General features: G+C 69.4%; 52 protein-coding genes and 2 pseudogenes (2 of these 54 only partly in view). 21 read left to right on the plus strand and 33 right to left on the minus strand.

What is annotated here, in order from left to right; genetic code table 11:
* Both BCL76_RS30760 and BCL76_RS30765 read left to right on the plus strand, forming a co-directional pair.
* Positions 1-833, plus strand: the 3' portion of a protein-coding gene (locus BCL76_RS30760) for an ArsO family NAD(P)H-dependent flavin-containing monooxygenase (RefSeq protein ID WP_109782629.1). The gene continues 223 nt to the left of window position 1, outside the view; the window shows 833 of its 1056 coding nt (coding positions 224-1056); the start codon falls outside the window, past its left edge; it ends in the stop codon at positions 831-833.
* Positions 834-1009: 176 nt separating this feature from the next.
* On the plus strand, positions 1010-1954 hold the full coding sequence (locus tag BCL76_RS30765) for an arsenic resistance protein (RefSeq protein WP_109782742.1): 945 nt from the start codon (positions 1010-1012) through the stop codon (positions 1952-1954).
* 4 nt (positions 1955-1958) lie between these two features.
* Here BCL76_RS30765 and BCL76_RS30770 read toward each other — a convergent pair whose 3' ends face one another.
* Positions 1959-2456, minus strand: coding sequence for a GNAT family N-acetyltransferase (locus BCL76_RS30770; protein WP_109782630.1), 498 nt, complete (start codon positions 2454-2456; stop codon positions 1959-1961).
* Positions 2453-2821, minus strand: coding sequence for an ArsR/SmtB family transcription factor (locus tag BCL76_RS30775; RefSeq protein ID WP_109782631.1), 369 nt, complete (start codon positions 2819-2821; stop codon positions 2453-2455). Before BCL76_RS30775 ends, BCL76_RS30770 begins: the two co-directional genes overlap by 4 nt.
* Before the next feature lie 465 nt (positions 2822-3286).
* Here BCL76_RS30775 and BCL76_RS30780 point away from each other — a divergent pair, with 465 nt between their 5' ends.
* The 3 genes from BCL76_RS30780 (at position 3287) to BCL76_RS30790 (ending at position 6917) form a co-directional block, all read left to right on the plus strand.
* A complete protein-coding gene (locus BCL76_RS30780) occupies positions 3287-4654 on the plus strand; it encodes an FAD-dependent oxidoreductase (protein WP_109782632.1) in 1368 nt (455 codons plus the stop codon).
* A 5-nt stretch (positions 4655-4659) separates the two neighbouring features.
* Positions 4660-5901 (plus strand): MFS transporter, encoded by a 1242-nt coding sequence (locus tag BCL76_RS30785; RefSeq protein ID WP_109782633.1) that lies wholly within the window; start codon positions 4660-4662, stop codon positions 5899-5901.
* Positions 5902-6017: 116 nt separating this feature from the next.
* The gene (locus BCL76_RS30790) at positions 6018-6917 is read left to right on the plus strand and encodes a DUF5655 domain-containing protein (protein ID WP_109782634.1); all 900 of its coding nucleotides are present in this window, start codon (positions 6018-6020) and stop codon (positions 6915-6917) included.
* Between the two features lie 159 nt (positions 6918-7076).
* On the opposite strand, the gene BCL76_RS40630 is transcribed toward BCL76_RS30790, so the two are convergent.
* The 7 genes and pseudogenes from BCL76_RS40630 to BCL76_RS40060 form a co-directional block, all read right to left on the minus strand.
* Positions 7077-7367 (minus strand): cation transporter dimerization domain-containing protein, encoded by a 291-nt coding sequence (locus BCL76_RS40630; protein WP_441350756.1) that lies wholly within the window; start codon positions 7365-7367, stop codon positions 7077-7079.
* Positions 7364-7927: a DnaB-like helicase N-terminal domain-containing protein gene (locus BCL76_RS30800; protein ID WP_109782636.1), complete on the minus strand. Its 564-nt coding sequence runs from the start codon at positions 7925-7927 to the stop codon at positions 7364-7366. The genes BCL76_RS40630 and BCL76_RS30800 overlap by 4 nt, the downstream gene beginning before the upstream one ends.
* An 11-nt stretch (positions 7928-7938) precedes the next feature.
* Positions 7939-8184 (minus strand): hypothetical protein, encoded by a 246-nt coding sequence (locus tag BCL76_RS30805; protein WP_146228452.1) that lies wholly within the window; start codon positions 8182-8184, stop codon positions 7939-7941.
* Between the two features lie 129 nt (positions 8185-8313).
* The gene (locus BCL76_RS30810; protein WP_109782638.1) at positions 8314-8523 is read right to left on the minus strand and encodes a hypothetical protein; all 210 of its coding nucleotides are present in this window, start codon (positions 8521-8523) and stop codon (positions 8314-8316) included.
* 460 nt (positions 8524-8983) lie between these two features.
* Positions 8984-10219 (minus strand): helix-turn-helix domain-containing protein, encoded by a 1236-nt coding sequence (locus tag BCL76_RS30815; RefSeq protein WP_109782639.1) that lies wholly within the window; start codon positions 10217-10219, stop codon positions 8984-8986.
* Between the two features lie 514 nt (positions 10220-10733).
* Positions 10734-11596, minus strand: a pseudogene (locus BCL76_RS30820) (hypothetical protein).
* Positions 11597-11819: 223 nt separating this feature from the next.
* Positions 11820-12008 (minus strand): annotated as a pseudogene (locus BCL76_RS40060) (hypothetical protein); the annotation flags it as partial.
* A gap of 353 nt (positions 12009-12361) precedes the next feature.
* On the opposite strand from BCL76_RS40060, the gene BCL76_RS30830 reads away from it, so the two are divergent.
* From BCL76_RS30830 to BCL76_RS30840, 3 genes are read left to right on the plus strand one after another with little or no spacing between them, the layout of a single operon-like run.
* The gene (locus BCL76_RS30830; protein WP_258309996.1) at positions 12362-12739 is read left to right on the plus strand and encodes a hypothetical protein; all 378 of its coding nucleotides are present in this window, start codon (positions 12362-12364) and stop codon (positions 12737-12739) included.
* Between the two features lie 30 nt (positions 12740-12769).
* On the plus strand, positions 12770-15040 hold the full coding sequence (locus tag BCL76_RS30835) for a DUF6571 family protein (RefSeq protein ID WP_109782743.1): 2271 nt from the start codon (positions 12770-12772) through the stop codon (positions 15038-15040).
* A gap of 6 nt (positions 15041-15046) precedes the next feature.
* Complete coding sequence (locus tag BCL76_RS30840) at positions 15047-16033, plus strand: hypothetical protein (RefSeq protein WP_109782641.1); 987 nt, start codon at positions 15047-15049, stop codon at positions 16031-16033.
* Positions 16034-16190: 157 nt separating this feature from the next.
* Here BCL76_RS30840 and BCL76_RS30845 read toward each other — a convergent pair whose 3' ends face one another.
* From BCL76_RS30845 to kdpF (BCL76_RS30860), 4 genes are all read right to left on the minus strand, one after another.
* Complete coding sequence (locus BCL76_RS30845) at positions 16191-16655, minus strand: hypothetical protein (RefSeq protein WP_258309989.1); 465 nt, start codon at positions 16653-16655, stop codon at positions 16191-16193.
* Positions 16656-16860: 205 nt separating this feature from the next.
* Positions 16861-17106 (minus strand): hypothetical protein, encoded by a 246-nt coding sequence (locus BCL76_RS30850; protein WP_109782643.1) that lies wholly within the window; start codon positions 17104-17106, stop codon positions 16861-16863.
* A 91-nt stretch (positions 17107-17197) separates the two neighbouring features.
* Positions 17198-19777, minus strand: coding sequence for a sensor histidine kinase (locus tag BCL76_RS30855; protein WP_375137985.1), 2580 nt, complete (start codon positions 19775-19777; stop codon positions 17198-17200).
* On the minus strand, positions 19774-19863 hold the full coding sequence (gene kdpF / locus BCL76_RS30860; protein WP_109782744.1) for a K(+)-transporting ATPase subunit F: 90 nt from the start codon (positions 19861-19863) through the stop codon (positions 19774-19776). The genes BCL76_RS30855 and kdpF (BCL76_RS30860) overlap by 4 nt, the downstream gene beginning before the upstream one ends.
* A 212-nt stretch (positions 19864-20075) precedes the next feature.
* Here kdpF (BCL76_RS30860) and BCL76_RS30865 point away from each other — a divergent pair, with 212 nt between their 5' ends.
* Positions 20076-21638 carry a Na+/H+ antiporter gene (locus BCL76_RS30865; RefSeq protein WP_109782745.1) on the plus strand — a complete coding sequence of 521 codons (1563 nt, stop codon included), beginning with the start codon at positions 20076-20078 and terminating at the stop codon, positions 21636-21638.
* A gap of 111 nt (positions 21639-21749) precedes the next feature.
* Here the strand turns inward: BCL76_RS30865 and BCL76_RS30870 are convergent, their stop codons facing one another.
* Positions 21750-22541, minus strand: coding sequence for a GNAT family N-acetyltransferase (locus BCL76_RS30870; RefSeq protein ID WP_109782645.1), 792 nt, complete (start codon positions 22539-22541; stop codon positions 21750-21752).
* Positions 22542-23192: 651 nt separating this feature from the next.
* Here BCL76_RS30870 and BCL76_RS30875 point away from each other — a divergent pair.
* Positions 23193-23879: a response regulator gene (locus tag BCL76_RS30875; RefSeq protein WP_109782646.1), complete on the plus strand. Its 687-nt coding sequence runs from the start codon at positions 23193-23195 to the stop codon at positions 23877-23879.
* A gap of 111 nt (positions 23880-23990) precedes the next feature.
* Here the strand turns inward: BCL76_RS30875 and BCL76_RS30880 are convergent, their stop codons facing one another.
* A complete protein-coding gene (locus BCL76_RS30880; RefSeq protein WP_109782746.1) occupies positions 23991-24722 on the minus strand; it encodes a MerR family transcriptional regulator in 732 nt (243 codons plus the stop codon).
* Positions 24723-24776: 54 nt separating this feature from the next.
* Between BCL76_RS30880 and BCL76_RS30885 the strand changes: the two genes are divergently transcribed.
* A complete protein-coding gene (locus BCL76_RS30885; RefSeq protein WP_181382795.1) occupies positions 24777-25082 on the plus strand; it encodes a hypothetical protein in 306 nt (101 codons plus the stop codon).
* A gap of 111 nt (positions 25083-25193) precedes the next feature.
* Here the strand turns inward: BCL76_RS30885 and BCL76_RS40550 are convergent, their stop codons facing one another.
* The 11 genes from BCL76_RS40550 to kdpF (BCL76_RS30930) all read right to left on the minus strand — a co-directional run bounded on the left by BCL76_RS40550 (position 25194) and on the right by kdpF (BCL76_RS30930) (position 35783).
* Positions 25194-25268: a 50S ribosomal protein bL37 gene (locus tag BCL76_RS40550; RefSeq protein WP_371681089.1), complete on the minus strand. Its 75-nt coding sequence runs from the start codon at positions 25266-25268 to the stop codon at positions 25194-25196.
* Positions 25269-25282: 14 nt separating this feature from the next.
* The gene (locus tag BCL76_RS30890; protein ID WP_109782648.1) at positions 25283-26089 is read right to left on the minus strand and encodes an SDR family NAD(P)-dependent oxidoreductase; all 807 of its coding nucleotides are present in this window, start codon (positions 26087-26089) and stop codon (positions 25283-25285) included.
* A 650-nt stretch (positions 26090-26739) separates the two neighbouring features.
* Entirely contained in the window at positions 26740-29283 is a 2544-nt protein-coding gene (locus BCL76_RS30895) for a sensor histidine kinase (protein WP_109782649.1), read from the minus strand.
* 48 nt (positions 29284-29331) lie between these two features.
* Positions 29332-30021 carry a response regulator gene (locus BCL76_RS30900; RefSeq protein ID WP_109782650.1) on the minus strand — a complete coding sequence of 230 codons (690 nt, stop codon included), beginning with the start codon at positions 30019-30021 and terminating at the stop codon, positions 29332-29334.
* Positions 30022-30122: 101 nt separating this feature from the next.
* Positions 30123-30800, minus strand: a complete 678-nt coding sequence (locus BCL76_RS30905; RefSeq protein ID WP_109782651.1) for a potassium-transporting ATPase subunit C — start codon at positions 30798-30800, stop codon at positions 30123-30125.
* Between the two features lie 6 nt (positions 30801-30806).
* A complete protein-coding gene (gene kdpB / locus BCL76_RS30910) occupies positions 30807-32912 on the minus strand; it encodes a potassium-transporting ATPase subunit KdpB (RefSeq protein WP_109782652.1) in 2106 nt (701 codons plus the stop codon).
* On the minus strand, positions 32909-34573 hold the full coding sequence (gene kdpA / locus BCL76_RS30915) for a potassium-transporting ATPase subunit KdpA (protein ID WP_109782653.1): 1665 nt from the start codon (positions 34571-34573) through the stop codon (positions 32909-32911). Before kdpA ends, kdpB (BCL76_RS30910) begins: the two co-directional genes overlap by 4 nt.
* Positions 34574-34579: 6 nt before the next feature.
* On the minus strand, positions 34580-34669 hold the full coding sequence (gene kdpF, locus BCL76_RS30920) for a K(+)-transporting ATPase subunit F (RefSeq protein ID WP_037884112.1): 90 nt from the start codon (positions 34667-34669) through the stop codon (positions 34580-34582).
* Positions 34666-34821: a hypothetical protein gene (locus tag BCL76_RS39190; RefSeq protein ID WP_167347250.1), complete on the minus strand. Its 156-nt coding sequence runs from the start codon at positions 34819-34821 to the stop codon at positions 34666-34668. Before BCL76_RS39190 ends, kdpF (BCL76_RS30920) begins: the two co-directional genes overlap by 4 nt.
* Positions 34822-34909: 88 nt before the next feature.
* Positions 34910-35659 (minus strand): DUF4118 domain-containing protein, encoded by a 750-nt coding sequence (locus tag BCL76_RS30925; protein WP_109782654.1) that lies wholly within the window; start codon positions 35657-35659, stop codon positions 34910-34912.
* 34 nt (positions 35660-35693) lie between these two features.
* On the minus strand, positions 35694-35783 hold the full coding sequence (gene kdpF / locus BCL76_RS30930) for a K(+)-transporting ATPase subunit F (RefSeq protein WP_109782655.1): 90 nt from the start codon (positions 35781-35783) through the stop codon (positions 35694-35696).
* A gap of 243 nt (positions 35784-36026) precedes the next feature.
* On the opposite strand from kdpF (BCL76_RS30930), the gene BCL76_RS30935 reads away from it, so the two are divergent.
* The 7 genes from BCL76_RS30935 (at position 36027) to BCL76_RS39195 (ending at position 44915) form a co-directional block, all read left to right on the plus strand.
* A complete protein-coding gene (locus tag BCL76_RS30935) occupies positions 36027-37910 on the plus strand; it encodes an APC family permease (protein WP_109782656.1) in 1884 nt (627 codons plus the stop codon).
* A gap of 252 nt (positions 37911-38162) precedes the next feature.
* Complete coding sequence (gene kdpB, locus BCL76_RS30940) at positions 38163-40313, plus strand: potassium-transporting ATPase subunit KdpB (protein ID WP_109782657.1); 2151 nt, start codon at positions 38163-38165, stop codon at positions 40311-40313.
* Between the two features lie 112 nt (positions 40314-40425).
* Positions 40426-40758: a PadR family transcriptional regulator gene (locus tag BCL76_RS30945; protein ID WP_109782658.1), complete on the plus strand. Its 333-nt coding sequence runs from the start codon at positions 40426-40428 to the stop codon at positions 40756-40758.
* Between the two features lie 2 nt (positions 40759-40760).
* Complete coding sequence (locus BCL76_RS30950) at positions 40761-41138, plus strand: DUF1048 domain-containing protein (RefSeq protein ID WP_109782659.1); 378 nt, start codon at positions 40761-40763, stop codon at positions 41136-41138.
* Positions 41139-41212: 74 nt separating this feature from the next.
* Positions 41213-42451: a serine hydrolase domain-containing protein gene (locus BCL76_RS30955; protein ID WP_109782660.1), complete on the plus strand. Its 1239-nt coding sequence runs from the start codon at positions 41213-41215 to the stop codon at positions 42449-42451.
* Between the two features lie 276 nt (positions 42452-42727).
* Positions 42728-44665 carry an APC family permease gene (locus BCL76_RS30960; RefSeq protein WP_109782661.1) on the plus strand — a complete coding sequence of 646 codons (1938 nt, stop codon included), beginning with the start codon at positions 42728-42730 and terminating at the stop codon, positions 44663-44665.
* 76 nt (positions 44666-44741) lie between these two features.
* Positions 44742-44915: a hypothetical protein gene (locus BCL76_RS39195; protein WP_181382806.1), complete on the plus strand. Its 174-nt coding sequence runs from the start codon at positions 44742-44744 to the stop codon at positions 44913-44915.
* A 34-nt stretch (positions 44916-44949) separates the two neighbouring features.
* Here the strand turns inward: BCL76_RS39195 and lysA are convergent, their stop codons facing one another.
* The 3 genes from lysA to BCL76_RS30975 form a co-directional block, all read right to left on the minus strand.
* Positions 44950-46284: a diaminopimelate decarboxylase gene (lysA, locus tag BCL76_RS30965; RefSeq protein ID WP_109782662.1), complete on the minus strand. Its 1335-nt coding sequence runs from the start codon at positions 46282-46284 to the stop codon at positions 44950-44952.
* A 17-nt stretch (positions 46285-46301) separates the two neighbouring features.
* Entirely contained in the window at positions 46302-46691 is a 390-nt protein-coding gene (locus BCL76_RS30970; RefSeq protein WP_109782663.1) for an SAV_915 family protein, read from the minus strand.
* 972 nt (positions 46692-47663) lie between these two features.
* Positions 47664-48275, minus strand: a complete 612-nt coding sequence (locus BCL76_RS30975; RefSeq protein ID WP_109782664.1) for a TetR/AcrR family transcriptional regulator — start codon at positions 48273-48275, stop codon at positions 47664-47666.
* A 169-nt stretch (positions 48276-48444) separates the two neighbouring features.
* Here BCL76_RS30975 and BCL76_RS30980 point away from each other — a divergent pair, with 169 nt between their 5' ends.
* The 3 genes from BCL76_RS30980 to BCL76_RS30990 all read left to right on the plus strand — a co-directional run bounded on the left by BCL76_RS30980 (position 48445) and on the right by BCL76_RS30990 (position 54589).
* Entirely contained in the window at positions 48445-49377 is a 933-nt protein-coding gene (locus BCL76_RS30980; RefSeq protein ID WP_146228453.1) for a zinc-binding dehydrogenase, read from the plus strand.
* A 943-nt stretch (positions 49378-50320) separates the two neighbouring features.
* Complete coding sequence (locus BCL76_RS39200) at positions 50321-51829, plus strand: sigma-70 family RNA polymerase sigma factor (protein ID WP_258309991.1); 1509 nt, start codon at positions 50321-50323, stop codon at positions 51827-51829.
* A 558-nt stretch (positions 51830-52387) separates the two neighbouring features.
* Complete coding sequence (locus tag BCL76_RS30990) at positions 52388-54589, plus strand: LamG-like jellyroll fold domain-containing protein (protein WP_258309997.1); 2202 nt, start codon at positions 52388-52390, stop codon at positions 54587-54589.
* A 363-nt stretch (positions 54590-54952) separates the two neighbouring features.
* Here the strand turns inward: BCL76_RS30990 and BCL76_RS30995 are convergent, their stop codons facing one another.
* The 4 genes in view from BCL76_RS30995 to BCL76_RS31010 are tightly spaced (at most 53 nt apart) and all read right to left on the minus strand, a layout consistent with a single transcriptional unit that may run on beyond the window.
* Positions 54953-55219 carry a metal-sensitive transcriptional regulator gene (locus BCL76_RS30995; protein ID WP_109782668.1) on the minus strand — a complete coding sequence of 89 codons (267 nt, stop codon included), beginning with the start codon at positions 55217-55219 and terminating at the stop codon, positions 54953-54955.
* 53 nt (positions 55220-55272) lie between these two features.
* Positions 55273-55857 (minus strand): rhodanese-like domain-containing protein, encoded by a 585-nt coding sequence (locus BCL76_RS31000; RefSeq protein WP_109782669.1) that lies wholly within the window; start codon positions 55855-55857, stop codon positions 55273-55275.
* A gap of 52 nt (positions 55858-55909) precedes the next feature.
* Positions 55910-56656, minus strand: a complete 747-nt coding sequence (locus BCL76_RS31005) for a sulfite exporter TauE/SafE family protein (RefSeq protein WP_109782670.1) — start codon at positions 56654-56656, stop codon at positions 55910-55912.
* A protein-coding gene (locus tag BCL76_RS31010; protein WP_109782671.1) for a rhodanese-like domain-containing protein crosses the window boundary here: on the minus strand, positions 56653-56988 show its 3' portion. Its footprint extends 24 nt past the window's final position; 336 of the gene's 360 nt are visible here — the last part of the coding sequence; its start codon lies off the right edge, out of view — the gene reads right to left on this strand; it ends in the stop codon at positions 56653-56655. The genes BCL76_RS31005 and BCL76_RS31010 overlap by 4 nt, the downstream gene beginning before the upstream one ends.

Here is a 56988-nt window from a genome sequence, read left to right on the forward strand (position 1 = left end):
CCGACGCCGCGCACGTGGTGTCGTACCTGGCGGACTACGAGAAGCGGTACGAGCTGCCCGTCCAGCACGGTGCGTGGGTCTCGGCCGTCCACCGCGACGGCACCTTCCTGCGGGTCGAGACGGATTCCGGTGACTGGCGGGCCCGCGCCGTCATCAGCGCCACCGGCACCTGGACCCGCCCCTTCCTGCCCGCCGTCCCCGGCCGCCGCACCTTCACCGGCCGACAGATCCACACGGTCCAGTACCGAACTCCTGACGAGTTCGCCGGACAGCGCGTGATCGTGGTCGGCGGAGGGAACTCGGGTGCGCAGATCGCCGCCGACCTCACCGGCCACGCCCAGGTGACGTGGGTGACCCAGCGGCCCCCGCGATACCTGGCCGATGACATCGACGGCCGTGCCCTCTTCGACCACGCCACCGCCCGCCGGCGCGCCCTGGACGAAGGCCGCACCGACACCGGCGGCGTCGCCTCCCTCGGCGACATCGTCGCCGTCCCACCCGTACGCGCGGCCCGTGACGCGGGACTCCTGGCGGCGAAGCCGATGTTCACCCGTCTCAGCAGGTCCGGTGTCGAGTGGGCCGACGGCAATCGGCAGGACGCCGAGGCGGTCATCTGGTGTACCGGTTTCCGCCCGGCGCTGGCTCACCTCGCCGGTCTGCGGCTGCGGGGTGCACGAGGGCACATCGCCACGACCGGCACCCAGTCGGTCGAGGACCCGAGGCTGCACTTCCTCGGCTACGGCGACTGGACGGGCCCCGCCTCGGCCACCCTCATCGGCGTCGGCCGACCCGCCCGCGAAGCAGCCCGCAGCATCCGCGACCTGCTGTCCTGACTCCCGCGCGCCCAGGGCTGCGGCTGCTCGAAGACGCACACCCCGCAGACGAGCCAGTCCTCGTCGGCCACATAAGGTCGGCAACCGGCAGGCCCGCCCCCACAAGGGCCGGATTGAGTAGACATGCGGAGCGAGCACCGGTGACACAGCAGCAGGACCAGGGCCTGGTGGCCGCGATGGAACGGCACCAGGTCGCCGTCTACCTCGGCGCGATGGCCGCCGGTGCCGCAGTCGGGCTGGCTGCGCCCTCCGCCGGCCCAGCCTTGGAGCACGCCATCAACCCGGTGCTCGCCGCCCTGCTGTACGTCACCTTTCTCCAGGTCCCGGCAGCCGAACTCCTGCGGTCGCTGCGCGCCGGCCGGTTCCTGGCCGCAGCCCTGGTGGTGAACTTCGCGGTGGTCCCGGCGGTCGTCGCAGGCCTTTACACGTTCCTGCCCGACGATCAGGCGGTGCGGATCGGGGTCCTGCTGGTCCTGCTGGCGCCTTGCGTGGACTATGTGATCGTCTTCAGCGGCCTGGCCGGCGGTAGCAGCCAGCGGCTCCTGGCGGCGACCCCCTTGCTGCTGCTCGCGCAGATGCTGCTCCTGCCGGTATTCCTGTGGCTTTTCATGGGCCCCGACCTGGGGGACGTGGTGGAGGTCGGGCCCTTCCTGGAGGCGTTCGTCTTCCTGATCGTGATCCCCCTTGCGCTGGCCTGGCTCACCCAGGGCTGGGCCGCCCGCCATCCGGCAGGGGAGAAGACCTCGGACGCCGCCACCGCGGCCATGGTCCCGCTGATGGCAGCCACCCTCTTCACCGTCGTCGCCTCCCAGGTGCCCAAGCTCGGAGGCAGTCTCGGAGACGTCGTGGCGGTCGTCCCCGTCTACGCCGCGTTCCTGATCGTGATGGCCTTCGCCGGCCTCGCCGTCGCCCGGCTCTTCCGCCTGGACGCCCCGGACAGCCGCGCGATCGTCTTCACCGGCGCGACCCGCAACTCGCTGGTCGTCCTACCCCTTGCCCTCGCGCTCCCGGACGACTTGGCCGTGGCCGGCGTCGTCGTGGTCACCCAGACCCTCGTCGAGGTCATCGGCATGATCGTCTACATCCGCGCCGTCCCGCGCCTCGTACCCGCCACCCGCTGACGAGTCAGTCGACCAGAGGGCTACGGCGCTCCAGCAGGACGACGTCCCTCCACGCGCCGTGGCGGCGTCCGATGCGCTCGCGGGTGCCGATGACCCGGAAGCCGGCCCGTTCGTGGAGGGCGAGGCTGGCGGTGTTCTCGGGGAAGATCCCGGACTGGATCGTCCAGATGCCCGCCGCCTCCGTGGAGGCGATCAGCGCCTCCAGCAGGGTGCGGGCGACGCCGCGGCCGCGGGCTTCGGGGTGGACGTAGACGGAGTGCTCGACCACCCCGGCGTACGCGCACCGGTCGGAGACCGCGCTCGCCGCCACCCAGCCGAGCAGCGACTTGTCAGCGTCGAGTGCGACGAAGCGATGCCCGGCCAGCTTCGCCGCGTCGAACGCCACCCAGTCGGGGGCCGTGGTCTCGAAGGTGGCGTTGCCCTCGTCGATCCCGGCCTGGTAGACCGCGAGGACCTGCTCGGCATGCTCGGGCAGCAGCGGAAGGATGTCCACCGCCGTCATGCCGCCTTCGCTGCGCCGGCCAGCAGCGCGCCCATGGCGGCGATGACGGACGGCTCGACCCGGTAGTACACCCAGGTTCCGCGCCGCTCGGAGGACAGCAGCCCGGCTTCCTTCAGCTTCTTCAGGTGGTGCGAGACGGTCGGCTGCGAGACGCCGACATCAGAGATGTCGCAGACGCACGCCTCCCCGCCCTCGTGGGAGGCGACGGCGGAGAACAAGCGCAGGCGCACGGGGTCGCCCAGAGCCTTGAACATCTTGGCCGCGACCTCGGCTTCGTCCGCCGACATCGGACGTTCGTTCAGCGGCGGGCAGCACGGCACAACGGCCTCGGGCTCCAGAAGCGGCAACACCTTCACATTCGACATACGTCTATGTTGACATGTGTCGAACTAGCGCAGGAAGGGTGTCACGGCTACCTGCGAGATGGGCGGTCGGGCCCCGGTTGACCTGTTCGGCATCCAGGCGCGCGGCGTAGCGGGCGAGGTGGGCGACGACCTCATCCTGGCGCGGGTAACGGTCCGGATCTGCGTCGAACGTCAGGCCCGGCAGTGAGCTGAACAGGGCCGGGAGGGCGGGGCCGGGATGTCGTAGTCGCGCGGCCATGCCGTCACCGCCCGGCCTGACGCCTTCAACGCGCCGGCGTCACGCCCTGCCTGACCGGCGCACGTGCGACGGAAAGGCCGGGCTGCCCGCCCTGGACGGTTATGGCCGCCACTTGCTCCACGACAACCCCGAGAATTCGATGAACGTCTATGTTGACGAATGTCGAAGCAAGTGTCACGCTGATCGTGCAAGACATTGACGGATATCGAAACAACCGGGAGCCGATCGTGAACGCGCCTGCCATCACCGCCGACCTGCCCGTCGTCGTGATCGGGGCCGGACCTGCAGGCCTGGCCGCCGCCGCCCACCTCGCAGACCGCGGCCTGGACTTCCTCGTCCTCGAGGCCGGCCCGCACGCGGGCGCCGCTACCCGCGACTGGGCCCACGTACGGCTGTTCTCGAGGTGGGGCGAGGTCGTCGACCCGGCCGCCGAGAAGCTCCTCGCCCCGACCGGCTGGGTCAAGCCCGATGTCGCCTCCTACCCCACGGGCGGGGAGTGGGCCGAGCGCTACCTCCAGCCCCTCGCCGACGTCCTCGGCGACCGCGTCCGCTTCGGCGCCCGCGTCACCGGGGTCTCCCGCGCCGGCCGGGACCGGACCGTCGACGCCGACCGCGACGGCCAGCCCTTCGTCGTCCACATCGAGCACGCCGACGGCCGTGAGGAGCGCGTCTTCGCCCGCGCCGTGATCGACGCCTCCGGCACCTGGTCCACCCCCGGCCCGGCAGGCGGCAGCGGACTGCCCGCCCTCGGCGAGAAGGCCGCCGCCGACCGGATCACCTACCGCGTCCCCAGCCTCAAGGACCCGGCCGTCCGCGGCCGGTACGCGGGCAAGCGCACCGCCGTGATCGGCTCGGGTGCTTCCGCCTTCACCGCCCTCGCCTACCTCGCCGCCCTCGCCGAGACCGACGAAGGGGCCGGTACCAAGGCGCTGTGGGTGCTGCGCCGCGGCATCTCCGGCTCCACCTTCGGCGGCGGCGAAGCCGACCAGCTCCCTGCCCGCGGCGCCCTCGGGCTGGCCGCCAAGGCCGCCGTCGACAACGGGTACGCCGCTGCGGTTACCGGTTTCCGCACCGACGCCATCGAGCGCGACACCGACGGGCGCCTGATCCTCGTCGACGAGGACGGCCGCCGTCTCGACGCGGTCGACGAGGTCATCGTCCTGACCGGTTTCCGCCCCGACCTCACCTTCCTGAACGAGCTGCGCCTCGGCCTCGACGAGCGCCTCCAGGCCCCCGTCGAGCTGGCCCCGTTGATCGACCCGAACCAGCACTCCTGCGGCACCGTCTACCCGCACGGCGTCAACGAGCTGTCCCACCCGGAGAAGGACGTCTACCTGGTCGGCATGAAGTCCTACGGCCGCGCCCCGACCTTCCTCGCCATGACCGGCTACGAGCAGGTCCGCTCCATCGCCGCCCACCTCGCCGGCGATCAGGAAGCCGCCGAGCGCGTCGAGCTGACCCTGCCCGAGACCGGTGTCTGCGGCGGTGCAGGCCTCTTCGACCAGCCCGAGCCCACCGAACAGAACAGCGGCGGCTGCTGCACGGCCCCGGCCACCCTCACCATCGGCGCACCCGCCTCCTCCGGCGGCTGCTGACCCACATGACCAACGTCAAGGCCGGCGTGGTCGGGACCGGGACGGGCGCCCGGTCGCGGCCACGCGCCGTCTTGCCCGCATTGTGCGCCACGCAGATCACCAGCTGGGGTGTCCTCTACTACGCCTTCCCGGTCCTCAACCCCACCATCACGAAGAACACCGGCTGGCCCGCAGCAGCGACCACCGCCGCGTTCTCCGCCGCCCTCATCGTCTCCGCAATCGTCGGCATCCATGTCGGCCGCGTCCTGGACCACCGCGGACCCCACGCCGTCATGACAGCCGGATCCGTCCTCGGCCCCCTCAGCCTCCTCATCGTGGCCGCCGCTCCCAACCTCGCCGTCTTCACCTCGGGATGGCTCTTGGCCGGAGCGGCGATGGCCGCGACCTTCTACCAGCCTGCCTTCGCCGCCCTCACCCGCTGGTGGGCCCCCGACCACATCCGCGCCCTCACCATCGTCACCCTCGCCGGCGGACTCGCCTCCACCGTCTTCGCACCGCTCGCAGCCCTCCTCGTCGACCACCTGTCCTGGCGCGGCACCTACGCAGTCCTCGCCGGCATCCTCGCGGCCGTAACGGTTCCGACCCACGCCCTGGCTCTCCGAGCCCCCTGGCCTGCAGCCCCTCCGAGCCCGCCGCACATCACCGGTGGCCACGAACACGTAGTACGCAGCCGGGCGTTCTGGATGCTGGCCGTCACCCTCACCCTGTCCGCCTTCGCGATGTACGCCGTCGTCATCGGCCTCGTTCCCCTCTTCCTCGAACGCGGCTTCACCACCACTCAGGCGGCGTGGGCCTTGGGCCTTGGAGGGGCGGGGCAGACCCTCGGCCGCACCCTGTATGCGACCCTTGCCCGCCGCCTCGACGTCACCGCCCGCACCATCAGCCTCATCGCACTCGGCGCCCTCACCACCGCAGCCCTCGCCACCGTGGCAGGCCCCTATGCCGTACTCGTCGCTGTATCCATCCTCGCCGGGGTCGTCCGGGGAAACCTCACCCTGCTCCAGGCCACCGCCGTCACCGACCGCTGGGGAACCACCCACTACGGCCGCCTCTCCGGACTCCTTGGAGCGCCCTCCCATGCGGCAGCGGCCCTCGCCCCCTTTGCCGGCGCGGTTCTGGCTGGGCCCCTCGGCGGATACCCCGCGCTGTTCGCGCTGCTCGCCGCGCTGTCGATCGCTGCCGCCATCACAGCCCTGGGGGCCCGCACGGGACAGGCCGAAGGAACGCCCCAACTACAGCAGCGATAGGACTGGGTGGCGGAGCAGTAGGAGGCATGGACGCTGCGCACGCTCCGTAATCGGCGCAGTGAATCGGCCACCTTCGGAAATAGTCTCGAAGCCGTTCGTGTTGGGCGAGGTCGACGATGGAGGGGGTGTCGACGCTGAGGTTGTTCAGCACGAAGGGTGGCGTGACGGAGGTTGCGCCGCGATTGGCCGATGAAGAGGCAGAAGTGCAGGCCCTCGTGGAGGGGGCCATGGAGGCCATGCTCGGGGTGTGGTTCCTCGCGACTGAGTACGTCACCGGCCCGGTGCATGGCGGGCGCATCGACTCGCTGGGGCTCGATGAGAACGGCGCCCCGGTGATCGTCGAGTACAAACGTGCGACTGACCCAGGGGTCATCAACCAGGGCCTGTTCTACATGGCGTGGCTGGTGGACCACCGGACCGAGTTCCAGGCGCTGGTGCGTGAGCGTCTCGGAGTGACCGTGGCCTCGCAGGTGCTGTGGAGCGCGCCTCGGTTGATCTGCATCGCCGGTGACTTCACCCGCTACGACCTTCAAGCGGTGCGTGAGCACCGCCGGTCGATCGACCTGGTCCGCTATCGCCTCTTCGGAGAACACCACATCACGCTTGAGACGGTTGCCGCTTCGGTCGTTGCCCGGGCCCAAGTGCCCATGCGTCTTGGCCGCGTCGGTGCCGCCGGTACGCTGCTGGCCCAGCGAGTGTCCGAGGCAATCGAGCACCTGGTGTCGGCGGTGGATGAGCTGCTCTTGGGGTTGGGGAAGGACGTCAAGAAGGTCAGACGCCAGCAGTACGACGCCTACCAGCGGCTGCGAAACTTTGCCTGCGTGACACCACGGCAGGACAAGCTCCTCGTGTACCTCAAGGCCGCCCCGGCAGCCGTCGACATCGTGCCGGGCTTTTCCAGGGACGTGACCGGACTGGGGCACCACGGCACCGGCGACCTTGAGGTCCAGCTGCGCTCTGAGGGGGACGTCGAGCGAGCGGTGGAGCTGTTCCGGCTGTCCTATATGGCGGCGTAGGGGTCGTTGACGGGACGTCGAAGTCGTCCGGGTTAGCGGAACGGGGCGTTCACGAGTGCGCGGCCGAACCACGCCAATGCCTCCCGCCCGAAGCGAGAATCAGTACACCGCAACAGCACGCACGATCCTCAATTTGGGGTGCCTCGCATGCGGGCCCGCCTACCTGACGGCGACAGTGGGTTCGATCTGCAAGGTCGTGCGGGTGGTGCCGTAGGAGCTGGCCAGCTGATGCTCCAGATCCCGCAACACCGCGTGCTCGCCGATGGTGAGGATGTGGGCCGACAGCACCGTCTCGCCTGGGCTGACATGCCACATGTGCAGGTGGCGGACCCGGCTCACGCCGGGCCAGGACGCCAGCAGGGTTTCTTGGTGTCCGGGCCGGTGCTGCGGAAGCCGAGGTCGTGCAGGCGCGAGCCATGAGGGGTCTTTCGGTTGGGGTGGGTTGGTCATCGGCCGGGCCGGGCCGGGGTACGCGCGGCGGGGCCGGCTGGTGCGGTCGGGTTGCGGACGGATGGGATACGCGATGCCGTGGACTGAGGAACGAGGGCCCCTTCGACGGGGTCGCTGGTGGCCAGGTACCAGCGGGCCCGGGTGGATGACAGGGCGGCCAGTGCCCGCCGGCTGCCAGTGGCCAGTTGGTGGACGGAGGTTGCCGGGTCTGCGGTGAGCGCTTCGATGCGGGCCGCGACGGAAGCGGCCTGGCTGAGGAGGGCGCGCTGGAGGATTTTCTGGCCCCAGTACTCGGGCGCCCCGGCGGGGTGGGAGACCAGGTCGAGGAACTCGGCAGGACCGAAACCCTTGTGGAGAAGGCCGCGCTGCTGGGCTTCCCACAGCAGGGTGATGGGGTCCACCGGTGCGCCCCGACGGACGAGTTGGGTCAGGCAGGCGAACAGAGCAGCGTACGAGGGGACCGTGAAGTCGCCCTCGTGCAGCCACCGGATCCGGGAGAGCCTCTCCGGGTGGGCGGTGGCTGTGGCGAGCAGCATCTGCTCCTCGTCCTCGGCCTCCACGGACGTCTTCGCTACCGGTTCGGGAGCAGGAGGGGTCCGGGGAAGGGGGACATGAGCGCGGCAAGGTGGTCACGGCCGGTGGCCAGCGGCTCCCCGCCGTGCCACACGACCTCGAATGCCGGATCGTGAGCTGCCCACGGGTTGACGGACGTGGCCACAGCCTCGGCAACCGTCACGGGCATCAAGTGGTTCATCTTGCGGAACGGCAAGTAGCAGTACGTGCAGTCCATGGGCAGGCACTTCGTGGTCGGCTGCATGATCACAGACCGAGGCCTGGCCGCGAGCCGTAATGCACTCTGCATCGTGCTCCTCTCGATCGGGTTCGGACTGTATGTCCCGCCCGGATAGTGGTGCTGTTGCAGGCACCGGGCGGAGCGTCGGTGGGGTCAGCGGGGGTCGGCTTGGCGCAGGGCCTGGTGGTCGGCGACGACCCATTCGACGCCGCCACCCTCGGGGCGCAGGAAGACGGCTTCAGGGATGAAGCGCCGGGTCTTGGGGTCTTCCCAGTCGCCGATGAACTGGACGATCCCCTCGCGGTCTTCGGCGGGGTCCAGTACGCGGGCGCCCTCGTAGAGCCAGGAGGGCCGGCTGCTCATGCCGCACCGTCCGTGCCGGCCGATTTCCTGAATCGCTCCATGCCGCGCTCGGCGCGGACCCTCAGGGAGGGACTGGGGTCCGGATTGCCGAAGGGGTCGTCCCACGGGGCGTATTCGGGCCCGTGCTGCATCGTGCCGCCGGGGGCCCTGCGGGGGAGCGGAACGGGGGCGTCCTCCGTGGGCACGAGGGTGTCGAGCGAGGCGTTCCAGCCGTCTTCGCCCCCGCCCTCGGGACACAGGCGGTAGACCGTGGTGCCGGTGTCCCCCGGGTACGTCTATGACCACACCTGTGCGGGAGGTTGCGGTGTCGTACGCGAGGTCGCCGCGCAGCGGCCAGCGGGGATCAGGGTCGTCCGCCTGCCGTCGTACGCGGTCATGGTCAGTGCGACGCGTGGAGGTCATGTAGCGGAACGTATGCGCCCCGCTACGGAGCAATATGAATCCGTGGAATGTCCCCAGGTCAGTCCAGCGAAAATCGTCCGGTCATGCCGCGCAGCCGCTGGCGCGTAGCAGCCCGCTCCGCGTAGATGATCTTCCGCAGCGTCGCGCGTGCGACAGGGTGATTGCGGACCAGTTGGGGAGCGATACGTTCCGCGGTCTCCAGTTCGGTCAGGGCCTGGTCGCGGTTGCCGTCCCACAGCCACGCGCGGGCAAGGTCCATGTGGTGGTGACCGAGCCTGGAGTTCGGCAGAACCGCGATGTGCGCGGGGTCCGCCTCGCGGTTGAGCCGGAGGGCCTTCGTCTGGTCACTCATCTCCAAGGCAGCGCTGACGCCATGGATGACGACGTTGCCGAGGCTGAACGTGACCGAGTGTCGGTCGTGGATCTCGGGCCCGACGTAGGAGTTGACCCGCTCGCCCGCCGTACGGGCGAGCGCGAGCCGCTCATCGGACCCAGCGGCGTTCCCGCTGCGCGCGGACGAGATCGCGGCACGCAGGTGCAGGGCGCCCCACATACGCAGGGCGAGAGGGGCGCCGGCCTCGTACTCGGCTTCGATGCCGGCGAGGGCCTTGTCCCCGAGGGCGAGGGCGTCGTCCCAGTCGGCCGACGCCCACGTGTCCCACATGCGCATCCACAGCGCCATCGCCGGCATCACAGGGTCACCTGAGAGCTGCGCGGACCAGGTGGCCCGTTCACAGGCCATGGCAACCAGCTCGGGATGTCCGAGGGCATGGGCCGCGGTGTGCGCGAACTTGCAGGCCACCGCATAGATCGCGAACGCCTCTTCGCGTTCGTGGCCGACGGATGCCTCAGCGAGGGCTCGGGCCTCGCGCAGCATGTCCGGCAGCTCCTTCAATACGGCGGCGTTCGCCGCAGCGTCGCGCAGGCGGCGCAGGCGCTTCATGTCGTGCCACAGCACCTCAGACGGCCTAGGCGTGCCGTCAAAGACGGGGGCCAGGTCGTAGCGGCGCAGCTCCCGGATGATGGAGGCTGCGGAGACCTGCCACTTGGTCTCGGCTCCTCCGCCTGAGTACGGACGCTCGATCAAGGTGTTCGGATGGCAGTGGAGCGCGGCGGCCACGGCGTTGATCAGCCCGGCCCGGTCCAGCTCGATCCGGCCCTTCTCCAGCTTGGACACCCAACCCTGAGACCGTCCGAGCGCGGCGGCAAGGTCGGCCTGAGTGATCCCGACCGAGAGCCGCTGCCGCCGGACCCGCTGTCCGATCCGCTCTTGCTCCTCGATGTACCCGCTCACATCCACCACCCCGATCTGCGAACGCTTCTGACGCGAAGGTACCGCTGGGGCGAGCCGGACGGTGGGCCTTGGCCAAGGGATCTCAAGATGCAGAAGCCCTTCGCGACGAGTCGGTGGCTCGCCCTGGGTCGATGTCAGCGGGGGCTTCTATGCTGGTTAGACGGGGTGCGGGGAGATGTCTGGGGGGACGTCATGCCTGAATGGCTGCTCGCTGTGCTGATTCCGACCGGTCTGCTCGGAGTGGGTGTCTGCACGTTCCTGATCTGGGCTGCGCTGGGTACCGACATGCCGGTGGAACACCACTCCTCAATGCCCAGCAGCTGGAAGGGGCCAGAGGGCGGTGGCTGAGGACAGCACGCGGGTCGCTCCCCGCGATCAGGCAGCCCGCGGGAGGGCCCTACCCAGATTGGCTGCCGGAAGGGGGCCTCTGCCGGGCCCAGCTGTGTCCGGGCCTTTGGCGCCGGGGCAAGCCTGCTGCCCTGCCTCTGTAGCTCCGTACTCTGCACCCACACCGTCAGACCTGAAGCTCGGCCACCAGACGCTCGGCCTCTTTCCTGGCCGGCGCCAGCAACGGATCCCCTTCGTACGCGTGCGCCCCGACGATCTTCGACAGGAAGAACAGGGACATCAGCCGCCCATCCCTGCTCTCCAAGTCCACCCGCCGCTCTTGGTGGACGCGGTCCGCGAGCGCCGGGACGGCCAGCGCGTTGCCCCACAGGGTTGCGGCGTTCAAGCCCCGGGGCGCCATGCCCCAGTCCTCCCAGTCAATGATGGAGAACTCCGGGCCCATCACGTTGGCCCAGGTCAGATCCGCATGAGCCGGCGCCCACTGCTCGATCTGCGTATCGGCGATGCCGGGGAAGACCTCCCCGAGGGTCTGCGTCACCTCCTCTTGCGTGATCGTCACTGTGTCCGGTGTCGCGATCCGCGGTGTCTGCTGTGCGGCCAGGGCGTCCAGCGAGGAGGTCAGCGCTTCCCACCACGCATCCGGCAGGCCCGGGTCTGCGAGCACCAGGGCACCCTTGCCGACAGGCGGCGACGCAATCAGCTCCAGCTCATCTGCGCGCCACATCACCGGCTCGCCCGGCTCGCGCCACGCCACGCCACGCCCTGGTACCACTCAGGCATCGCGATCCCTTGCAGCACCGCGGCGGCCTCGGTCCCGTTCCAGCCCTGCGCGCCGATCCGCTCGAACCCCCGCCGCTCGATGCGCACCCATGTACCCCGCTCCGTACGACCGCCCAAGGAACGGCGCTTGCGTACCAGAGTCTGCCGATCCAATTTCACACGCAGAGCCGCTTCCGCGCGCTCCAGCACATCTTCCACCGGCTGACGGCGCAGATCCACCTGGGCAGCAACGGGCAGGGAACCAGGCATCACGACCTCCTTGGCGAACAGATGACCGTAGCAGAAGGAGGCCTACTGGAACGATCCGTCCGTCAACACAAGGTGCATCAACCTCACTGCCGTCGCTGATCGTTGGAAGTGGGCGGCCGGAGGACCAGATCACGCGCCAGTGGGTCCATCGTCGTGGACGGCCGGAAGACGTCGCGGCCCTGATGGCGTTCTCGTAGGCCTTTCCCCCTCGTTCATCACTGCTGGCGTCGAAGCAGGTTGTATAGGCGTCACCGGCGGCTTTGTTGCTGGTCAGGAGTACGGCGCCGGGCGCGGCCAGAATGGAGGGGATGGCCAGCGAGGTGGTCTTCCCGGAGCGCGGTGCCATGATCGCTGCCGCGACGTCCTCGTAGCCCATGCGGACCTCGGTGCGGCTTCCCTGCAGGTTGTCGAGGCGGGTCGCCTTGTGATGGCCGGAGGGAGAGCGTAAGGACTGGGTGTCATTCACAGAGCACGGTCTGGCTCGCCCTCAACCAGGGCCGTCCGGCCCCTCTAGGGCAGCCCCGCTGAAGGCTCCAGTGCTCCCTGGGTCTGGAGGCGGCGCGCCTCGACCTGGCCGGCTGAGGCCGACAGTCGCGGATCAGGGCGCCGTAAGAAGGGCGTCAAGGAGGTGAGCTTGCTCGATTTATGTGCAGTTGCCATGTCTATGATCACGAGAAGTTCAAGGGGAGGGCACAGGACATGTCGGGGGAGTTCGACAGCGAGTGGGGCGCGTTACGCGACCACGCTGACGGTCGGCAAGTGGACATGCGGTTGAACGGCACAGGTGCGTCGGCAGGACCACTGGCGCCGGGGGGATCGGGGACCTTCGGGTCCACCCCGGCCGAGAAGACGGCGGCGGCGAACACGATCGAGACCGAGCTGCAGCCGAACACCAAGACGGCCACGGAGCATGCGGACGAGGCGACCAACGCCGCGGTGAAGGGCTTCGAGGACTGGGACACCGCCCCCGGCCTGAAGAAGGTCGCGGACACCTGGGACAAGCAGGCCAAGGTACTGATGGGCCGCCTCGGGTCCGAGAAGAGCGCCCTGCGGGGCGCCTCGGGTCTGTTCGTGCGCAACGACATCGGCCTGGGTGACCAGTTCCGACCGATCGGCGCCCGGTCGAAGCTCAACGGGCTCTAGGGGGAAGCGGTGCTGACGTACCACGAAGTCATGACCACGGACCTCGGCCTACTGACGACGGCGGCAGGCAAGTGGGATTCGATGGCCGGTGAACTGAAGAAGGTCGAGACCCGCTACGGCGACAGCGTCCAGAAGATCACCATGGGCGAGAGCTGGACCGGTATCAGTGTCGGTGTGGCCCATACGAGCTTCGCGGCCACCCGCTACGAGTACTCCGCTGCCCAGATCCAGGCCAAGGCGGTCGCCGGCCTGCTGCGCGACGCGCACGGCCAGTTCACCGACCTCAAGAAGAGGGTCGAGAGTGCACGAGACGATGCGATAAAGGCCGGCATGACCGTCTCGGAGCAGGGGAACGTCGCCTACGACTACGCGAAGCTCACCGCACAGGAACGCAGCGCGATCCACCACGACCCGGATGGTGAGACCACCATCCATACTGCCGTGGCCAAGTGGCAGCAGCACATCGACGACTGTGTGAAGGCGGTCTCCGAAGCCGACCAGGGTGTGAAGATCGCCCTGGATGCGGTGGTCGTGGACAGCAATAAGGACGCCCTGGGCAAGGGAGACGACGAGACCCTCGACGGCTTCAACGCCGGAGCGCAGGGCGACATCGAGGTCTACGAGGCCCGCAACGCCGAGGACATCGCCACCCGTATCAACAGCGGTGAGAAGGTCTCGGAAGCCGACTATGCGGAGCTGAGTCGTTCCTTCCGCGACAACGCCTCACGGCCGGAGTTCACCCAGACCTTCCTGAACGGGATGGGCGCGCAGAACACGCTCACGTTCACCAACAAGCTCAACGACCACGCGTACGGCGACGACAAGGGCAACAAGCAGCGCTACCTGGACCTGCAGAAGGGCTTGGCCAACTCGCTGTCGAACGCGATGCAGGACCCGAAGTCCGACTTCTACAAGAACTTCCGCACGCAGTTGGACAAGGCCGGGCTGGAGAGCTACGACCTCAGGCAGATCGGCGACTCGCCCAACGCCATCAGCCGGGACCACGGTCAGAAGGTCCGCGGCTACCAGAGCCTGGTCACCCTCATGCGGAACGGGGACGGCTACTCCTCCCCGTTCCTCCACGACCTGGCCTCGGACATCCGCCGGGCCGAGGACAAGAAGCAGGGGGGTGACCCCGACGTCTGGGACCTCAACGGCGACTTCAGCGGGAACAACAAGGGCTGGTTCGCCCACGACCCCCTCGACGGAGTCCTCGGCATCATGTCGAAGAACCCCGAAGCCTCCACCTCCTACTTCGACCCCGGCCCCGACGGAAGGAACGACAACCTCCGATACCTGCTCAAGGACCGGGACTGGAAGTTCGACGACACCCCCGTCTGGCAGGGCAACTTCGAGACCAGCCGAGACCTCGAGTCCGAGGGCAAGGACGCCCGCACCGGGCTCGGCCTGGCACTGGAAGCCTCCACCACGGGCAGGGAACCGGGCGCGGCGTCCGCACACTACGGCCACCACTCCGAGGCCGAGGCCCGCGTCATGCAGCAGACCATCTCCGTCCTGGACGCCGACGGCAAGGGCGACACGAACGCGGACAACCTCAAGGCCCCCCTGGGCCGGGCCCTGGCCGACTACACCGCCGACACCCACGCCATCCTGAGCGGCACCTCGCCCGGCAGCCCCATCGGCCAGGACGGCATCACCGCCCACGGTGAGGACTCCAGCATCACCAACGGCAAGCACAGCCTGCTGCGGGTCATGCGCGGTGTCGCCGACGGCGAGGTCGGAACGGGACCCACCGGCCAGCCGATCACCGCCTACGACGTGATGTACGAATCGGAGCGCCGCTACTCCGCCGAGTACCTCACCCACGCGAAGCCCGCCGGACCGGGCGAGGTCGGCAACGTCGTCGGCGACTGGGACAACCGCGCCCGCCACGTCGGTGAGGTCTTCGGAGCGATGAACGCGATCGGCTCCGACATCACCCTCGACGACCGCGACACCAAGATCGGCACCATGAACGACGCCGCCCGGTACGGCTACCACGGCTTCGGCGGGCTCATCACTCAGTTCCCGATCATCGGCGACCCGGCACAGCGCTTGATCGATGCCGCCACCTACGAATGGTCGAAGGACGTCGCGGCGGAGCACGAGGCCATGGCGCTCAAGAAGGAGAGCCAGGACGCCGCAGCCGGCGTGGGCGCGACGAACTCCTTGATCGACTCTTTTGCGACGGGGCAGGGAGCCAACGGATCCGTGGCCCACGAACACGCCAAGGGCGAGGCCAAGCAGAGTTACATCACCGGACGCGAGGACGCCTACTCCGCCCTCCGCACAAGGAAGTAGAGCGCCGTGACCACATCCCCGCAGCGGACAGTCCGATCTCCGCGCAAGACGGCCGTCGTCGCCGCAGCCGTCGCAACCGTGGCCCTGCTGGGCGGTCTGCACCTGTGGCTGAACACCAACACGTTCGGCGACTCCGCCCTCTGCGGGGGTGTGGTGTCGGCCCACGACGCCGAGGCCGTACTCACCGGCGCGGGCAGGATCACCAGCCGTCCGGGGGCGCTGAGCGGGGCGGACGACGGCAGGACCCGGTTCGACTGCGTCATCGAGCGCAGCGCGGCCGCGCAGCCGGGATCCGGCAGGCAGAGGCTCTTCGTCCGTGGAACGAGCGAACGCGGTGACTTCGCCTTCACCGGCGGCAACTGGCCCGACGCCTCGACGGCGTCGTTCTTCCCGGGCGGAGGCGTCGCCCCCGGCCGCGCCTGGGTCCAGCTCCCGGCCGGCTGTACGGCCGACGAGGCGGGTCTGGTGTGGGGAAACACTGAGGAGACGGCGAACTCCGAGAAGCTGGTCGGCCTGCTCACCAGCACCGCGAACCGGATCAGCACCCGGGCCGGCTGCACCCCGCCCGCCCCGCTGTCGGCCCCTGACCGCATCGCCCCGCCGGCGGCGCAGCGCCCGGCCACCGCGGGCAGCGTGTGCGCCCTGCCCGGCTTCACACTCCCAGCGGTTGCGAGGGAAACCGTCCAGGACTCCGGTGCCACCTGGAGCTGCGGAACCGCAACAGCGGAGGGCCCGAAGCAGGCCTACGCCACCTTCTCCGCGACCCGGGACCCCGCCGTCATCTCAGCCATACGCAAGTCCAAGGGGTTCAACGGGCAGGGCTTCGACGCCACCCACACCCTCTCCGACTGTTCAGGCAAGCCCACGTACTTCGCCATGGAGACCGGCTCCCGATACACCGAATCCCTCGGCGCCGGCGCACCCGATCCCCAGGACCTGTTCACCGCCTTCACCAAGGCGGCCGCAGCCAAATTCAGCTGCGCCAACGCGTAGCGGCCCGCGGACCCAGCGGATGGCGCGCGACCTCACGGAAACCATCGGCGGCAGCCTGGCTCCCACCGCCGTCGAGCCCGGGTTCGCAGTGACGCTCATGCATCCAGTGGCAGCACCCGGGCGAGATCAGTGACCGGCCTGGCCACGGCGGAGTGGGTCAGTGCAGGCCGGAGACCTTGAAGACCGCGTGGGCCGTCTCGTGGTCGATGCGCTGCGCCAGCTGTCGCATGGCGGTCGTGCCGCGTCGCAGGGTGCCTTGCCGGATCGATGAGCGGCAGTCCGCATCGAGAAGGCGCCACATCGCCGGATTGCGGGCCAGGACCGTCGGGTCGATCTCGACCCGGCTTCCCTGCGAATCCCGGAGGGTCATCCGCTGGGCCACGCCGTCGGACCAATGGACCGAGACGAGGGAGTCGGTACGGACCGTGTGCGTCGTCAGCAACCCTCGGGCGCTCAACAGTCCCGGGCGTACGGAGACTCGGTGCGGCAGCAGGATTGCGAAGAGAAGGCAGGCCAAGCCGGCCCAGAGGAGACCGCGCGTCACATCGAGCCTGCCCGAACCGGCATCCACGGCGAACAGGGCAGTGAACAGAACGGACGCGACACCGATCGCCGAGCGCATTTCGCCGGCCCAGTGGATGTCGTGTGCGCAGGGTCCAGGAGGCTGCGCCTCGGCGCCGTGTGCGTCGGGCGCGGCATGTGCGAAGCGTTGTCCCATGAGAGCGACGTTAGGGCTGGTAGAAGCCTTGTGGTCGGACCTTGACGCACCGCTGATGTGAGCGCTACGTCATCTTGATGGGTTCCCGCCGGGTGGGAGCCCATCGACTTCACGGGCCCGATGGGCTGGCCCAGGGTGACGGCCGCGAGTAGTCGTACGGCGGCGGGCTCAGCGGCGCGGGGGCGGGCGCGGGCTTGAACGGGCCGGCCCGGTTCGCCATGAGAATCATCATCGTCCCGACGAAAAGCAGGGTGATGACGATGAGGGCGAGCCCGACGGGGTTGCGGGGGTTGTAGTAGTAGCGGTTCGTACCCCACTTGCTCCGTCTGAAGACCGGTTCGTTGTCGCGTTGCACAGGTGGTGTCCTCAGTAGAAGGTTCTCGGTGTCCCGCATTGCCTCAGCGGGATGCCGGCCGGTTCGTGTGGAGGTGAGGAGGACATGTCGGTCAGGGCCGCCCTGCGGCCGCATCGGTGGCGACGGGCAGGGACAGGACCATGGTCAGGCCTCCGCCGGGGGTGTCCTCGGGTGTGAGCGTGCCGTCCATCGCCTCGGTGAGTCCTCTGGCCAGGGCCAGGCCCAGGCCGAGGCCCGCGGTGTTGTCCCGGTCGCCGAGCCGCTGGAAGGCCTCGAAGGCTCGCTCGCGGTCCACGGCTGCGATCCCGGGGCCCCGGTCGGCGATCCTGACCTCGACCCGGTCGGCCAGGGCGCTGGCCGTCACCAGCACCGGTCGGTCGGCAGGGGCATGGCGGACAGCGTTGCCGACCAGGTTCGCCAGCACGCGTTCGAGCAGAGGCGGATCGACCCGCAGCGCCGGTACCGCCTCCAGATTCTGTACGTCTACGACTGTGCCGCCGGTGGACGGCAGCTCCAGCGACTCCAGGGCGGCCGGCAGGACTTCCTCCAGTGCGGTGGCCCGCAGTTCGAGGGTGAGGGCGCCGGCTTGCAGGCGGCTGAGGTCGAGCAGGTTCTCCACCAGGCGGTTCAGCCGGTTCAGGGACGTCTCGGCGGATTCGAGCAGCTCCGCCCGGTCCTCCTCGGAGAAGTCGACGTCCGGAGCGCGCAGCGAGCTGACCGAGGCCAGCGCCCCCGCCAAGGGGGTCCGCAGGTCGTGGCTGACGGCGCGGAGCAGGGCGGTGCGCAGGCGGTCGGCGGCCTTGATGGGTTCGACTTCGGCAACTGCCTCGGCCAGGCGGGCCCGCTCGACCGCGGCGCCGACGTGCGCGGCGAAGGCGGCCAGGACGCGACGTTCGGAGGACGGCAGCGCACGCCCGCGCAGGACGAGGAAGGCCCCGGATCCGGCCGCGACCACCAAGGCGGGGTCAGCCTCCGTCCGCGTGCGACGTCCACCGTCCGTTGCCGCTCCCGTCCCCGGGGGCTCCGACGTCAGATCGACGGTGTCCATGCCGAAGGTCTCCCGGGTGCGTTCCAGCAGCGCCGGTATCGCCTGGTCACCGCGGACGATGCTGCCGGCCAGTGCGGACATGGTCTCCGCCTCGGCAGTGGCCCGGGCGGCGCGGCGGGACAGCCGCAGGGACCGGTCCGCCGCGGCGGCCACGGTGGCGGCGACGACGGCGAACACCACCAGCGCCAGCACGCTGTCCGGGTCGCTCATGGTGAACTCGCCTATGGGCGGCATGAACCAGTAGTTGAGGAGCAGCGCGGCGGTCAGCGCCGCGATGAGGGCGGAGGCCACTCCGCCGATGCAGGCCACTCCGACCACGGTCACCAGGAAGAGCAGTGCTTCGCTGGTGAGGTTGAACGTGCCGCGTATCCGGTCGAGGGCGAGGGTGAGCAGCACCGGGAGCACCACGCCGGCCACGGGCCCGGCGATGAGCCGGGAGGTGGGGAGGGTGCGGCGGCGGGACGGCAGCAGCCGGCCGTGTCCCGCCCGCTCGTGCGTGACCATGTGGACGTCGATGTCCTCGGACAGCGCCACCACGGTCTCGCCGATTCCCCGGCCGGTGAGGAAACGTTCCAGCCTGCGGCGCCGACTCGTACCGAGGACCAGCTGCGTCGCGTTCTCCGCTGTGGCGAAGTCCACCAGCGCAGTGGGGATTTCGTCGCCGACGACGGAGTGGTAACTGCCGCCCAAGTCCTCGACGAGGGCCCGCTGCGCGGCGAGCGCCGCGTGTGACACCCCGGCGGCGAGACCGTCGCTGCGCGCGATGTGCACGGCGAGCAGCTCGCCGCCGGCGGACCTGCCGGCGATGCGGGCGGCGCGGCGGATCAGGGTCTCGCCCTCGGGGCCGCCCGTGAGCGCCACCACCACCCGCTCCCGGGTCTCCCAGACATCCCCGATGCCGTGCTCGATGCGGTATTTGTGGAGGGCCTCGTCCACCTGCCCGGCCAGCCACAGCAGCGCCAGTTCCCGCAACGCGATGAGATTGCCGGGACGGAAGTAGTTGGCGAGGGAGGCGTCGATCCGTTCCGGGGGGTAGATGTTGCCGTGCGCCATTCGGCGCCGAAGTCCCTCGGGGGGTATGTCGACCAGCTCGATCTCGTCAGCGCGGCGCACGAACTCATCGGGCACCGTCTCGCGCTGCGGCACTCCGGTGATCTTCCCGACGACGTCGCTCAGCGACTCCAGATGCTGGATGTTGAGCGTGGTGACGACGTCGATCCCCGCGGCCAGGATGTCCTCGACGTCCTGCCAGCGCTTCAGGTGCAGGCTGCCGCCCGGGACGTTGGTGTGGGCGAGTTCGTCGATCAGCACCAGCTGCGGACGCCTGGACAACAGTGCCTCGCGGTCCAACTCTCCGTACGTGCCGCCCCGGTAGTCGTGCTCGGCCAGGGGGAGGACCTCCAGGCCGTGGAGCTTCGCCTCGGTGTGCCGACGCCGGTGGCACTCCACGAAACCGGCCACCACGTCCGCGCCACGGGCGGCCCGGCGGTGCGCCTCGTCGAGCATCCGGTAGGTCTTGCCGACGCCGGGAGCCGCGCCCAGGAAGACCTTGAGCCTCCCGGGCCGCAGGACCGGCTCGGTCACCGGTTGCAGCCCTGTCTCATCCGTGGTCGTCACGTTCAGAACTTCTCGGGGAAGAGGTACGCCAGGATCAGGTAACCGATCAAGCAGACCGCAATGATGATGCCGACAATGTTCTCCGTGCTCAACCGCACCCGACTCCTCCGCGCGTCTCCAACCTCACCAGCGAACAGCAGCGAAGCCGTGGTGGAAACGCCCCTGATGCACTCCTAACGGCTCCGGGGTGGGACTTTGACGGTGCATTGACGGCCGTTGCATCGATAGGGTGAAGGTGGTGTGCCGGGAAGCCTGGTCGGCGTCGTGTGACCGCATGGTCCGCGTCGACTCGGGTGGGGGCGGAATGCGCAGCGTCGGTACGGTCTTGTTCCTCGTGGTTCTGGCCACGCTCGTGGCCACGGGTGCCCGCCGCTGGCGCATCCCGGCGCCCTCACTGCTCGTCGTCGCCGGCCTCGTCGTCGCGCTGGTGCCCGGCACTCCGGAGATCCGGGTCAGCCCCGAAGTCATCGGGCTCGTCGTATTGCCACCCCTGCTGTATGCCAGCGCGGAGGAACTGTCGTGGCGCGAACTGCGCCTGGTGTGGAAGCCGGTCAGCGTACTTGCCGTCGGCCTGGTCCTGGCCTCGGCGGCTGCGGTGGGGGTGGTCGCATCGTTGGTCACCCCGCTGACATGGCAGATGGCCCTGGTCCTGGGAGCCATCCTCGCGAGTACGGACCCGGTGGCGGTGACCGCGCTCGGCCGACGGCTCGCCCTGCCGCCTCGCGTTCAAGTCCTCGTGCAGGCCGAAAGCCTCTTCAACGACGCCACTTCGCTCGTGCTCTTCCGCGTGGCGGTCGTCGTCGCCGCAGCCTCCGCCGGGGTGTCCTGGCAAGCGGCGGGAAGCGAATTCGCACTGCTCGCCGGGGGCGGCACCCTCATCGGAGGCTCCGTCGCGGGCGTGGTGGCGCTGATCCGCCGCAGGACCGAGGACCCCGTGCTGGAGACCGTCATCGCCCTGGTGACCCCGTACGCCGCGTACGTGCTGGCGGAGGCGGTGCACGCGTCGGGAGTCACCTCCGTCGTCGTGGCGGGCGTCGTGCTCGGAGGCCGGGCCGACCGCTTGACCAACGCACGCATACGGATACAGCTCCACGCCGTCAACGGCACCGTGGTCTTCCTGTTGGAGAGCGTCGTCTTCAGCCTGATCGGGCTCACGCTGCCCGGACAGATCGCCGCACTGACCGCCGCCGACGGACCCTGGCCGCTGTACGTTCTGGCGGTCGCCGCGACCCTGATCACCGTGCGCCTGCTCTGGGTTCTGCCGCTCTCGGCCGTCGTCCAGCGCAATGCGGGCGCACGCCGGTCCTGGCGCATCCCGGCCGTGCTGACGTGGGCGGGCACACGCGGTGTGGTCCCCCTGGCCGCCGCCCTGTCCATCCCGGTCGCCGCGGACGACGGAAGCCTCCTGGAGCAGCGGCCACTCGTACTCGTACTGACGACATCAGTAGTGGTGGTCACCCTCGTCGCCCAAGGCTTCACGCTGGCGGGTGTGGTACGCCGCTCCGGCATCGCCCTTGAACCGGACCACACCGAACGCGAGGAGGCCTCCGCCCGGTGTGCCCTCGCGGCCGCCGGTATCCGGCGACTGGACGAGATGTCCGACCTTGAAGCGGTGCCGGACGTCGTGGCGGACCGGCTGCGGCGCAGTCTGCAGGCCCGCCTCGAACATGCCCGCGACCGTCTGGAGGAAGCCGACCCGGCCGGGTCCGCGGACCACGTCTACCGCCTGCTGCGCCGCGACCTCATCTGCGTCGAGGCGGCCGAACTCCAGCGGCTCTACGAAGAGCACCACATCAGCGACACCACCCGCCGGAGCCTGCAGCGCTCCCTGGACCTGGAGGAGACACGGTTGGACCTGGCGAGATGAGTCGGCGGTCGTCCAATCTCAGGCCGGACGATGTCGAGCGTGGCGCCGGGGAGGGCCGCTGAGTACCCCGCATGCGACGGGTCCGGTGGGCCCTCGGCGATGACACCTGGCTCATGCCGGAACCGAGGTCGCCGGGACATCGCGGGCCAGGGCCCGGCCGGTGGCGTGGTGGACGTATTCACGGGTCAACCGGAAACCGGCTGTCCAGGCCAGCAGCCGGCTGGGCCGGTTGTCGCGTGAGCAGCACCAGCTGGCGGTGTGTCCGCGTGCCTGGATGTCGGCCTTCAGCCCGGCGACACAGGCCAGTGCCAGGCGTTCGCGGCGGCGATCGGGCACGGTGACGACCGCGATGTCCTCGTACGCGCTGCCGAGGAAGTAGGTGCAGGCGACGGAGAGGACCCGGCCCTTGGCCAGAGCGGCCCAGCCGTGACCGGAGGCCGCGAGCCCGGCGGGTCCGCCCCAACTGGCATGGAGCCACGCGTTCTCGGAGTGCAGGTCGGCCAGTGCCGGTCCGTCCGCGGGTGTCAGCCGCCGCACTGTCACGCCGCGCGGCGTCCGGGGGAGGGACACAGGTGCCTGGGGCTGGTGGACGTACATCATCCGTTCCCAGGGGACGACGCGTTCGAAGGCGGAGCCGAGGGCCGGCCAGAACCGTGCCGGCGTTTCGACGTACTGGTCCGCGAACCGGGCCAGGGCGTCGGGCGCAAGCTCGCCGGGGTCGCCGCGCAGCAGTACGTGGTCCGCGCAGGTGACGGCGAGGACCCGGGGCCGGTCGGGGCGGTCGGCCCACCAGCGGCCGGTGCCCGTGTTCAGTACGTGCTCGGCGAGGGCGCCGGGACCGGGGGAACCGCGGGGAAACCAACGGCTCAGGGCGGGGAGCTGCTGCGGGCCGATCTCGATCACGAATAGCCTCCAGGTGGTGAACGGATTCTCGGGCCGTGGGAGCGGTGCGTTCCAAGGCAGGAAGACGCACCGTTCCTGCCTGTGGCTCGCCCTTCAGATGTGGTGGCCGACGAGTTTGCTCAGGCGCCTGACCGTGCGCTCTTCGGCGGCGCAGACGGCTGGGGCCACGCGCCCGGCCGGCGTACGACTGGGCCGCAGTGCGGTTTCGCGGCTGTCGTGGCTGACCGAGACAGCGGGGAGCGGAGCGGAAGCGGCCGCCCGCTTTACGGGCGGGGGCGGGCGGCCGCGGATCGGGCGGTGCGTCAGCGCACCGGCGGGTGAGCAGCGTGCGAGGCCGGGTGCACCGTATGCGGTGGCCGGTCGTCATGGCGCAGACCGCTGTTCACATCAGTCATCCAACAGCCGCCCGAGGCAGGGCTCAAGACGGTCTACGCGTCCTTGACGCAGCTCTGATACCGCCCATGCAAGACATCATCGGCGCGTCAACAAGTACCGGCTCGCCGTAAGAGGGTCGTCAACGTGGCGCATCGGCTCCCGGTGGCGATCGCAGACTGAACGCCAGGGGGCCTGCGGACGGCCGTCGCCGTCGGCCGGAAGGCCGACTGGCCGGCGCGGAACTCACAGGACATACGACAGGAAGGCGGCGCGCCGATGACCCGGGTGCTGGTCGTGGACGACGAACCGCAGCTTGCGCGGTTGCTGGTGATCAACTTGAAGGCGCGGAAGTATGACGTCGACTGCGCGCAGGACGGGGGCACGGCCCTGGATGCCGTGGCGGGCTGCCGCCCGGACGTGGTCCTGCTGGACCTTGGGCTGCCGGACATGGACGGGATCGAGGTGATCAGGCGGCTGCGCGTGTGGTCGCAGGTACCCGTCGTGGTGGTCTCTGCCCGGCATGGCTCCAAGGAGAAGATCGAAGCCCTGGACGCCGGGGCCGACGATTACATCACCAAGCCCTTCAGCATGGACGAACTGTTGGCCCGGCTGAAGGCGGTCGCTCGCCGCACGCTGACACAAGGCTCGGATGCCAAGGACGGAGAGGTCATCGAGACGGAGGAGTTCACCGTCGACCTGCTCGCGAAGAAGGCCAGGCGCAGAGGGAGGAGCATCAGGCTCACCCCGACTGAATGGCACCTGCTGGAGGTCCTCATCCGCAACCGGGGCCGGCTCGTGAGCCAACGGAGTCTGCTCCAGGAGGTGTGGGGCTCCTCCTACGGTACGCAGACCAACTACCTACGGGTGTACATGGCTCACCTCCGGCGGAAGCTGGAAGCCGACCCTTCGCGTCCACGCCATCTGATCACCGCCCCCGGCATGGGCTACCGCTTCGAGGTGTGAAGGGGGCGAAGCGGACGGTGGCGTGTCAAGGCCGCGTCCATTCCGGGTCCCCCATGTGAATGCCGTCGACGTCCCTGGCGAGTCGTGTCGAGCCTTTCCGGGCGCGTCGCGTCATACGCCCAGTTGAGCGCGAATGAGGGTGTCGAGTCGCTGCCATGCCGGGGACGAAGCGTTGACCGAGCCCTGAATGAGGGCGGGGACCTCGGATGCCATATCCAGCCCGGGTAGTTCGTCCGGGCCGTAGCGTCTCCGCGTCGCCCCGGCGATCCGGCGGGCGAGATCATCGATCCGGGGGTCGTCGGCGTCGAGGTCGTGCGCGTGGTCGTAGTCGAGGTGGAGCTGCCGTAGGGCCGGATCGGCGAGGGTCTCGGCTTGGTCGTGAAACAGAGTGAACGCGCGGTCAGGGTGAGTGGCGAACACGAGGATCCACAGATCGCGCTGCAGGGTCACCCATCGAGGGGTGAAACCCCAGTCGGCCAAGCGCTCCAGATGCGCGCCCACCTCGTCGGGCAGCGGCGCAAGATCCCCGGCGGCGAGCCGGCGCAGACGCTCTTGCGTCGCCCGAAGACCGCGGATGCGGACGGTGAGCTCGCCGTCGATCTCGTGCAGTGCCTGCTGGAGCTCCTCGCTGCTTGCTGACCGCAGGGCCCGGATCCGGGCCAGCGGGACGCCGGCTTCGGCGAGCGTCCGGATCTTGATCAGGTCGATGACGTCGTCCGCACCGTAGCGCCGATAGCCGGAACCATCGCGCTCGGGCTCGGGGAGCAGACCCTTGTCGTGATAGACACGGATGGTTTTGACGGACACCCCCACGTACCCGGCCAGCTGTCCGATGGTGATCACCTGGCTATCGTCGCACTTGACCCTTCCCCTGGGGCAGGGCTGCAGCATGGCGTCATGACGAATATGAATTTCGACAGGGAGACCCTGCGAGATCTGGCCGATGAGGGCAACGAGACCGCTCTGGACCGGCTGGCCGATATCGCCGACGCGGCGGACGACCTCGAGGAGCTGAGCGAGCTGTTGGACGAGGGCTGCATGCACGCCGGGTTCCTGCTCGCTCGACGCGCGGTCGCGACCGGCGATCTACGCAGCCTGCAACGGATCTCCGATGCCGGGTATGACGAAGCCGGGAACGAGTTGGACCGACTGCTGAAGGCGCCGGCCGAGGGGCAGGGGGATGGAGCATCCGACCCCGTGTGACGTAGTGGCGCGCCCGGCTACCGCCACGCCCGTCATCCCGCGGGATGCCAGGGTCCGGGCAAGCAACTGGGGCGGCCCCTCGGAGGGCCGCCCCAGGGGGTGGGCTGACGGCTAGCAGTTGGGCTTGCTGCCGTGGTTGGAGCCCTTCTTGCGGCGGGCCCTCTTCTTGCGTGCGCGCTTGGACATGTCAGTGGATCCCTTCAGGCGGTGTGGCCGACGAGGAGGTCGGCGAGTTTGTTGAGGCGCTTGACGGTGCGGTCCTCGGTGGCGGCGGGAGCCGGGGCGACGCGCTCGGAGCGGTCGTAGTAGGCGCCGTTGACGATCTCGGTGGCCGGGTCGCAGAGCCGTACGACGTGCTGCGCGCCCTCCGCTGCGGGGGCACCCTCGTGCCCGTACAGCGGGAGGAGGCCGGTCTCGCACACGCCGGGGTCGACGGAGACGGCGGTAACGCGCGGATCGGCGGCGAAGACGGTCAGCGCGAGCTGGGACTGGGCGTACGCGGCGAGGCGGGAGTAGCGTCGCACGCGCTGCGGGTCGTTCCACTGGATGGCGCCGGAGCGGTGGAGCGCGGAGGAGACGTTGACGACGCGCCCGCCGAGGTCGCTGGTGAGGGCGGGCTCCAGGAGGTTGGTGAGGAGGTAGTGGGCCAGGAAGTTGACCTGGAAGGAGATCTCGTTGCCGTCGGCTGTCAGGGTGTGGCGTTCAGGCGCCGCGATGGCCGCGTTGTTGACGAGTACGTCCAGGCGAGGGTGGTCGCGGACGACGGTGTGGGCCAGGCTCTCGACCTGCTCCAGGTGGACGAAGTCGGCGGCGATCGGTCGGAGACGGGCGCCGGCCAGACCTGTGGTGGCGATGAGCCGGTCGGTGGCGGCCTGGGCCTCCTCGGGCGTACGGCCGTGCAGGAGGACGGTGGCGCCGTGCTCGGCGAGCTGGCGCGCGGTCTCGTAGCCGATGCCGGAGGTGGCTCCGGTGACGAGGACGGTGCGGCCGGACAGAGATGAAGACATGGCGGATTCCTGAAAACAGGCATGGCTGACGTGCCCGGCGTCCCGGCGCGGGGCAGGGGCGTGAGCTCAGGTCATGCGGTGGAGGTGAGGATGCGCACGGAGCCGCGGGCAGCGCCCTTCAGGGGCTGGTGGCAGGTACGCGGGAGGACGCGCGGCCGAAGTCAGAGGGCCGGGCGGACAGCGGGCGCCGTCGGCAGCACCTGATTCGGTGGCCGATCTTCGTAGCGCGGACCGCTGTTCATGGCGCCATCCCAGCGCATCGGGGATGCGGAGGCAAGTGCCCGGTGGGCTCCTTGACGGCCTTCTGATGCCCCTCCATCAGGACCGCGTCAAAGATCGACTTCCATGCGGAAGGAACCCGTCAAGGCGTGGTGCCGGAGCCATCGGCCGGGCGCAGACTGGTGTGGCGACGGAGCCGGACGACGGACCGGCGGCATGCGGCCATCGGGCGGTGACCTGAACACCCCTCGAATCCGCGCATGGTCCCACCGTGGGGGTACGGACTTGTGCGACCGCGTGCCGGTCACCCGTCGCACAACACATGAGCCGTCCGGCTTTCCGGTGTGGGGATACCGGGGCCGGACGGCTCGCGTGCTTCGGCCGTCATCCCGTACTCGGCGGGCCGAGTGGTGGTGCCGATCACTTTGATGTCATGTGACGGCAGACGTCGGAAGCTCCGGCGACACCGGAGGGCCGTCGCCCGCTATCGGGAGTGTGATGACCATGGTGAGGCCGCCGCCCGGGGTGTCCTCGGCCGTGAGGGTGCCTCTGATGGCTTCGGTGAAGCCGCGGGCGACCGCGAGGCCGAGGCCGACGCCGGCTCCGCGCGGGGCGTCGCCGTGGCGCTGGAAGGGTTCGAAGATGCGGTCCTTGGCTTCGTCCGGAACTCCGGGTCCGCGGTCGACGACCCGGAGCTCGACGCGGCTTCCCAGGGCGCTCGCGGAGACGATGACGGGCTGCCCGTGGGGGCTGTATTTGACGGCGTTCTCGACGATGTTGGCCACGGCCCGTTCCAGCAGGCCGCGGTCGACGGCGATCATCGGGAGCGTCTCGGGGATGTCGAGTTCGACGCTGTCCTCCGGTACGCCGCCCAGGGCCATCGGCACGACCTCGTCGAGGTCGGTCTCACGGATGAGCGGGACGACGGTGCCGGTGTTGAGACGGGACATGTCCAGCAGGTTCCCGATCAGGGCGGCGAGGCGGTCCGCGCCGTCCTCGATGCCTTCGAGCAGGTCGGCCTTGTCCTCCTCGGACCATTCGACGTCGTCGGAGCGCAGGGAGGTGACGGAGGCCTTGATGCCGGCGAGCGGGGTGCGCAGGTCGTGGCTTACGGCTGCGAGCAGCGCCGTACGGATGCGGTTGGCCTCGGCGAGTTCACGTGACTTCTCCGCCTCGTCGACGAGGCGCTGGCGATCGAGCACGACGGCTGCCTGAGCGGCGAACGCGCCGAGGACACGGCGGTCCTCGGCGGGCAGCACCCGGCCGGTCAGCGCGAGCGCCATGTTGTCGCCGATGGGCAGGTCCACGTCGGCCTCCTCGGGGCGGGCGACCGTGCCGGTGCCGACGGCTGCCGCCGTAGTCCAGGGGTCGACGTCGCTCGTGCGCTCCAGGAGGACCACCGACTGCATCGCGAAAGTCTCGCGCAGCCGCTCCAGGAGGGCGTCGAGGGAGTTCTCGCCGCGCAGGACGCTGCCGGCGAGGAAGGAGAGGATCTCGGATTCGGCGCGCAGGCGGGCGGCCTGGTGGGTGCGCCGCGCGGCGAGGTCGACCACGGAGGCCACCGACACGGCCACGCCGACGAAGATCGCGATGGCGACGATGTTCTTCGGGTCCGAGATCGTGAACTCGTGCAGCGGCGGGGTGAAGTAGTAGTTCAGCAGCAGGGATCCGAACGCCGCCGACGCGAGCGCGGGCAGCAGCCCGCCCAGCAGCGCCGCCGCCACGGTGAACGTGAGGAAGAGCAGCATGTCGTTCGCGAGCCCGAGCTCCGGAACGAATTGGCTCAGCAGCACGGAGAGCAGAGCGGGGCCGGCGATGCCGGTGAGCCAGCCCCAGATGATGCGGGCCCGGCCGAGCCGCGCGCCACGGGCGACGGGAAGGCCGCGGCCCTTGGCCGCCTCGTCGTGGGTGACGATGTGGACGTCGAGGTCCGGGCCGGACTCGCGGGCGACGGTGGCACTGACCCCGGGCCGGAAGACCGACTGCCAGGAGCGCCGACGGCTGACGCCCAGCACGATCTGCGTGGCATTGCACCCGCGGGCGAACTCCAGCAGGGAGTCGGAGATGTCGTCGCCTATGACGTGGTGGAAGGTGCCGCCGAGGTCCTCGACCAGGGTGCGCTGGACGGCGAGTTCCTTGGGTGAGGCGGAGGTGAGGCCGTCGCTGGCGGCGATGTAGACGGCGAGGACCTCGCCGCCTGCCCCCTTCTCGGCGAGGCGGGCGGCGCGGCGGATGAGCGTACGGCCCTCGGGGCCGCCGGTGATGCCGACCACGATCCGTTCGCGGGCCTGCCAGGTCGAGCGGATGTTGTGCTCGCCCCGGTACTCCTGGAGGTACTCGTCGACCCGGTCGGCCACCCACAGCAGCGCGAGCTCGCGCAGCGCGGTGAGGTTGCCCGGCCGGAAGTAGTTCGACAGGGCTGCGTCGACCTTGTCGGGCTTGTAGACGTTGCCGTGGGCCATGCGTCGCCGCAGGGCCTGCGGGGACATGTCGACCAGCTCGATCTGGTCGGCTCGGCGCGCGACCTCGTCGGGGACGGTCTCGCGCTGCCGGACCCCGGTGATCGTCTCCACGACATCGCCCAAGGATTCGAGGTGCTGGATGTTGACGGTCGAGACGACGTCGATGCCGGCCTGGAGGAGTTCCTCGACGTCCTGCCAGCGCTTGGCGTTGCGTGAGCCCGGCACGTTGGTGTGCGCGAGCTCGTCGACGAGGGCGACGGCCGGGCGCCGCGCGAGGATCGCGTCCACGTCCATCTCGGTGAAGGCCGAGCCCCGGTACTCGATCTCGCGCCGCTCGACGAGTTCGAGGCCGTGGAGCATCACCTCGGTCCGCGGCCGGCTGTGGTGCTCGACGAAGCCGACGACGCAGTCGGTGCCCCGCTCGACCCGGCGGTGCGCCTCGGAGAGCATTGCGTACGTCTTGCCGACGCCTGGTGCCGCACCGAGGTAGATGCGGAGCTTGCCGCGTCCCATGTTTCAGACTCTTCTTCTTGGTTGACGGTTGGACGGTCGGGTGGGTGATCAGAGTTCGAAGCGGTAGCCCATACCGGGTTCGGTGATCAGGTAGCGCGGGTGCGACGGGTCCGGTTCCAGTTTGCGCCGGAGCTGGGCCATGTAGACGCGCAGGTAGTTGGTGTTCTCCCCGTAGGTCGGGCCCCAGACCTCCAGCAGCAGTCGACTCTGGGTGATCAGCCGGCCCGGGTGGGTGATCAGGATCTCCAGCAGGTGCCACTCGGTCGGGGTCAGCCGCACCGTGCGCTCGCCTCGGTACACCTTCTTCGCGACCAGGTCGACCGTGAACTCGTCGGTCGTGACCACGGACACCTCGTCGGCCTGCGAGGAGCCGGCCGGCTCCTGTCTGCGGGCGGCTGCCCGCAGCCGCGCCAGGAGCTCGTCCATGCTGAAGGGTTTCGTCACGTAGTCATCGGCGCCCGCGTCCAAGGCTCGGATCTTGTCTTCCGAGGTGTGGCGGGCGGACAGCACCAGGATGGGCACGCGGCTCCAGCCGCGAACGCTCTTGATCACGTCGACGCCGTCCATGTCGGGCAGTCCGAGGTCGAGGACGATGACATCAGGCTTGCGCGCGGCAGCGAGCCGCAGTGCGGAGCCGCCGTCGGGAGCCTCCTCGACCTCGAATTTGCGCGCCTGGAGGTTGATCTTCAGCGCGCGGACGAGCTGGGGATCGTCCTCCACCACCAGCACCCGGGTCATTGGTGTGCAGCCTTTCCTTCGTTGAGAGCAAGACGGTAAGGAGCCGGCAGGGCGCGAGCATTCCGCGCCCTGCCGGCTCCCGATCCGTGCGATGGGGAACATCAGCTCTTGGTCAGTGCCTTGAGCGCGGTGTTGAGCTCGAGGACGTTCACGCGGGGTTCGCCCATGAAGCCGAGCGTCCGGCCGGAGGTGTGGTCGGCGACGAGCTTCTCGACCTGCTTGACATCGAGCTTGTTCTGCTCGGCGACCCGGTGGATCTGGAGCTTGGCGTACTCGGGGGAGATGTTCGGGTCGAGTCCGGAGCCGGAGGAGGTGACGGCGTCGGCCGGCACGTCCTGCGCCTTGACCTCGTACGTGGCCGTGGAGTTGTCCGCGATCACGGCGTCCTTGGCTTCGGTGACGAGCTTGACGAGGTCGGGGTTGTCCGCGGCCTTGTTGGTGGCGCCGGACAGGATCAGGGAGTACTGCGTGTTGACGCTGTTGCTGCCCAGGCCGTTGGAGGGGCGCGGCTGGAACCACTTCAGGTCCGGCTTGGCGGCCTCTTCGGCGTCGTCGGGGTTCTGCTTGGGCAGGTTGTAGGTCTGCCCGATGAGCGAGGAGCCGACGACGTTGCCGCTCTTGTCCTTGATCTCGGAGCCGTTGGCCTTGTCGTTGAAGAGGGCCTGGGCGATGCCGGTGACGGCGAGCGGGTAGATGACCCCGCAGATCACGGTCAGGACGAGCAGGGCTCGCAGGCCCGCCCCGATCAACCGCGCTGTGTTGCCTACAGAGTTGTTCATAGCCGATCAGCCGATTCCGGGGATGAGGGAGATGAGGAGGTCGATGAGCTTGATGCCGACGAACGGGGCGATCAGGCCGCCGAGTCCGTAGATGCCGATGTTGCGGCGGAGCATCTTGTCGGCGCTGGTCGGCTTGTACTGCACGCCCTTCAGGGCGAGCGGGACGAGCGCGATGATGATCAGCGCGTTGAAAATGACCGCGGACAGGATCGCGGACTCGGGGGAGGACAGGCCCATGATGTTGAGCTTGTCCAGGCCCGGGTAGACCACCGCGAACATGGCCGGAATGATCGCGAAGTACTTCGCGACGTCGTTGGCGATGGAGAACGTCGTCAGCGCGCCCCGCGTGATGAGGAGCTGCTTGCCGATCTCGACGATCTCGATGAGCTTGGTGGGGTTGGAGTCCAGGTCCACCATGTTCCCGGCCTCCTTCGCGGCCGAGGTACCGGTGTTCATGGCCACGCCGACGTCCGCCTGGGCCAGTGCCGGGGCGTCGTTGGTGCCGTCGCCGGTCATGGCGACGAGCTTGCCGCCGGCCTGCTCGCGCTTGATGAGGGCCATCTTGTCCTCGGGGGTGGCCTCGGCGAGGAAGTCGTCGACACCAGCCTCTTCGGCGATGGCCTTGGCGGTCAGCGGGTTGTCACCGGTGATCATGACGGTCTTGATGCCCATGCGGCGCAGCTCATCGAACCGCTCGCGCATGCCCTCCTTGACGACGTCCTTGAGGTGGATGACACCGAGGACGCGGGCACCCTTCCCGTCATTGACGGCTACCAGCAGCGGGGTGCCTCCGGCCTCGGAGATGCGGTTGGCCAGCAGGTCGGCGTCGTCGGAGACCTGGGCGCCTTGCTCCTTGACCCAGGTGATCACCGATCCGGCGGCGCCCTTGCGGGTCTTCCTGCCGTCCACGTCCACACCCGACATCCGCGTCTGGGCGGTGAAGGCGATCCACTCGGCCTGGTCGAGCTCGCCCTGGTGGCGCTCGCGCAGCCCGTACTTCTCCTTCGCCAGGACGACGATGGAGCGGCCCTCGGGGGTCTCGTCCGCGAGGGACGACAGCTGGGCGGCGTCCGCCAGCTCGGCTTCCGTCGTGCCCTTGACCGGGACGAACTCGGAGGCCTGGCGGTTGCCGAGGGTAATGGTGCCCGTCTTGTCGAGCAGGAGGGTGGAGACGTCACCCGCGGCTTCGACGGCCCGGCCGGACATGGCCAGGACGTTGCGCTGCACGAGGCGGTCCATGCCGGCGATGCCGATGGCCGACAGTAGTGCGCCGATCGTGGTCGGGATCAGGCACACCAGCAGGGCCGTCAGCACGATCATCGACTGCTCGGCACCCGCGTAGATCGCGAACGGCTGGAGCGTGACGACCGCCAGCAGGAAGACGATCGTGAGGGACGCGAGCAGGATGTTCAGCGCGATCTCGTTGGGCGTCTTCTGCCGGGCCGCGCCCTCGACCAGGGCGATCATGCGGTCGATGAACGTCTCGCCCGGCTTGGTCGTGATCTTGACGACGATCCGGTCCGAAAGGACCTTCGTACCGCCGGTCACCGCGCTACGGTCGCCGCCGGACTCCCGGATCACCGGTGCGGATTCGCCGGTGATGGCGGATTCGTCGACCGAGGCGACGCCTTCGACGACGTCTCCGTCGCCGGGGATGATGTCGCCGGCCTCGCAGACGACCAGGTCGCCGATCTTCAGCTCGGTGCCCGGGACCTGTTCCTCGCCCTTGCCATCTGTGGTCAGGCGGCGGGCGACGGAGTCGGTCTTGGCCTTGCGCAGGGTGTCGGCCTGGGCCTTGCCGCGGCCCTCGGCCACGGCCTCGGCCAGGTTCGCGAAGATCGTCGTCAGCCAGAGCCAGGCCGTGATGGCCCAGCCGAACCAGTCCGTCGGGTCCTTGATGGCCAGCACGGTCGTGACCACCGAACCGACGAGGACCACGAACATGACGGGCGACTTGATCATGACACGCGGGTCGAGCTTCTTCACCGCGTCGGGGAAGGACTTCAGCAGCTGCTTGGGGTCGAACAGGCCCCCGCCGACACGGCCGGCAGGCGGCTTGTGGCCGGTGGGCAGGTCCTCGTGCGGGGCACGGGTCGGAGTGGCGGTGCTCATGATGCGAGCCCTTCGGCGAGCGGTCCCAGCGCGAGGGCGGGGAAGTAGGTCAGTCCGGTGACGATGAGGATGGTGCCGACGAGCAGGCCGGTGTAGAGCGGCTTGTCGGTGCGGAGGGTGCCCGCGGTCTCGGGGACGGGCTTCTGCTCGGCGAGGGATCCGGCCAGCGCGAGGACGAAGACCATGGGCAGGAAGCGGCCGAGCAGCATGGCGATGCCGATCGTGGAGTTGTACCACTGGGTGTCGGCGTTGAGGCCCGCGAAGGCGGAGCCGTTGTTGTTGGCGCCGGAGGTGTAGGCGTAGAGGACCTCGGAGAAGCCGTGCGCGCCGGAGTTCAGCATCGAATGCGGCGGGGTGGGCAGCGCCATCGCTGCGGCGGTGAAGCACAGCACCAGGGCCGGGGTGATGAGGATGTAGCAGGCCGCGAACTTGATCTGGCGGGTGCCGATCTTCTTGCCCAGGTACTCGGGGGTGCGGCCGACCATCAGGCCGGCGATGAACACCGCGATGATCGCCATCACGAGCATGCCGTAGAGGCCGGAGCCGACGCCGCCGGGTGCGATCTCGCCGAGCTGCATGCCCAGCAGCTGGATGCCGCCGCCGAGACCGGTGTAGGAGGAGTGGAAGGAGTTGACCGCGCCGGTCGAGGTGAGCGTGGTGGCGACCGAGAAGATCGCGGACGCGCCGATGCCGAAGCGGGTCTCCTTGCCCTCCATCGCCCCGCCTGCGGCCTGGAGGGCCGGGCCGTGGTGCGAGAACTCGGTCCACATCATCAGGGCGGTGAAGCCGATCCAGATCGTGGCCATCGTGGCGAGGATCGCGTAGCCCTGGCGCAGGCTTCCGACCATGCGGCCGAAGGTGCGGGTGAGCGCGAACGGGATGACGAGGATCAGGAAGATCTCGAACAGGTTCGAGAACGGGGTGGGGTTCTCGAAGGGGTGGGCGGAGTTGGCGTTGAAGTAGCCGCCGCCGTTGGTGCCCAGCTCCTTGATGACCTCCTGCGAGGCGACCGCGCCGCCGTTCCACTGCTGCGTGCCGCCGAGGAACTGGCCGACCTCGTGGATGCCGGCGAAGTTCTGGATGGCGCCGCACGCGACCAGGACGATCGCGCCGATCACGGCGATGGGCAGCAGGATGCGGACGGTGCCGCGGACCAGGTCGGCCCAGAAGTTGCCGAGTTCTCCGGTGCGCGAGCGGGCGAAGCCCCGTACGAGGGCCACGGCGACGGCCATGCCGACGGCGGCGGAGACGAAGTTCTGCACCGCGAGGCCGCCGGTCTGGACGACGTGGCCCATGGCCTGCTCGCCGTAGTACGACTGCCAGTTGGTGTTCGCGACGAAGGAGGCGGCGGTGTTGAAGGCCTGGTCCGGGTCGATCGCGGAGAACCCGAGCGAGCCGGGCAGGATGCCCTGGGCGCGCTGGAGGGCGTAGAGGAAGAGCACGCTCACGGCGGAGAAGGCGAGGACGCCGCGGAGGTAGGCGGGCCAGCGCATCTCGGCCGAGGGATTGGCGCCGATCGCCTTGTAGATCCACTTCTCCGGGCGGTAGTGCTTCTCGGAGGAGTAGACCTTGGCCATGTAGTCGCCGAGGGGGCGGTAGGCGAGTGCGAGCGCGGCGATCAGTGCGAGGAGCTGGAGCACACCAGCGAGAACGGGACTCATCGGTGGCTAGAACCTCTCCGGCTTGACGAGGGCGAGGACGAGGTATCCGAGCAGGGCGACGGCCACGACGAGGCCGACGATGTTTTCGGCGTTCACAGCTTGGTCACCCCCCGGGCGATGAGAGCCACCAGCGCGAACACCGCGATCGTGGTGACGACGAAGGCCAGATCGGCCACCGTGAGCTCCTGGATGAAGAGGGAAGAAATGAATCGGCCAGATGGCCGATGACGAGATAACCGTGTCTTCATCCCGGCGTTAAGACACCTTGACGGGGTCCATACGGAGGCAAGGGAACCTTTAACGCCGCTCTTACGGGAAGCGCCTGAAAGGGACCGGTCAGGCCTGGTGGGACAGGCCGGCGGTGTCCAGGGCGGCGCCGGCCTGTGCGGCCAGCGCGACGGCCACGAAGCGGTCCTGCTCGGGGGGCAGCGGCCCGGGGTGGGGATCCAGCAGGAAGCGGCCGTAGTAGTGTCCGCCGCCGACGACCCGGAGTTCGGTCTCGCCGTCCGGCCAGTCGGCGTACTCCGTCACCCGGCCCGGACGGTCGTGCCACACGCCGCCGTCGTGTTCCAGACGGGGCAGGTTGCCCATCAGGGTTCCGTACTCGAAGCGGCAGCCGCGCAGCTCCAGCAGCCCGACGAGCTCCCTGCGCACGTACTCGACCACCGCTTCCGGCGAGCGGCCGTCCTCGGCCAGCCGGGCGGTTCCCTGGAGGCTCGTCATGTGGGCCGCGTCGCTGACCACGGTCCTCTGGAGCCGGCGGGCACGTACCGCCAGCTGCGAGACGATCAGGCCGACGACGAGCAGGAGAACCGCCGTCTCGACGTCCTCGCGGTCAGTGATCGCAAACCGTTGGTAGGGCTCGGTCAGGAAGAAGTCGAACCAGACGGCCGCCGACAGCGCGGCCACCACTCCGGCGATCCGCGTGCCGATGGCGGCGACCGCAACCACCGCGACGACGAGGATCAGGGCCGCGTTCGTCGCCGAAAGATCCGTACGGACGGGCACGAGCGCGAGCGCCACGAGGAAAGGGGCCACGAGCGCCGCGAGCAGGGCGGCAGCGTCGTGGAGTCGGTACCCGGACATGTGAGGTCTCCTGTCCGGACATGAGGAGATCGAATCAGAACTTTTCAGGCTTGATCAGCGCGAACACGAGGTAGGCGAGCAGAGCGAGGGCGACGAACAGCCCGACCACGTTCTCCGCATCCATCTGAACCTTCTCCCATTGCCGGGGGCGAGCGGTGTGATGCCCCTTTAAAGCCTGCCCCCGTCGGAGGTGCAGGCACCCACCGGTGCGAGGTCTTGACACACCTCATACGACTCTCCCGCCCGAGCATCAAGGGCGCGTGAAGACTGGCGTGGCGGTCGTATGGATAACGCCAAGAACACTGGCGATCCGGCCATGGCGCTCGGACGCTGTCCTCACTTTGGTCCAATGGAGGAACAGCGAAAGATGTCCATAGACATGGGAAAGCAGAGCGCGGCAGGTCAGGCTCCGGGCACGGAGGAACCTCCTGATACCGGTGTACGGACACCGGCGGACGGCGACCGCCACCGGCTGACCGCCCTCCAGGGACTGGCCGCGCTCTCCCTGGACGCGATGGCGTCCGTGGCGTACGGGCCGGAGTCGATCGTGCTGGTCCTGGCCGCGGCCGGTGCCTACGGCATGGGCTTCACCCTCCCCGTCACCCTGGCGATCGCAGCGCTGCTGGCGGTGCTGGTGGCCTCGTACCGGCAGGTGATCGCCGCGTTCCCGGACGGCGGTGGCTCGTACGCGGTCGCCAAACGCCATCTGGGCTGGCGGACGAGCCTGGTCGCGGCGGCCTCGCTGATCCTGGACTACGTGCTGAACGTCGCCGTGTCCGTCACGGCCGGTGTGGCCGCCCTGACCTCCGCCTTCCCGGAGCTGTACGGGGAACGGGTGTGGATCTGCCTGGGCATCCTGGTGCTGGTGACCGCGGTGAACCTGCGCGGGGTCGTGGAGTCCGCCAAGGCGTTCCTCGTGCCCACCGCCGTCTTCGTCGGGTCGATCCTCGCGATGGTCGTCGTCGGGCTCTTCCGTGACGGCCCCGTCAGCACCGCGTCCGCTGCCGGGCATGCATCGGCCCTCGGCGAGGGCGCCACCACCGTGGGCGCGCTCCTGCTGCTGAAGGCCTTCGCCGCCGGCTGTTCTGCCCTGACAGGAGTCGAGGCGGTCGCCAACGCCGTGCCGTCCTTCCGCGCCCCGGCCGCCCGCCGGGCCCAGCGCACCGAGGTCGCCCTCGGCGCCCTCCTGGGCGTGATGCTGATCGGCCTCTCCATCCTTATCGGGCGCTTCCACCTCCAGCCGGTCGAGGGCGTCACCGTTCTCGCGCAGCTCGCGGACGCCTCCTTCGGGCACAACGCCGCCTTCTACGTGGTCCAGTTCGCCACGATGGTGCTGCTGGCGCTGGCCGCGAACACCTCCTTCGGCGGCCTGCCCGTGCTGATGAGCCTGCTGGCCCGTGACAATCACCTGCCCCACGTATTCGCCCTCAAGGCCGACCGTCAGGTCCACCGCCACGGCGTGGTCTGGCTGGCGCTGGTCTCCGCCCTCCTGCTCGTCTTCTCCGGCGGCGACACCAACACCCTCGTCCCGCTCTTCGCCATCGGCGTCTTCATCGGCTTCACCATCTGCCAGGTGGGCATGGTCCGGCACTGGTGCGGGGAGCGGCCGCGTGGCTGGCAGGCCAAGGCGGCGCTCAACGGCTTCGGAGCCCTCCTGACCGGAGTCTCGGCCGTCGTCGTCACCGCCACCAAGTTCACCGAGGGCGCCTGGCTGATCGTCGTCGCGCTGCCGCTGCTCGTCCTCGGTTTCGAGAAGGTCCACCGCGCGTACGCCGAGATCGGCGAACGCCTGGAGCTCGGCCGGATCCCGCGGGCTCCGCAGCGGTCCCGCTCCGTGGTCGTGGTCCCCGTCTCCGGTCTGTCACGCCTGACCAGCCAGGCCCTCACCGCCGCCCGCTCACTCGGCGACGAGGTCCTCGCCGTGACCGTCACCCATCCGTCCTCCGAGGACCGTGATGCCGCCGAAGCCCTCCGGCGTGACTGGGAGTTGTGGAAGCCCGGCGTCGAACTGATCGAGCTCTCCTCGGAAACCCGCTCGCTCGGCCGCCCCTTGTCGGCGTACGTGCGGAAGCTGGCGCAGACCCACCAGGACGCGCAGGTGACCGTCCTGATCCCGGAGACCGAACCCGCCCGCCTCTGGCAGCGGCTGCTCCAGAACCAGCGCGGCTCGGTCGTCGCCCACGCCGTCCGCCGCGACACCGACGCCGTGATCTGTCGGCTGCGCTTCCGCATCACGGCCGAGGCGCGTTGACGCCCCTCTGACGGGGGTTTGACGGGTCCCGTGCGCCCGCCGTCAAGGAGGTGCCAATTCCCGTGCTCGGATGGGCGCTTGAGGTGAGACGGGCAGTAGTTTCCTGCCTGTTGCGCCGCCGGGGACCTCGCAAACACTCACATGACGGCCGAGGGGGTCCATGGAGGAAGTCCCCGGCGGCGACACCCCCTCCCGCGCTCTGGCCACGAGCTGCCAGGGCTGCCACCTCGAACCCATCCAGAAGGTCGCTTCATGCCTCCCGCCGCCGCGCAGCACGTTCCTCCGGGTCTCGGGACACCTCCGCGGACCCCGACCACCCGACCGTCGCGGAAACGCTCCGGCCAGGTGAACGTCGTGGACCCCGAGCTCCTCGCCGCCTCCGCACGGGAGGCCGTGGGCAAGCTGCATCCCCGCGAACTCGTGAAGAAGCCGGTGCTGTTCGTCGTCGCCGTCGGATCCGCTCTGACCACGCTCTCGGCGCTCATCCACCCGTCCGTCTTCACCTGGGTGATCAGTGTCTGGCTCTGGCTGACGGTCCTGTTCGCCAACCTCGCCGAGGCCGTGGCCGAGGGCCGGGGCCGGGCTCAGGCCGAGTCGCTGAGGAAGGCGCGTACGGACACGGTCGCGGTGCGACTGAACCACTGGACGTACGGGGCGAACCTGCACCGTGCCGAGACGGAGGTGGTCGCGCCGGCCGAGCTCCAGCCCTTCGATTTCGTGCTCGTCGGGGCCGGAGAACTGATACCGGCAGACGGTGACGTGGTCGACGGGGCCGCGATGGTGGACGAGTCGGCCGTCACCGGCGAATCGGCGCCCGTACTACGGGAATCGGGCGGTGACCGGTCCGGGGTGACCGGCGGCACGACAGTGCTGTCCGACTCGATCGTCGTACGTGTCACCTCACGTCCGGGCAACAGCTTCATCGACCGGATGATCGCCCTCGTCGAGGGCGCCACCCGGCAGAAGACCCCGAACGAGATCGCGCTGAACATCCTGCTGGCGGCCCTGACGGTCATCTTCATCCTGGTGGTCGTCGCCATCCAGCCGATGGCCGCCTACGCGCATGCCGCGCAGTCCACAACGGTCCTGGTCGCCCTCCTCGTCACCCTGATCCCCACCACGATCGGCGCCCTCCTGTCGGCGATCGGCATCGCGGGCATGGACCGGCTCGTCCAGCGCAACGTCATCGCCATGAGTGGACGCGCCGTCGAGGCGGCCGGAGACGTGAACACCCTCCTCCTCGACAAGACCGGCACCATCACCCTCGGCAACCGCGAGGCCGCGGCCTTCATCCCCCTGCCCGGCGTGGACCACATCAAGCTGGCGGACGCCGCCCAGCTGTCCTCGCTCGCAGACGAGACGCCCGAGGGCCGATCCGTCGTGGCCCTTGCCCAGCAGTACGGACTGCAACCGGCCACCGCCGAGGACCTCAGCAACCCGCGGTTCACCGAGTTCAGCGCCCGGACCCGGATGAGCGGCGTCAACCTGAGCTGGGACAACGGTGCCGGCTGCGCCATCCGCAAGGGCGCGGTGGCGCAGGTCTGCGACTGGGTGGCGATGCGCGGCGGCACCGTACCGGCGGAAGCGGTGGCCTGGTCGGCAACCGTGTCGGAGTCCGGAGGCACGCCCCTGCTGGTCGCGGTCCACGACTGGGACGGGCCGAGGGTGCTCGGGATCATCCACCTCAAGGACGTGGTCAAGGAGGGGATCCGGGAGCGGTTCGAGGAGCTGCGCCAGATGGGGATCCGCACGGTCATGGTGACCGGCGACAACGAGCTGACGGCCCGCGCCATCGCGTCCGAGGCGGGGGTCGACGACTACCTGGCGGAAGCCACCCCCGAGGACAAGCTGGCCCTCATCAAGCGGGAACAGGCCGGCGGCAAGCTCGTCGCCATGACCGGCGACGGCACCAACGACGCCCCCGCCCTCGCCCAGGCCGACGTAGGCGTCGCCATGAACACCGGCACCTCGGCCGCGAAGGAAGCCGGGAACATGGTCGACCTGGACTCCAACCCCACCAAACTCATCGACATCGTCGAGATCGGGAAGCAGCTCCTCATCACCCGAGGCGCCCTGACCACCTTCTCCATCACCAATGACGTCGCCAAGTACTTCGCGATCATCCCCGCGATGTTCGCCTCGGCCTACCCGGGCCTCGAAGCCCTCAACATCATGGGACTGAGCAGCCCCCGGTCCGCGATCACCTCGGCGATCATCTTCAACGCGCTGATCATCGTCGCCCTCATCCCGCTCGCCCTGCGCGGTGTCCGCTACAAGCCCGCCTCCGCGCACGACCTGCTGCGCCGCAACCTCGGCGTGTACGGCCTGGGCGGGCTCGTCCTGCCGTTCGTCGGGATCAAGCTCATCGACCTACTGGTCTCCCTCATCCCCGGCATGGGATGAGTTCCGGGACGCCTCCCCCTTCGTTGCTATTCCGTCTTGCTAAGTACCGGTAGTCAGCGTTACGGTGTACCGGTAGTCAACGACGCTTAATAGCTCAGGGGGGAGGCGTTCCATGTCCAAACTGCTGACCGAGATGCTCAAGGGCACGCTGGAGGGCATCATCCTCGCGTCCCTGGCCGGCAGGCCCGCCTACGGGTACGAGATCACGGCACGCCTGAGGGAACAGGGCTTCTCCGACATCGCCGAGGGGACCGTCTACGCGCTGCTCATCAGGATGGAGAAGCGTGGTCTCGTCGACGTGGAGAAGGTCGCCTCGGAGAAGGGGCCACCGCGCAAGGTGCACTCTCTCAACGCCCAGGGGCGGGAATACCTCGAAGAGTTCTGGGGGACGTGGAGCTTCCTCGCGGAACGACTGGAACAGCTCCGCGAAGGGGAGGGCGGGTAGGCATGTCCGACGTCGAGAAGAGCGGGATCATCGCGAAGGTGATCGGGCCCAAGATGCGGTGGAGGGCGTACAAGGCGCGCGTCAAGGAGCTGCCCGGGAGCCACCGCACGGCGGTCGAGGCCATTGAGCGGCACCTGATGCACTTCGTGCCGGTCGACGCCGACAGCAACGCGGCGATGTTCGAAGACCTCGTCGAGCTGTTCGAGCAGGCCGCGGCGGACGGCACGTCGATCCGCGAGATCGTCGGGGAGGACCCGGTGGAGTTCACCGAGACCTTCGCGCAGAACTACTCGGACGGAGGCTACGTCCCCGCCCGTGCGCGCAAGCGACTCACCGAGGACATCGAGCACGCCGCAGTCGAGGCGGAAGGGGCGGTCTGACGGCGACAGCACGCACACGAGCTCCGTGCCGGCATGGTTTCGCAGGATCTAAAGGATCCAAGGGGGGATTCACGGTGGGACAAGGCAACAACGGCTTATCCGAAGCAGGACTGCGCAGACTGAGCGAGGTGCTGCGACGGCATGTGGAGTCCGGGAAGATCCCCGGACTCGTCGCCCTGGTGAGCCGGGGCGAGGAGACCCACGTCGAAGTGATCGGGACGATGCGCCACGACGGCGGCCCGCCGATGCGCCGGGACACGATCTTCCGGATGGCCTCGACGACCAAGCCGGTCGCGTCCGCCGCGGCGATGGTCCTGCTCGACGAGTGCCGCATACGACTGGACGACCCGGTGGACCGGTGGCTGCCCGAGCTCGCCGACCGGCAGGTCATGAAGAAGGCGGACGGCCCCCTGGATGACATGGTGCCGGCGCGGCGCCCGATCACCGTGCGGGACCTGCTCACCTCCACGCTCGGGCTCGGGCTGGACATGACCGCGCCGACCTCCCCGATCATGGGAGCGTTCTTCGAGCGGGGGGTGTACGGCCAGGAGGACGGCTGGCTGCTGCCGGCACCGGAGCCGGACGAATGGATGCGCCGCCTGGGCACGCTCCCGCTGATGCACCAGCCCGGCGAGCGGTGGCTGTACAACGTGGGCGACGACGTCCTCGGGGTGCTCGTGGCCAGGGTCACCGGCCAGTCGTTCGAGGCATTCCTGCGCGAGCGAGTCTTCGAGCCACTGGGGATGAAGGACACCGGCTTCCACGTACCCGCCGACAAGATCGACCGGCTGCCGCCCCTGTACGCTCCCGATCCGCAGACAGGCGAGTTCGTCGTGGCGGACGCGGCCGAAGGGGGACACCACAGCCGGCCTCCCGCGTTCCAGTCGGGCGGCGGCGGCCTCGACTCCACCGTCGACGACTACCACGCTTACTTCCGGATGCTGCTGGGCCACGGGACGCACGGCGACCGGCGGATCCTGTCGCGGCCCGCCGTCGAGCTCATGACGACCAACCGCCTCTTCGCCGCGCAGCTGGCCGACAGGGAAGGGCGCGCCCGCGACCTCGTACACCTGTCACACGGCCAGGGGCAGCACGGAGGCTGGGGCTTCGGGATGGCGGTGCGCACGTATCGCGGCGACTACGCGCCCATCGGCCAGTTCGGCTGGGACGGCGGAACGGGCACCACCACGTACGCCGACCCGGCCAACGGGCTCGTCGGCATCCTCCTCACCCAGACCGGGATGTCCACTCCTGATTCGGCGCGGGCCATCAACGACTTCTGGACCACCCTCTACCGGGCAATCGACGATTGACCTGTCGACCTGGTCGAGGTCGCCCCGGCACATCTCTACGGAAGGCCTCGACCAGGTTCGCATCTTCGCCCTCTCCACGTGCCCTCACCCGACGTGCGGGTTCCGCCTCCAAGCGTGAGCGCGTTCGCTACGCCACCGGGCGGAAAGGCGTTAAGGGGGCGTCAGGATTCCGTCAGGCGAGGCTATAGACGTATTGGCTGAGTTCTCGCTGCGTACGCTGGCCCAGCCGTCGACTCCGATGGCCGAATCCATGCCGTACGACAGGAGCGCCCGACGATGGCCACCCCTGCCCGCTCCTCGCGCCTGCGCGCGTGGATGCTGGAAGGCTTGACCGCCGAGAACAGTTCGCCCGCCGCCAAGGAGGCGGCGGCCCAGCCGCACGGCCGGCCGTGGTGGCGAGTCATGTGCCTGACTGGCCTCGACTACTTCTCCACCCTCGGCTACCAGCCCGGCATCGCATTCTTGGCGGCCGGTCTGCTCTCGCCGCTGGCGACGATCGTGCTCGTCCTGCTGACCCTCTTCGGGGCGCTGCCCGTCTACCGGCGAGTGGCCGAGGAGAGCCCGCACGGCGAGGGCTCGATCGCCATGCTGGAGAAGCTCCTCTCCTTCTGGAAGGGCAAGCTGTTCGTCCTGACCTTGCTCGGGTTCGCGGCCACCGACTTCCTCATCACCATCACCCTCTCCGCTGCTGACGCGACCGCGCACATGGTGGAGAACCCGCACCTCACCAGTACCCTGCACGGCCACGAGGTACTGATCACCCTGATCCTGATCGCGCTGCTCGGCGGCGTGTTCTTGAAGGGGTTCAGCGAGGCCATCGGCGTCGCCGTGGTCCTGGTGGCCACCTATCTCGCCCTCAACGTCGTCGTCGTGGCGGTCGGGCTGTGGAACGTGTTCACGGAGCCGCAGGTCATCACCGACTGGACGACCGCCCTGACCACCGAGCACGGCAACCCCTTCATGATGATCGCCATCGCACTCGTGGTGTTCCCGAAGCTCGCGCTCGGCCTCTCCGGCTTCGAGACCGGTGTTGCCGTCATGCCGCACGTCGCGGGCGACCCCTCGGACACCGAGGAGAAGCCCGCCGGGCGGATCCGCGGTGCCAAGAAGCTGCTGACCACGGCGGCCGTGATCATGAGTATCTTCCTGATCTGCTCCAGCCTGATCACGACCCTGCTGATCCCGGCCGCCCAGTTCGAGCCCGGCGGCGAAGCCAACGGCCGTGCCCTGGCGTACCTGGCCCACGAGTACCTGGGCTCCGCCTTCGGCACCGTCTACGACATCTCGACCATCTGCATCCTCTGGTTCGCGGGCGCCTCCGCGATGGCCGGCCTGCTGAACCTGATGCCGCGCTACCTGCCCCGCTACGGCATGGCCCCGCACTGGGCCAGAGCCCTGCGACCGATGGTCATCGTGTTCACCCTCGTCGCGTTCCTGGTCACCTGGATCTTCAACGCCGACGTCGACGCCCAGGGCGGCGCGTACGCCACCGGTGTCCTGGTCCTGATCACCTCGGCGGCCGTCGCCGTGACCATCGCCGCCCGGCGGGCCGGGGAGCGGGGCTGGACCATCGGCTTCGGGATCATCTCGGCGGTGTTCATCTACACCACCGCGGTCAACGTCGTTGAACGCCCGGACGGTGTGAAGATCGGCGCCTGCTTCATCGGCGGCATCATGGCGCTCTCCCTCCTCTCGCGCCTGGCCCGTGTGTTCGAGCTGCGCGTCACGCACATCGAGTTCGACGACATGGCGCAGCGGTTCATCCGCGACACCGCCAACCGCACGATCCGGTTCATCGCCAACGAGCCCGACAACCGGGACCTGGAGGAGTACCGGCAGAAGAAGGCGCAGATCCGCGCGGACAATGACATCCCGGCCGACGACGACGTGATGTTCGTCGAGGTCACCGTCCTGGACGCCTCCGAGTTCGAGTCCGGGATGCGCGTGCGCGGCGAGGTCCTGCACGGCCGCTACCGGGTCCTGACCCTGGAGAGCTCCAGCATCCCCAACGCCCTGGCCGCGCTGCTCCTGCACGTCCGCGACGAGACTGGCCAGCGGCCGCACATCTACTTCGAGTGGACCGAGGGCAACCCGATGGCCAACTTCTTCCGGTTCTTCCTCTTCGGCCAGGGCGAAGTCGCCCCGGTCACCCGCGAGGTCATTCGCGAAGCCGAACCGGACCGCTCCCGCCGCCCCCACGTGCACGCCGGCTGACGGGCGGCGTAAGGAAGACGGCAGGAATCCCGCTGGACCGTCGCCCAGGCGACCGTCCAGCGGGATTCTGGCTTCTGTGACCCCTCGCTCGCGCCCGGACCACGAAATCCGCCGGACCGTAGTCGTCCTCGGGGCGGCCGGCCTGACCGTCATCGCCACCGGAGCCGTCCTCGACACCCTGTGGCTGCTCGGGCTCGGGGTCTGGGGCGTCATCGCCGCGATGGTGATCGAGCTGGTGTACCAGCCGTAGACGGGGACTCCACGGCTGGGTCGGTGAGCCGGCCTCACCCGCCGATGTCCCGCAGGCGGAGGTCCTCCAGAGTCTCGCGCCGGACCAGGAGCCGGACGGTGCCCCCGTGGACCGCGACCACGGGCGGCCGCCCCACCATGTTGTAACCGGATGCCATGGACACCTGGTAGGCCCCGGCCACCGGCACGGCGATCAGGTCGCCGGGCCGGATGTCGCCGGGCAGTTCCACCCCGGCGGCGAGTACGTCACCGGCCTCGCAGTGCCGGCCGACGACCGTGGTCGTACGCGGCGAGGCCGTGGAGGCGCGGCCGATCAGCCGGGGTGCGTAGCGGACCCCGTAGAGGGCGGGCCGGGGGTTGTCGCTCATCCCGCCGTCGACGGCGACGAACACCGTGTCCCCGGTGTGCTTGACGGCCAGCACCCGGTACACGGCCACCCCCGCCGGCCCCACGACGGCGCGGCCCGGCTCGATGGCCAGCCGCGGGACCGGCATCCCGGCTGCCGCACAGGCCTCGATCAGCTCACCGCGCAGCTTGCGGGCGAGCGCGGTGATGTCCAGGGCCGGTTCGCCCGGCCGGTAGGCGATGCCGTGGCCACCGCCCAGGTCGAGCTCGGGCAGTACCCGGCCGTGCGCGTCGCGGATACGGGCCATCAGTCCGACCATGCGGCGCAGGGCGGTGAGGTAGGGCTTGACCTCGGTGATCTGGGAGCCGATGTGGCAGTGCAGCCCGGTCAGTTCCAGTTGGGGCTGGGCCAGGATGCGGGCGACCGCGTGGAGTGCGGATCCGTCGGTGAGGGACAGCCCGAACTTCTGGCCGTCCGTGCCCGTGCGGATCTTGTCGTGGCCGCCGGCGGAGATGCCGGGCACCACCCGCACCATCACCTTCTGGCGGCCTTCGAGTCCGACGGCGGCGGCGATGCGGGCGATCTCCGACGGGCTGTCGATGACGATCCTGCCGACCCCGAGCCGTAGTGCGCTCTCGAGGTCGCGGGGTGACTTCGCGTTGCCGTGGAGCACGATCCGCTCGGGCGGGAAGCCCGCCGTGACGGCCAGTTCCAGCTCTCCGGCCGAGCAGACGTCGAGGCCGATCCCCTCCTCCTGGACCCAGCGCACCATGGCGCGGGAGAGGAAGGCCTTGGCCGCGTAGAGGACCTCGGCCTCGGGGAACGCGTCCCGGTACGTCCGGCAGCGCTCGCGTACCTCCCCCTCGTCAAGGACGTAGACGGGAGTGGCGAACCGCTCCGCCACCTCGGCGAGGTCCACCCCGCCGACGGTCAGACCGCCGTGGGGGAGTCGGGCCGTGGACGCGGGCCAGACGGAGAGGTCGTCGGTGCCGGCGTCCGGCGTGGGTATGACCGCGGTGGTCATCGTGTGCTCTCCCTCTCTCAGGCGGCCGGGGCCGAGGAGACGTGCCTCGGAGCCGGGACGGGCGCGTGTCCGGTCGTGGCGGAGCCTGCGGTGGGGGAGCCCGCGGCGGCGGATCCGGTGACCGCGGGAGCGGTGAACGTCGGGTCGATCGTCAGCAGGCCCGCTCCCAGGGGCTCGGCCATCGCCCGCAGCGCAGGTTCGGAGAGCCGGATCCACCGCTGCTCGGCGCCGAGCGTGGCGACCAGCCGGTCCGCGGTGGTGAATCCGACGGCGGTGCGTGCGCCCAGCGGGGTGCGGAACATCCGCAGGACCACCTCCGCTGTTCCCGGCCGGACGGGGACGTAGAGGAGTCCGGCCGGGGTTCGTTCCTCGGGCTCGGGGTCGTCGTCGTACTGGAACAGGCACATGGGGCCCTCCTCGTGGAGCCGTGTACGGAAGCTGGTGCGTGCCCCGGATGCGGGGAGGCGGTCCGGGGGCGGCTCTCGGAAGCTATCCCCGCTTCGGCACCTTTGTGGCCTGCCCCTGATGGGATCTTGACGACGAACGACGCAGTTCATACGGATCGCTGACGAGAGGAGGCGGGTGTGTCATCAACGCGTCAGTATCGCGGCCGGCTGCGTCAGAGGACCGTCAGCGGACCTACCCCGTGGTCCGTCCGTGCCGTTGGATGAGTCACCCGAACGGAGGAGCAAAGGAGCGGCGCGTGCCGAGGGCTACGACGGCCCTCCGATTCCGTCCCCCGAGCTCCCGCCGACGCACCTGAAGCCCAGGGGAAGGGTGCGTTGAACTGCTATTTGTGTGGGGCGAGGGTCGGGTGCGGCTCTCGCTCCCGACCTTCCGGTTTTGACTTCGCAGGGGAGGTCGCCGGCGACGGTGCGAGAGCCTCCAATGCCGCCGGCCGGGTCTCACGTGTTGCAGGCTGTCACCAAGTTTGGTCGAACGAATGCTGACCTTTTGCTGACTCTACTGACTAGTAGCTAGATCTGGCTGCCAGTCAGGCAAGCTCTCTTGCCTGTGAAGGGCAGTGGTGGCCGCCGCTGCGCCGCCGGACTCCTACGGTCGTGACTTCGGAACCAGCCGGGTGTGCGATGCCTGGATGAAGTGGGCGTGGCGGATCTTGTGCACAAGTGACAACCCCTCGCCCGTCAGGTCCTCTCCGTCGAGCTGTGACGGAACGCCGTGTGCACGCCGGAGATCTACGGTTCTGAGGCGATCGGACGCTCGCGCGGGGTGGCCTCTCTGAGATCGTGTGACCGCGTCCACGGGTCCTGCACCCCATCGGTGTATGGGCCGTCAGGAGAGGGCGCCGCCCATGGACTGCCGCTGCGGGGTGCCGAGGCTGGTGGGACCGTACCGGTCCCGGGGATGCTGGAAAGAGACTACGAGGAGGTCGAGGGGCCGTGTGGTCGGGCGGTGTGGTGGATGCCGGTGAGGGTGTAGTCGAGGAGGGGGCGCCAGTCGAGCCCGGGGACGGCGGCGACGCCGGCGAGGGCTGTCATGAGGGTGACGACGTCGCCAGTGGTATAGGTGGGTGGGAGGGTGCCGGCCTGGATGCCGGTGGCGATGACCTCGTCAAGGAGTGTGAGCAGTCCGCCGGGGCCTTGGCCGTCGGTCAGGAGCTCAAGGACGGTGGCGCAGCCGACGTCCAGCAGGAGGCGGTCGGCAACGCAGGACTCGGCGTAGGACCGGACGAGTCGGGCGAAGGCGTCCCAAGGGCCGAGGTCGGCGTGGGCGAGTTCGGCACGGGCCGCGACCGCCCAGCCGGCGAGGCGGTCGGTGACCAAGGCGGCGATCAGGCCGTCCCGGGAGCCGAACCGCCGGTAGACGGTCCCGACACCAACCCCGGCAGCCCGGGCTACGTCCTCGATCTGCGCGGTCGGGCCCAAGGTGGTGAAGACCTGCCCGGCGGCGGCCATGACGCGTTCGTGGTTGCGGCGGGCGTCTTTGCGGACCGGGGCGGCCGAAGGCGAGGGGGGCGGGGTCGTAGGCATGCTTCCACCCTATCGAAACGGAATAACATTCCGGTTCCGTTTGACGGGGCGGCTTGCCCTCGTTACCGTGATCCAAGGAACCGGAAACGGAATCCCCTTCCGTTTCCGGTTCCGGCTTTGGGGCTGCGGTCTGCCGGCCCCACCCGACGAACGGACCTCTATGCGTGCCATGCTCATCGACCCCACCATGAAGGGCCCCACCAAGTTCCACCTCGGTCAGGTCCCCGACCCGGTCCCGACCGCCGGCAAGGTCCTCGTCGAGGTCAAGGCCGTACCGCTGAGCGCCTGGGAACGTGCGTTCGTCACCCTCGACGATCCGGCCGCGCTCGCGAAGAAGACCCGCAAGAAGAAGGTCAACCTCGGACTGGAGTTCTCCGGCGTGATCGCCTCGGACGGCGTTCGGTTTCGCAAGGGCGACAGGGTGATCGGCAGCACCCACTTCGTCAAGGACGAGAAATGCCTGTCCGAATACGTGGCCGCCGACGAGGATCATCTCGCCCCCATCCCCGACGACCTCGACTTCGTCCAGGCCGCCGCCCTGCCCATCGGGGCCCAGACCGCCCTGACCGCGATGGACAAGGCCGGGCTCAAGGGTGGCAGCCGCGTCCTGGTCGTCGGCGCCACCGGCGGCGTCGGTGTCTACGGCGTTCAGATCGCCGCCGCCGCAGGTGCGGAAGTCACCGGCATCGGCGGACGCACCCACCATGCCCGGCTGCGCGAGCTGGGTGCCGCCCACACCCACTACTACGGTGACACCGCTGTCGCCGATCTCCCCGATGCCTTCGACATCGTCTTCGACCTGTCGGGCACCCTCCGATTCACCGGGGTGCGCCGCAAGCTCACCCCACGCGGCAGCTTCGTCACCTCCAACCCGGACAAGGACCCTCGTGGCCTGGCCATCGCCAACTTCACCCGCCGGACAGCCCCCTTCCTCTTCGTCCCCCACACCACCACCGCCCAGCTCACGCGCATCCTCGACTTGCTCCGAAACGGCCGCATCCGCCCTGTCGTCCACGAGGTCTTCGACATTGCGGACCACCACGCCGCCTTTGCCGGCCTTACCGCCCGCGAACAGTACGGACGCACCGTCATCCGTCTGTGAACCCGCGGCCCCTGAATTCAGCCGCCCGGTAACACCCTGATGTTCCGGCCGAAGAAACCTCATCTCAGAAGGGTTGAACCCTGAGAGGGCTGTCAATGGAACGGCTCTGTCCGAGAGGGGTGGTACCGGAGTATGGGGCTGTCCCATGAAGATGTGGGGCAGAGGAACAGCAAGCCATCGGAGTCCCTGTCGGGGAACTCGGTGGAGCCTGATGGTGACCGCGCAGTGGTGGCCGTCTGCGCGCCGGGAACCGGGGTTTCGGGGGCGGCCTGGTCGGCCGAGCTCCGTGCCGACGGGAACAGATCGGTGCGCGCTGCGACGTTCGACGCGAAGGCGGCCCACGAGTTGGAGTCACAGGCCGACCGTCCCCCGGGGTGGCCGGGGCGGGCGTTCCGGCCGTCGCACGGCAGGGGCTCTCTCGGTGCTGCACTGGCGCCTCCTGGTCTGTCGTTGCTGTGGTGGAGAACGCGCAGGCCCTGAACGGTCCCGCGAGTTTGCCGATCCTTTACCCGAGTTGTGTCCGGGCGGACCGGTCAGCGCACGGGCCGGGCTCCGGTTTCCACGAACGGCCGCGATCTGCCCTTCGCCCTTACGGTGCAGGACGCCTCCCACCATGGCCGAAGTCGGATCGGCGCAGGGTTCCATCGGTCGTCTGCCTGGCCCGGCTGGTTCCGGTTCGCCTGGCGTGCCGCTGATGGCCCGTTTGCTCGCGGACCCCAACAGCGTGCACACTTGCGCGAATTCCGGCGAGGCGCAGCGTCGCTCCCCCCACTCCAGCCATGTCCGGTACCCATCGCGCAGGTCGCCCAAGAGTCATCGGGAGCAAGGGTTGAGTACATCGGGAACTGCCCGTGAGCAGGACCTACACAGCCTCAGCGACGCACAGTTGTGCGCACTGTTGCGCGGGCGCGGCTCGGCGTCCGATGCTGAGGTCAGCACCGTGATGGGCGAAGTGTTCGCCCGTCATCATTCCGCCGTGCTCGCCTACGCCCGCACGTGCTGTCGGGATCTGTCCACCGCGCATGACCTCGCGGCCGAGGCCTTCGCCCGTACCTACCGGGCGGTCGCCTGGGGGACGGGGCCCGAGTACGCCTGGCGGCCGTACCTGCTGACCTGCGTGCGCCGGGTGGCGGCCGACTGGATGCGCCGCGGCGCCCGGACGCAGCTGTCGGACGACTTCGAGCAATGGGCCGCAGACCTTGCCGATGGCCAGAACGTCGAAGAGGCGGTCCTGTCTGCCGAGGAGGGATCGCTGGTGTTGCGGGCGTACCAATCCCTGCCGGAGCGCTGGCAGGCCGTGCTGTGGCACGCGGTCGTCGAACACGAGCCCGCAGCCGAAACCGCCCGCCGACTCGGGATATCGGCAGGAGGCGTCGGCTCACTGGCCGCGCGCGCTCGGGAAGGCCTGCGCGAGGCGTACCTCCGCGCCCACCTGGACCAGGCTGTCGGTGAGGAGTGCCGGTACTACGGGGGCCTGCTCGCCGCCTCGCTCCGCCGGCCCGGCAAGCGCGTCACCCAGGATCTGCGCCGGCATGTGCGGGCGTGCGCCGACTGCACCCGGGCCGAGCACGATCTGCGGAACGTCAACCGCTGCCTGGGCGTAATGCTGGCGGCCGGAGTCCTGCTGTGGAGCCCCGCCTCGATCTTGTCGTCCTTCGGCGGCCAGGGCGCTCTGGCAGCGGGCCATCTGGGTGGGGTCAAGTTGGCCGCGGCACAGTTCGGTGCCGTGAAGTGGTCCCTGACGGCAGCGGTCGTCGCAGGTGCGACGATGACCGCGTTCGCCTTCCTGCCGGCCGACAGCAGGCCCGAGCAGGCCATACCCGCTCCGGCAGCCGCGAGCCCCGGTCCGTCCCCCGCCGCGGAGCCGGGCTCCGGCCCTCCTGCCTCGCCGACACCGAGCGAATCCGCCACCCCGGAGGTGTCTACCCCTGCCACCGCCGCGCCGACCGCCATCGTCCTCGCGTCCGCCCCAGCCCCGGCCCCGTCCCGGATCGGGACCAAGGGTCTTCCCCTGGTCAACACCGCCTCGGGTTTGTGCGTCGGCCTGGCCGGCAGCGGGTCCGACGGACCGCTGCAGCTCCAGCAGTGCACCGGAAGTCCTTCCCAGGGCTGGCAGCCCCTGCCGGCCGGCAAGGACATCTACCAGCTCCGTCACACGGGCACCGATACCTGCCTCGACGGAACCACCGCCGGCGCCACCTACGTCGCCGTCACCCTTCGCACCTGCCAGGCCGGCGCGGACCGTGACGCGCAGCTGTGGAGATTCGAGCCGGACGCCCAACCCGGCGCGTTCCGGATCTGGTTCGTACCGCAGGTCCCGAACAGTGACTACGCTGCCCATCTGCTGGGCCCGGACGACTGGTCGAAGCCCGGCCCCCCTCGCCAGGGCCTGCGCATGGTGCACCTGCCCAACTACTACGGCTCCGCCAACTTCCTCTTCACCCTGGGATAGGGCCGCCGTACGCGTACGGCGTTCAAGACCGGAGCGACCTGCTGATCCTGCCCAGAAGCATCAGGGGTCAGAAACAGGCTGAGGAGTCGAAATAACGGCGTGCCACCGTCGTTTTCGTCGGGCCTCAGCCGGGAGAGCAAGCAGCCTGGGCTGCATGGCTGAACTTCCGTCAGCAAACTAACGACACGCAGGGCTTTATTTCCATGCAATAACAGCTTCAGTGAGGATCTGGGCCATTCATGCGGAATGCAAGCAGCTTTCTTTGTTGTTTATGATGAGGCGTAGTCGTGGGATAGCGGATAACGGTCGGGCGTCCTTGGGCACATTCCTGTTTGCCTGAATTTATCCGCCATTTACCCCTGGAAACCTTTCGGCCAACTCTCTCCTTCCGAACTGAGAATCTTCGAGGCACGCATGACCAACAGATTCAGCGAGAGGCGTGCGCAGCGGCGCGCGTCGGACAATCGCCCGGGGCGTCACCGGCGCAGCGCCAAAGGGCTGACGGCTGCTGCCGTCGTCCTTTCGTTGGCAGCGGCCGGCGTCGGTGTCGGCGTGGTGATGACGCCGGAGGTCTCGGCCACCACAGCGCCGGTGTCATTCACCGCGGACAATCTGCCGACCTGGCAGACCAACGGCATCGTGTGGGCGTTGGCCCAGGTGAACGGGACCGTGTTCGCGGGCGGCACCTTCTCCGAGCTCCGCCCGCCGACCGGCGCGGCCGACTCCCCGCGGGAAGCGGTGAACTTCGCGGCACTGAACGCCGTGACGGGCAAACCCACCTCGTGCCGCCTCTCCTTCACCGCGAGCAGCACCACCGCGACCGTGCGCTCCCTCGTCGTCTCGAAGGACAAGAAGACCCTCTACGCCGCCGGCCGGTTCGGCGCCGTCAACGGCGTCCCGGTCTCCAACGTCGCCGCGATCGACATAGCAGGCTGCACCCCGAAGAAGGACTTCCGCCCCGGCTTCTCGGCCACCGTTCGCGCGCTCGCCATTTCCGACACCACGCTGTACGCCGCCGGCGACTTCAGCGCCGTGCAGGGCGTGCCCCGCCAGAAGTTCGCCGCGGTCAACGCCACCACCGGCGAGCTCAGGCCCTTCACCGCCGACGCCGACGAAACGGGCCGGGCCGTCGAGCTCACCCCCGACGGCAAGAACGTGCTGCTCGGCGGAGATTTCTTCACGCTCAACGGCGCGAGCAGCCACGCCCTCGCCGTGGCGGACGCGACCACCGGTGCCGTGAAGAAGACGTACAACTCCTTCCACCCCCTCTCGACCGTCATGGACATCGCCACCGACGCCACCGGCTTCTACACGGGCAACCAGGGCAACGGCGGCGGCGTGTTCGACGGGCGCGCCGCGTTCAACCTGACCAACTTCAGCGAGACGTGGCGCGACCGCTGCCTCGGCGCGACGCAGAACGTGCTGCCGTACGAGGGTGCGCTCTACATCTCGTCCCACGCGCACAACTGCGCCACCGAGGGGGAGTTCCCCGACGACGGCAAGCGCCGCTACCTGATGGCACAGCCCACCCAGTACAAGGGCGCCGCACCGGCTGCGGTGGACGGCTTCGTACCCGGCCCGCGCAAACTCGGCTGGTTCCCCGCCACCAACGGCGGCATCGGCGAGGGCGTCGGCCCGCGCGTCATGGCCGTCGCGGGCGATGGCGACACGAAGTACATGTGGGTCGGCGGCGAGTTCACCACCGTCAACGGCAAGCCCCAGCAGGGCCTGACCCGCTTCGGGTCCACCGGCGACGTCGGCGCGCCGACCACCCCGGTCGCCGGCGCCGCCAGCATCAAGCCCGGCGAGGTCCAGGTTCGCTGGCGGACCAGCTTCGACCCCGACGACAGCAAGCTGACCTACCGGATCTACCGCAACGGCGCGACCACGCCCGTACAGACGCTCACCGCGGACTCCGTGGAGTTCGAGCGCCGGCAGGCCTCCTGGACCGACACCACGGTCACGGCCGGCCAGACCTACACGTACCGCGTCACAGCGACCGATGGCGCCGGGAACACGAGCGCCAAGTCGGCCACCGTCTCCGTGACGGTCCCGACCTCCGCGCAGGCCTACCCGAACCAGGTCCGTGCCGACGGCGCCCAGCTGTACTGGCGCTATGACGACACCGTCAGCCCGTACGTGGCCGACTCCTCGATCGACGGCAACACCAGCGGCGTCCAGGTGAACGCCCCGGCCCTGCGCCAGACGCCCGGCGCGGTGAGCGGCTCCAGCACCGCCATGGGCTTCAACGGCACCAACCAGCAGGTGTACAGCGACCACCGCCAGACCGTCGGCAGCTCCTACAGCCTGGAGACGTGGTTCAAAACCGGCACCACGCGCGGCGGCAAGCTGATCGGTTTCGGCAGCAGCACCACATATCTCAGCAACGAGTACGACATGCACCTCTACATGACCGACGGCGGTCGCCTGACGTTCGGGACGTGGCTCGGCTCGGCCCAGACCATCACCACCCCAGGGTCCGAGGCGTACAACGACAACCGCTGGCACCACGTCGTCACCACGCAGGGCCCAGCCGGCATGGCGCTGTACGTCGACGGCCAGCTCAAGGCCACGTCGAGCGTCTCCGCCCACGCGCAGTACACGGGCTACTGGCACGTCGGAGGCGACAACCTCGGCGGGTGGCCCAGCCGCCCGACGAGCGACCTGTTCGCCGGTCAGATCGACGAGACGGCCGTATACCCGAAGGTGCTCACCGCCGCCCAGGTCAAGAACCACTACGGCCTGGCGACGACTCCCTGACCGCAACGCCGGTCCGACCTGCCAGGCGTGACGACGCGCAGAGCCACCGATCCCGACGACGAGCAGCGGCCGACACATGCAACAACGAGCGGCATCGCGGACGCACAATCTCGTCGAGGTGGCTGCGAACGCCAGGCCCCCAGGCCAAGTGGATCCCTGCGCACCTTCCCCACCTCGTGAACCTGTGATGTTCCTGCAAGGCTCGGGTCACGGCAACGTGGGCGGGTCGGCTGCACAGGGTGTCATACCCCAGCGGTCGACCGCCCCCAGTTCTGGCGTGAGCCGCTCGGCAGCATCGCCGTCCGCGATGGCCCCGCGGACGGCGATGCTGACCCTCCGCCCGGTGTGTCTTGCAGGCGGCTGTCAGGCCAGGGTGAGGAAGAGCTTTTCGAGTTCTTCCTCGGTCATGGGGGCCTGGGTTGCGTCTGCGTTGTTCATGCACTGGCGCATGCCGCTGGCTACGATCTTGAAGCCGGCGCGGTCGAGGGCCTTGGAGACTGCGGCGAGCTGGGTGACGACGTCCTTGCAGTCACGCCCGGCTTCGATCATGGCGATGACGCCGGCGAGCTGTCCCTGGGCGCGCCGCAGCCGGTTGAGGACCGAGCTGACCGCGTCGTCGTCGACCTTCACCGAGTACCTCCTGTGTGGTGTGCTGTCCACACCCATGGTACCCCAGGGGGTATCTACTTCGGGGGTCGGTGATCGAGGAGGGTCGCGAGTGTGGCGTCGATGTCGCCGGGCTGCGGCCGGTTGTGGGGGAGCTTGGCAAGGACGGCCGCCATGCCGCACGTCTTGGTGAGGGCGGAGAAGGCGAGGCCGCCGGCGATGGCGGCCGAGATGAGCTGGAAGGCGGGGTGGAGCAGGCCGAGCCCGAGGCCCACGAGAACGAGAACGCCGGCGGTCAGGCGGACCTGGCGTTCCATGTCCCAGGTAGCGCGGGAGGCCTGCTCGGGGTGGTGAAGGTCGTGGCCGGCGGTGGCCCACGCGCCGGTGCCCCCGGCGAGGGTGGCGGTGCGGATGCCGTGCTCGGCGAGCGTCCGGCAGGCGCTGTCGGAGCGTGCTCCGGAGGCGCAGACGACGAGGACATCGCCGCGATCGGCGGCGTGGCGGATGGCGGGAACGGCGCGTGGGATCTGGTCCAGCGGGATGTTCAGGGCGCCGGGCAGGTGACCTGCGGCGTACTCGCCGGGTGTGCGGACGTCGAGGACGGTGAGCTCGTGCAGGCGGGTGTGGGCCTGGTGGGCGCTGAGGGCGTGGGGGGTGGTCATGGCGGAGTGTCTCCTCTGGTTGTGGGGGTACGGCCTTGGGGTCGATCCGCTGTCAGTGCACCGCATCGGTGAGCATGAAGGCCGCGACGCACAGCAGCACGACGGCGAAGATCCGTTGCAACGTCGGGCCCTTGATCGCGGCGGCCAGGCGCTTTCCGTCCCAGGCGGCGAGGATCGCCGCCCCGGTGAAGGGCGCGACGACAGCCCAGTCCACGGGCGCGGCGCTGCCGGTACGGACGGTGAGCGCGGCGAGCGAGTTGACCGTGATGACGAGAAGGCTGGTCCCTACGGCCACGCGCATGCGCAGGCCCAGCACCCCTACGAGGGCCGGGACGGCGAGGAACCCGCCGCCGACACCCAGGAATCCGGTGACCGCGCCCAGCCCCGCCCCGGCTCCCGCGGCTCGTACGGGGCTGACCGGGCGGACCTCGTTCTCGTGCGTGGGGGACTTGAGCATGCGTAGTGCCGCGAGGACCGCGACGGCTGCGAACGCTGCGGTGAGCAGTTGACCGGGCAGCCGTGCCGACAGGGCGGCCGCTGCCACAGCCGGGAGGATGCCTGCGGCGGCGAACAGGGCGCCGGTTTTCCAGCGGACGTTGCCGGAGGTGGCGTGTGAGTAGAGGGAGCTGGCAGAGGTGCTGGTGACGATGATCAGTGATGCGGTGGTGGCGGCGGCCGGGGTGAAGCCGAGCAGGTAGATCAGGGCGGGGACGGCCAAGACGCTGCCGCCACCACCGAGCGCCCCGAGGGCCAGGCCCACGACGGCCCCGGCGAAGAGGGCGAGTACGAGAGCGCTCACGCTATCCGTCCGCTTTTTCCGCGTTCGTCGACGACCGGCAGGCCGGCAGCCGCCCAGGCGTTCATGCCGCCCTTGACGTCGACGGCCCCGGCTCCGCGCCCGGCCAGAAGTTCGGTGGCCTGCCGGGAGCGGTTTCCGGACCGGCAGATCACCACCAGCGGTCGGTCTTCGGCGGCGGAGGGCAGGGCGGCGCCGGTGACCAGCCTGGAGAGTGGGATGTGGATGGCGCCGGGGGCGTGTCCGGCGTTCCACTCGACCTGCTCACGTACATCGAGGAGGACGGCGTCGCCGTCGATGGTGCTCCGGCGGGCCTGGGCGGGGCTGACGCGGTC

Origin of the sequence: Streptomyces sp. CG 926 (assembly GCF_003148825.1) — a bacterium.
Lineage (GTDB): Bacteria > Actinomycetota > Actinomycetes > Streptomycetales > Streptomycetaceae > Streptomyces.

Bases quoted from the DNA above. Each gene is read 5' to 3' on its own strand.
- BCL76_RS30775 (WP_109782631.1), bottom strand. From the start codon at position 2,821: ATGTCGAATGTGAAGGTGTTGCCGCTTCTGGAGCCCGAGGCCGTTGTG.
- BCL76_RS30785 (WP_109782633.1), top strand. From the start codon at position 4,660: ATGACCAACGTCAAGGCCGGCGTGGTCGGGACCGGGACGGGCGCCCGG.
- kdpB (WP_109782652.1), bottom strand. From the start codon at position 32,912: ATGAGCACCGCCACTCCGACCCGTGCCCCGCACGAGGACCTGCCCACC.
- BCL76_RS31000 (WP_109782669.1), bottom strand. From the start codon at position 55,857: ATGACCACCCCCCACGCCCTCAGCGCCCACCAGGCCCACACCCGCCTG.
- BCL76_RS39190 (WP_167347250.1), bottom strand. From the start codon at position 34,821: ATGAAGACACGGTTATCTCGTCATCGGCCATCTGGCCGATTCATTTCT.
- BCL76_RS39200 (WP_258309991.1), top strand. From the start codon at position 50,321: ATGGGCGAAGTGTTCGCCCGTCATCATTCCGCCGTGCTCGCCTACGCC.
- BCL76_RS30805 (WP_146228452.1), bottom strand. From the start codon at position 8,184: ATGCAGCCGACCACGAAGTGCCTGCCCATGGACTGCACGTACTGCTAC.
- kdpF (WP_109782655.1), bottom strand. From the start codon at position 35,783: ATGGATGCGGAGAACGTGGTCGGGCTGTTCGTCGCCCTCGCTCTGCTC.
- BCL76_RS30835 (WP_109782743.1), top strand. From the start codon at position 12,770: ATGACCACGGACCTCGGCCTACTGACGACGGCGGCAGGCAAGTGGGAT.
- BCL76_RS40630 (WP_441350756.1), bottom strand. From the start codon at position 7,367: ATGACCAACCCACCCCAACCGAAAGACCCCTCATGGCTCGCGCCTGCA.
- BCL76_RS30865 (WP_109782745.1), top strand. From the start codon at position 20,076: ATGCGCAGCGTCGGTACGGTCTTGTTCCTCGTGGTTCTGGCCACGCTC.
- BCL76_RS30790 (WP_109782634.1), top strand. From the start codon at position 6,018: ATGGAGGGGGTGTCGACGCTGAGGTTGTTCAGCACGAAGGGTGGCGTG.
- BCL76_RS30980 (WP_146228453.1), top strand. From the start codon at position 48,445: ATGCTCATCGACCCCACCATGAAGGGCCCCACCAAGTTCCACCTCGGT.
- BCL76_RS30945 (WP_109782658.1), top strand. From the start codon at position 40,426: ATGTCCAAACTGCTGACCGAGATGCTCAAGGGCACGCTGGAGGGCATC.
- BCL76_RS30810 (WP_109782638.1), bottom strand. From the start codon at position 8,523: ATGAGCAGCCGGCCCTCCTGGCTCTACGAGGGCGCCCGCGTACTGGAC.
- lysA (WP_109782662.1), bottom strand. From the start codon at position 46,284: ATGACCACCGCGGTCATACCCACGCCGGACGCCGGCACCGACGACCTC.
- kdpB (WP_109782657.1), top strand. From the start codon at position 38,163: ATGCCTCCCGCCGCCGCGCAGCACGTTCCTCCGGGTCTCGGGACACCT.
- kdpA (WP_109782653.1), bottom strand. From the start codon at position 34,573: ATGAGTCCCGTTCTCGCTGGTGTGCTCCAGCTCCTCGCACTGATCGCC.
- BCL76_RS30830 (WP_258309996.1), top strand. From the start codon at position 12,362: ATGCGGTTGAACGGCACAGGTGCGTCGGCAGGACCACTGGCGCCGGGG.
- BCL76_RS30970 (WP_109782663.1), bottom strand. From the start codon at position 46,691: ATGTGCCTGTTCCAGTACGACGACGACCCCGAGCCCGAGGAACGAACC.
- BCL76_RS30960 (WP_109782661.1), top strand. From the start codon at position 42,728: ATGGCCACCCCTGCCCGCTCCTCGCGCCTGCGCGCGTGGATGCTGGAA.
- BCL76_RS30900 (WP_109782650.1), bottom strand. From the start codon at position 30,021: ATGACCCGGGTGCTGGTGGTGGAGGACGATCCCCAGCTCGTCCGCGCG.
- BCL76_RS30925 (WP_109782654.1), bottom strand. From the start codon at position 35,659: ATGTCCGGGTACCGACTCCACGACGCTGCCGCCCTGCTCGCGGCGCTC.
- BCL76_RS30975 (WP_109782664.1), bottom strand. From the start codon at position 48,275: ATGCCTACGACCCCGCCCCCCTCGCCTTCGGCCGCCCCGGTCCGCAAA.
- BCL76_RS30935 (WP_109782656.1), top strand. From the start codon at position 36,027: ATGTCCATAGACATGGGAAAGCAGAGCGCGGCAGGTCAGGCTCCGGGC.
- BCL76_RS30885 (WP_181382795.1), top strand. From the start codon at position 24,777: ATGACGAATATGAATTTCGACAGGGAGACCCTGCGAGATCTGGCCGAT.
- BCL76_RS30845 (WP_258309989.1), bottom strand. From the start codon at position 16,655: ATGCGCTCGGCGATCGGTGTCGCGTCCGTTCTGTTCACTGCCCTGTTC.
- BCL76_RS30875 (WP_109782646.1), top strand. From the start codon at position 23,193: ATGACCCGGGTGCTGGTCGTGGACGACGAACCGCAGCTTGCGCGGTTG.
- BCL76_RS30950 (WP_109782659.1), top strand. From the start codon at position 40,761: ATGTCCGACGTCGAGAAGAGCGGGATCATCGCGAAGGTGATCGGGCCC.
- BCL76_RS30905 (WP_109782651.1), bottom strand. From the start codon at position 30,800: ATGAACAACTCTGTAGGCAACACAGCGCGGTTGATCGGGGCGGGCCTG.
- BCL76_RS30770 (WP_109782630.1), bottom strand. From the start codon at position 2,456: ATGACGGCGGTGGACATCCTTCCGCTGCTGCCCGAGCATGCCGAGCAG.
- BCL76_RS30895 (WP_109782649.1), bottom strand. From the start codon at position 29,283: ATGGGACGCGGCAAGCTCCGCATCTACCTCGGTGCGGCACCAGGCGTC.
- BCL76_RS30890 (WP_109782648.1), bottom strand. From the start codon at position 26,089: ATGTCTTCATCTCTGTCCGGCCGCACCGTCCTCGTCACCGGAGCCACC.
- BCL76_RS30765 (WP_109782742.1), top strand. From the start codon at position 1,010: ATGGAACGGCACCAGGTCGCCGTCTACCTCGGCGCGATGGCCGCCGGT.
- BCL76_RS30990 (WP_258309997.1), top strand. From the start codon at position 52,388: ATGACGCCGGAGGTCTCGGCCACCACAGCGCCGGTGTCATTCACCGCG.